At 69.4% G+C, this 55882-nt stretch carries 57 protein-coding genes, 1 tRNA gene and 4 pseudogenes (2 of these 62 running past the window's edge); 28 read left to right on the top strand and 34 right to left on the bottom strand.

The genetic code is table 11. The features are described from left to right. From IEY95_RS08920 to fasR, 3 genes are all read right to left on the bottom strand, one after another. Positions 1 to 34, bottom strand: partial view of a ketoacyl-ACP synthase III gene (locus tag IEY95_RS08920; RefSeq protein WP_189185314.1) — the 5' end (the start) only. 1034 nt of this gene lie to the left of the window's left edge; 34 of the gene's 1068 nt are visible here — the first part of the coding sequence; its start codon is at positions 32 to 34; its stop codon lies off the left edge, out of view. A gap of 16 nt (positions 35 to 50) precedes the next feature. Beyond that, positions 51 to 965, bottom strand: a complete 915-nt coding sequence (locus tag IEY95_RS08925; RefSeq protein ID WP_189185315.1) for an ACP S-malonyltransferase — start codon at positions 963 to 965, stop codon at positions 51 to 53. A gap of 89 nt (positions 966 to 1054) precedes the next feature. Beyond that, positions 1055 to 2260, bottom strand: a complete 1206-nt coding sequence (gene fasR / locus IEY95_RS08930) for a fatty acid biosynthesis transcriptional regulator FasR (protein WP_189185316.1) — start codon at positions 2258 to 2260, stop codon at positions 1055 to 1057. Between the two features lie 95 nt (positions 2261 to 2355). Between fasR and IEY95_RS08935 the strand changes: the two genes are divergently transcribed. Then, positions 2356 to 3012, top strand: coding sequence for a pirin family protein (locus tag IEY95_RS08935; RefSeq protein WP_189185452.1), 657 nt, complete (start codon positions 2356 to 2358; stop codon positions 3010 to 3012). 33 nt (positions 3013 to 3045) lie between these two features. Here IEY95_RS08935 and IEY95_RS08940 read toward each other — a convergent pair whose 3' ends face one another. Then, on the bottom strand, positions 3046 to 3642 hold the full coding sequence (locus IEY95_RS08940) for a TetR/AcrR family transcriptional regulator (RefSeq protein WP_189185317.1): 597 nt from the start codon (positions 3640 to 3642) through the stop codon (positions 3046 to 3048). A 103-nt stretch (positions 3643 to 3745) separates the two neighbouring features. Here IEY95_RS08940 and IEY95_RS08945 point away from each other — a divergent pair, with 103 nt between their 5' ends. After that, the gene (locus IEY95_RS08945) at positions 3746 to 4567 is read left to right on the top strand and encodes an NAD(P)H-binding protein (RefSeq protein WP_189185318.1); all 822 of its coding nucleotides are present in this window, start codon (positions 3746 to 3748) and stop codon (positions 4565 to 4567) included. 146 nt (positions 4568 to 4713) lie between these two features. Here IEY95_RS08945 and IEY95_RS08950 read toward each other — a convergent pair whose 3' ends face one another. Beyond that, positions 4714 to 5535, bottom strand: coding sequence for a serine hydrolase domain-containing protein (locus IEY95_RS08950; RefSeq protein WP_189185319.1), 822 nt, complete (start codon positions 5533 to 5535; stop codon positions 4714 to 4716). Positions 5536 to 5554: 19 nt separating this feature from the next. Then, positions 5555 to 6025, bottom strand: a complete 471-nt coding sequence (locus IEY95_RS08955; protein WP_189185320.1) for a GNAT family N-acetyltransferase — start codon at positions 6023 to 6025, stop codon at positions 5555 to 5557. A 96-nt stretch (positions 6026 to 6121) separates the two neighbouring features. Between IEY95_RS08955 and IEY95_RS08960 the strand changes: the two genes are divergently transcribed. Both IEY95_RS08960 and IEY95_RS08965 read left to right on the top strand, forming a co-directional pair. Next, entirely contained in the window at positions 6122 to 6610 is a 489-nt protein-coding gene (locus tag IEY95_RS08960) for a MerR family transcriptional regulator (protein WP_189185321.1), read from the top strand. Next, on the top strand, positions 6607 to 7623 hold the full coding sequence (locus IEY95_RS08965) for an aldo/keto reductase (RefSeq protein ID WP_189185322.1): 1017 nt from the start codon (positions 6607 to 6609) through the stop codon (positions 7621 to 7623). The genes IEY95_RS08960 and IEY95_RS08965 overlap by 4 nt, the downstream gene beginning before the upstream one ends. A 186-nt stretch (positions 7624 to 7809) precedes the next feature. Here the strand turns inward: IEY95_RS08965 and IEY95_RS08970 are convergent, their stop codons facing one another. The 3 genes from IEY95_RS08970 to IEY95_RS08980 form a co-directional block, all read right to left on the bottom strand. Continuing rightward, on the bottom strand, positions 7810 to 8673 hold the full coding sequence (locus IEY95_RS08970; protein WP_189185453.1) for a DUF4429 domain-containing protein: 864 nt from the start codon (positions 8671 to 8673) through the stop codon (positions 7810 to 7812). 66 nt (positions 8674 to 8739) lie between these two features. Beyond that, positions 8740 to 9948 carry an alpha/beta hydrolase gene (locus IEY95_RS08975; RefSeq protein WP_189185323.1) on the bottom strand — a complete coding sequence of 403 codons (1209 nt, stop codon included), beginning with the start codon at positions 9946 to 9948 and terminating at the stop codon, positions 8740 to 8742. Positions 9949 to 10136: 188 nt separating this feature from the next. Then, on the bottom strand, positions 10137 to 10796 hold the full coding sequence (locus IEY95_RS08980) for a TetR family transcriptional regulator (RefSeq protein WP_189185324.1): 660 nt from the start codon (positions 10794 to 10796) through the stop codon (positions 10137 to 10139). A 114-nt stretch (positions 10797 to 10910) separates the two neighbouring features. On the opposite strand from IEY95_RS08980, the gene IEY95_RS08985 reads away from it, so the two are divergent. Together IEY95_RS08985 and IEY95_RS08990 are read left to right on the top strand one after the other, a co-directional pair. Further along, complete coding sequence (locus IEY95_RS08985) at positions 10911 to 12533, top strand: MFS transporter (RefSeq protein ID WP_189185325.1); 1623 nt, start codon at positions 10911 to 10913, stop codon at positions 12531 to 12533. A 251-nt stretch (positions 12534 to 12784) separates the two neighbouring features. After that, complete coding sequence (locus tag IEY95_RS08990; RefSeq protein WP_189185326.1) at positions 12785 to 13093, top strand: small hydrophobic protein; 309 nt, start codon at positions 12785 to 12787, stop codon at positions 13091 to 13093. A gap of 339 nt (positions 13094 to 13432) precedes the next feature. On the opposite strand, the gene IEY95_RS08995 is transcribed toward IEY95_RS08990, so the two are convergent. Both IEY95_RS08995 and aceE read right to left on the bottom strand, forming a co-directional pair. Beyond that, complete coding sequence (locus IEY95_RS08995; RefSeq protein WP_189185327.1) at positions 13433 to 14212, bottom strand: potassium channel family protein; 780 nt, start codon at positions 14210 to 14212, stop codon at positions 13433 to 13435. A gap of 98 nt (positions 14213 to 14310) precedes the next feature. Beyond that, positions 14311 to 17043, bottom strand: coding sequence for a pyruvate dehydrogenase (acetyl-transferring), homodimeric type (gene aceE, locus IEY95_RS09000; RefSeq protein ID WP_189185328.1), 2733 nt, complete (start codon positions 17041 to 17043; stop codon positions 14311 to 14313). A gap of 423 nt (positions 17044 to 17466) precedes the next feature. Between aceE and IEY95_RS09005 the strand changes: the two genes are divergently transcribed. From IEY95_RS09005 to IEY95_RS09030, 6 genes are all read left to right on the top strand, one after another. Then, entirely contained in the window at positions 17467 to 17895 is a 429-nt protein-coding gene (locus IEY95_RS09005; protein ID WP_189185329.1) for a DUF3052 domain-containing protein, read from the top strand. Between the two features lie 210 nt (positions 17896 to 18105). Further along, positions 18106 to 18564 carry a peroxiredoxin gene (locus IEY95_RS09010; RefSeq protein WP_189185454.1) on the top strand — a complete coding sequence of 153 codons (459 nt, stop codon included), beginning with the start codon at positions 18106 to 18108 and terminating at the stop codon, positions 18562 to 18564. 113 nt (positions 18565 to 18677) lie between these two features. Continuing rightward, entirely contained in the window at positions 18678 to 19253 is a 576-nt protein-coding gene (locus IEY95_RS09015; protein WP_189185330.1) for a TerD family protein, read from the top strand. A 98-nt stretch (positions 19254 to 19351) separates the two neighbouring features. After that, entirely contained in the window at positions 19352 to 19927 is a 576-nt protein-coding gene (locus tag IEY95_RS09020; RefSeq protein ID WP_189185331.1) for a TerD family protein, read from the top strand. A gap of 111 nt (positions 19928 to 20038) precedes the next feature. Then, positions 20039 to 21187 carry a DUF475 domain-containing protein gene (locus IEY95_RS09025; protein WP_189185332.1) on the top strand — a complete coding sequence of 383 codons (1149 nt, stop codon included), beginning with the start codon at positions 20039 to 20041 and terminating at the stop codon, positions 21185 to 21187. A 133-nt stretch (positions 21188 to 21320) separates the two neighbouring features. After that, the gene (locus IEY95_RS09030) at positions 21321 to 22058 is read left to right on the top strand and encodes a TerD family protein (RefSeq protein ID WP_189185333.1); all 738 of its coding nucleotides are present in this window, start codon (positions 21321 to 21323) and stop codon (positions 22056 to 22058) included. A gap of 111 nt (positions 22059 to 22169) precedes the next feature. Here IEY95_RS09030 and IEY95_RS09035 read toward each other — a convergent pair whose 3' ends face one another. Continuing rightward, on the bottom strand, positions 22170 to 23060 hold the full coding sequence (locus tag IEY95_RS09035) for a TerD family protein (RefSeq protein WP_189185334.1): 891 nt from the start codon (positions 23058 to 23060) through the stop codon (positions 22170 to 22172). A gap of 179 nt (positions 23061 to 23239) precedes the next feature. Here IEY95_RS09035 and IEY95_RS09040 point away from each other — a divergent pair, with 179 nt between their 5' ends. From IEY95_RS09040 to IEY95_RS09055, 4 genes are read left to right on the top strand one after another with little or no spacing between them, the layout of a single operon-like run. Then, positions 23240 to 24409, top strand: a complete 1170-nt coding sequence (locus tag IEY95_RS09040) for an HpcH/HpaI aldolase/citrate lyase family protein (RefSeq protein WP_189185335.1) — start codon at positions 23240 to 23242, stop codon at positions 24407 to 24409. 44 nt (positions 24410 to 24453) lie between these two features. Then, positions 24454 to 26928, top strand: coding sequence for a phosphoribosyltransferase (locus tag IEY95_RS09045; protein WP_189185336.1), 2475 nt, complete (start codon positions 24454 to 24456; stop codon positions 26926 to 26928). Beyond that, a complete protein-coding gene (locus tag IEY95_RS09050) occupies positions 26928 to 27755 on the top strand; it encodes an HAD family hydrolase (protein ID WP_189185337.1) in 828 nt (275 codons plus the stop codon). Before IEY95_RS09045 ends, IEY95_RS09050 begins: the two co-directional genes overlap by 1 nt. Positions 27756 to 27801: 46 nt before the next feature. Beyond that, the gene (locus IEY95_RS09055) at positions 27802 to 28461 is read left to right on the top strand and encodes an O-methyltransferase (protein WP_189185338.1); all 660 of its coding nucleotides are present in this window, start codon (positions 27802 to 27804) and stop codon (positions 28459 to 28461) included. A 28-nt stretch (positions 28462 to 28489) separates the two neighbouring features. Here IEY95_RS09055 and IEY95_RS09060 read toward each other — a convergent pair whose 3' ends face one another. From IEY95_RS09060 to IEY95_RS09070, 3 genes are all read right to left on the bottom strand, one after another. Next, the gene (locus IEY95_RS09060) at positions 28490 to 28711 is read right to left on the bottom strand and encodes an FmdB family zinc ribbon protein (RefSeq protein WP_189185339.1); all 222 of its coding nucleotides are present in this window, start codon (positions 28709 to 28711) and stop codon (positions 28490 to 28492) included. 270 nt (positions 28712 to 28981) lie between these two features. Next, positions 28982 to 30412, bottom strand: coding sequence for a hypothetical protein (locus IEY95_RS09065; protein WP_189185340.1), 1431 nt, complete (start codon positions 30410 to 30412; stop codon positions 28982 to 28984). Between the two features lie 75 nt (positions 30413 to 30487). Further along, the gene (locus IEY95_RS09070) at positions 30488 to 31264 is read right to left on the bottom strand and encodes a DUF4097 family beta strand repeat-containing protein (RefSeq protein WP_189185341.1); all 777 of its coding nucleotides are present in this window, start codon (positions 31262 to 31264) and stop codon (positions 30488 to 30490) included. Between the two features lie 195 nt (positions 31265 to 31459). Between IEY95_RS09070 and IEY95_RS09075 the strand changes: the two genes are divergently transcribed. Then, positions 31460 to 31534: transfer RNA gene (locus IEY95_RS09075), tRNA-Val, on the top strand. Positions 31535 to 31626: 92 nt separating this feature from the next. Here the strand turns inward: IEY95_RS09075 and IEY95_RS09080 are convergent. Continuing rightward, positions 31627 to 32187: pseudogene (locus IEY95_RS09080) on the bottom strand (tyrosine-type recombinase/integrase); the annotation flags it as partial. A 165-nt stretch (positions 32188 to 32352) separates the two neighbouring features. Between IEY95_RS09080 and IEY95_RS09085 the strand changes: the two are divergent. Next, positions 32353 to 32553, top strand: coding sequence for a hypothetical protein (locus IEY95_RS09085; RefSeq protein WP_189185342.1), 201 nt, complete (start codon positions 32353 to 32355; stop codon positions 32551 to 32553). Between the two features lie 1291 nt (positions 32554 to 33844). Then, positions 33845 to 34117: a hypothetical protein gene (locus IEY95_RS09090; RefSeq protein WP_189185343.1), complete on the top strand. Its 273-nt coding sequence runs from the start codon at positions 33845 to 33847 to the stop codon at positions 34115 to 34117. Positions 34118 to 34518: 401 nt separating this feature from the next. Here the strand turns inward: IEY95_RS09090 and IEY95_RS09095 are convergent, their stop codons facing one another. From IEY95_RS09095 to IEY95_RS09105, 3 genes are all read right to left on the bottom strand, one after another. After that, on the bottom strand, positions 34519 to 35292 hold the full coding sequence (locus IEY95_RS09095) for a hypothetical protein (RefSeq protein ID WP_189185344.1): 774 nt from the start codon (positions 35290 to 35292) through the stop codon (positions 34519 to 34521). Between the two features lie 787 nt (positions 35293 to 36079). After that, positions 36080 to 36424, bottom strand: coding sequence for a hypothetical protein (locus IEY95_RS09100; RefSeq protein WP_189185345.1), 345 nt, complete (start codon positions 36422 to 36424; stop codon positions 36080 to 36082). Between the two features lie 303 nt (positions 36425 to 36727). Then, on the bottom strand, positions 36728 to 37003 hold the full coding sequence (locus IEY95_RS09105) for a hypothetical protein (RefSeq protein WP_189185346.1): 276 nt from the start codon (positions 37001 to 37003) through the stop codon (positions 36728 to 36730). A 381-nt stretch (positions 37004 to 37384) separates the two neighbouring features. Between IEY95_RS09105 and IEY95_RS09110 the strand changes: the two genes are divergently transcribed. After that, positions 37385 to 38149, top strand: a complete 765-nt coding sequence (locus tag IEY95_RS09110; protein WP_189185347.1) for an IS5 family transposase — start codon at positions 37385 to 37387, stop codon at positions 38147 to 38149. A gap of 69 nt (positions 38150 to 38218) precedes the next feature. Further along, positions 38219 to 38464, top strand: a complete 246-nt coding sequence (locus IEY95_RS09115) for a DUF2283 domain-containing protein (protein ID WP_189185348.1) — start codon at positions 38219 to 38221, stop codon at positions 38462 to 38464. A gap of 809 nt (positions 38465 to 39273) precedes the next feature. Here IEY95_RS09115 and snpA read toward each other — a convergent pair. From snpA to IEY95_RS09145, 6 genes and pseudogenes are all read right to left on the bottom strand, one after another. Then, a pseudogene (gene snpA, locus IEY95_RS09120) lies at positions 39274 to 39927 on the bottom strand (snapalysin); the annotation flags it as partial. Between the two features lie 507 nt (positions 39928 to 40434). Further along, positions 40435 to 40539 (bottom strand): annotated as a pseudogene (locus tag IEY95_RS09125) (polyphosphate kinase 2); the annotation flags it as partial. Positions 40540 to 40803: 264 nt separating this feature from the next. Next, positions 40804 to 41244, bottom strand: coding sequence for a VOC family protein (locus IEY95_RS09130; RefSeq protein WP_189185350.1), 441 nt, complete (start codon positions 41242 to 41244; stop codon positions 40804 to 40806). Positions 41245 to 41636: 392 nt separating this feature from the next. Continuing rightward, complete coding sequence (locus IEY95_RS09135) at positions 41637 to 42044, bottom strand: hypothetical protein (protein WP_229702717.1); 408 nt, start codon at positions 42042 to 42044, stop codon at positions 41637 to 41639. A gap of 414 nt (positions 42045 to 42458) precedes the next feature. Beyond that, positions 42459 to 42947, bottom strand: a complete 489-nt coding sequence (locus IEY95_RS09140; RefSeq protein WP_189185351.1) for a hypothetical protein — start codon at positions 42945 to 42947, stop codon at positions 42459 to 42461. A gap of 79 nt (positions 42948 to 43026) precedes the next feature. Next, positions 43027 to 43359, bottom strand: coding sequence for a DUF8825 domain-containing protein (locus IEY95_RS09145; RefSeq protein ID WP_189185352.1), 333 nt, complete (start codon positions 43357 to 43359; stop codon positions 43027 to 43029). Positions 43360 to 43541: 182 nt separating this feature from the next. Between IEY95_RS09145 and IEY95_RS09150 the strand changes: the two genes are divergently transcribed. From IEY95_RS09150 to IEY95_RS09160, 3 genes are all read left to right on the top strand, one after another. Next, positions 43542 to 44021: a MarR family winged helix-turn-helix transcriptional regulator gene (locus tag IEY95_RS09150; protein ID WP_189185353.1), complete on the top strand. Its 480-nt coding sequence runs from the start codon at positions 43542 to 43544 to the stop codon at positions 44019 to 44021. Between the two features lie 123 nt (positions 44022 to 44144). Next, complete coding sequence (locus IEY95_RS09155; protein ID WP_373294447.1) at positions 44145 to 44372, top strand: hypothetical protein; 228 nt, start codon at positions 44145 to 44147, stop codon at positions 44370 to 44372. Positions 44373 to 44374: 2 nt separating this feature from the next. Beyond that, complete coding sequence (locus IEY95_RS09160) at positions 44375 to 44962, top strand: hydrolase (protein ID WP_189185354.1); 588 nt, start codon at positions 44375 to 44377, stop codon at positions 44960 to 44962. A 69-nt stretch (positions 44963 to 45031) separates the two neighbouring features. On the opposite strand, the gene IEY95_RS09165 is transcribed toward IEY95_RS09160, so the two are convergent. Next, entirely contained in the window at positions 45032 to 45238 is a 207-nt protein-coding gene (locus IEY95_RS09165) for a helix-turn-helix domain-containing protein (RefSeq protein ID WP_229702719.1), read from the bottom strand. Between the two features lie 144 nt (positions 45239 to 45382). On the opposite strand from IEY95_RS09165, the gene IEY95_RS09170 reads away from it, so the two are divergent. Further along, positions 45383 to 46510: an IS30 family transposase gene (locus IEY95_RS09170; RefSeq protein WP_444544761.1), complete on the top strand. Its 1128-nt coding sequence runs from the start codon at positions 45383 to 45385 to the stop codon at positions 46508 to 46510. A gap of 615 nt (positions 46511 to 47125) precedes the next feature. Next, positions 47126 to 47602, top strand: coding sequence for a hypothetical protein (locus IEY95_RS09175; RefSeq protein WP_189185355.1), 477 nt, complete (start codon positions 47126 to 47128; stop codon positions 47600 to 47602). A gap of 27 nt (positions 47603 to 47629) precedes the next feature. On the opposite strand, the gene IEY95_RS09180 is transcribed toward IEY95_RS09175, so the two are convergent. After that, entirely contained in the window at positions 47630 to 48184 is a 555-nt protein-coding gene (locus tag IEY95_RS09180) for a Tn3 family transposase (protein ID WP_229702723.1), read from the bottom strand. 100 nt (positions 48185 to 48284) lie between these two features. After that, positions 48285 to 48698 (bottom strand): annotated as a pseudogene (locus tag IEY95_RS09185) (DUF4158 domain-containing protein); the annotation flags it as partial. A gap of 143 nt (positions 48699 to 48841) precedes the next feature. Here IEY95_RS09185 and IEY95_RS09190 point away from each other — a divergent pair. Next, entirely contained in the window at positions 48842 to 49777 is a 936-nt protein-coding gene (locus IEY95_RS09190) for a LysR family transcriptional regulator (RefSeq protein WP_189185356.1), read from the top strand. A 288-nt stretch (positions 49778 to 50065) separates the two neighbouring features. On the opposite strand, the gene IEY95_RS09195 is transcribed toward IEY95_RS09190, so the two are convergent. Together IEY95_RS09195 and IEY95_RS09200 are read right to left on the bottom strand one after the other, a co-directional pair. Further along, on the bottom strand, positions 50066 to 50989 hold the full coding sequence (locus tag IEY95_RS09195; protein WP_189185357.1) for a ketopantoate reductase family protein: 924 nt from the start codon (positions 50987 to 50989) through the stop codon (positions 50066 to 50068). Between the two features lie 121 nt (positions 50990 to 51110). Further along, complete coding sequence (locus IEY95_RS09200; protein WP_189185358.1) at positions 51111 to 51884, bottom strand: MBL fold metallo-hydrolase; 774 nt, start codon at positions 51882 to 51884, stop codon at positions 51111 to 51113. A 60-nt stretch (positions 51885 to 51944) separates the two neighbouring features. Here IEY95_RS09200 and IEY95_RS09205 point away from each other — a divergent pair, with 60 nt between their 5' ends. After that, entirely contained in the window at positions 51945 to 52175 is a 231-nt protein-coding gene (locus tag IEY95_RS09205; RefSeq protein WP_189185359.1) for a DUF2277 domain-containing protein, read from the top strand. A gap of 30 nt (positions 52176 to 52205) precedes the next feature. Here IEY95_RS09205 and IEY95_RS09210 read toward each other — a convergent pair whose 3' ends face one another. The 4 genes from IEY95_RS09210 to IEY95_RS09225 form a co-directional block, all read right to left on the bottom strand. Further along, a complete protein-coding gene (locus IEY95_RS09210) occupies positions 52206 to 52829 on the bottom strand; it encodes a DedA family protein (RefSeq protein WP_189185360.1) in 624 nt (207 codons plus the stop codon). A gap of 219 nt (positions 52830 to 53048) precedes the next feature. Then, positions 53049 to 53504, bottom strand: a complete 456-nt coding sequence (locus tag IEY95_RS09215) for a DoxX family protein (RefSeq protein ID WP_189185361.1) — start codon at positions 53502 to 53504, stop codon at positions 53049 to 53051. Positions 53505 to 53594: 90 nt separating this feature from the next. After that, positions 53595 to 55571 carry an FAD/NAD(P)-binding protein gene (locus tag IEY95_RS09220; RefSeq protein WP_189185362.1) on the bottom strand — a complete coding sequence of 659 codons (1977 nt, stop codon included), beginning with the start codon at positions 55569 to 55571 and terminating at the stop codon, positions 53595 to 53597. 189 nt (positions 55572 to 55760) lie between these two features. Further along, a protein-coding gene (locus IEY95_RS09225) for an alkaline phosphatase D family protein (RefSeq protein ID WP_189185363.1) crosses the window boundary here: on the bottom strand, positions 55761 to 55882 show its end. The gene runs 1516 nt beyond the window's last position; 122 of the gene's 1638 nt are visible here — the last part of the coding sequence; its start codon lies off the right edge, out of view — the gene reads right to left on this strand; the stop codon is at positions 55761 to 55763.

Below are 55882 nucleotides of genomic sequence, written 5' to 3' on the forward strand. Positions count from 1 at the left end.
AGGGCGCGCCCTTGGGTGCCTTGATCTTCGACATGCTCTGGAGCTCCTTCTCAGGCACTGTGCTCTGCGATGAGCTCGCGAGCCGCGTCGAGGTCGTCGGGGGTCTTCAGCGCCAGCGTCGCGACGCCGGGCAGCGCACGCTTGGCCAGACCGGTCAGAGTGCCCCCGGGGCACACCTCGACCAGTGCGGACACGCCGAGCTTCTTGAAGGTCTCCATGCACAGGTCCCAGCGGACGGGGTTGGCCACCTGGCCGATGAGACGCGCCAGGACGTCGGAGCCGGCCGTGACGACCTGGCCGTCCTTGTTCGACACGTAGGCGATCCGCGGGTCCTCCGGGTCCAGGCCGGCGGCGGCCTCGGCCAACGCGTCGACCGCCGGGGTCATGTGGTGGGTGTGGAACGCGCCCGCAACCTTCAGGGCCACGACACGGCGTACGCCCTCGGGCTTGTCCGCCTCCAGGGCCGCCAGCTCCTTCAGCGTGCCGGCGGCCACGATCTGGCCCGCGCCGTTCACGTTCGCCGGGGTCAGGCCGAGCTTCTCCAGGTGCGGGACCGTCGTCTCGGGGTCCCCGCCGAGCAGCGCCGACATACCGGTCTGTGTGATGGCGGCGGCGTCGGCCATCGCCAGGCCGCGCTTGCGGACGAGCTGCAGCGCGGTGGTGTCGTCGAGTACTCCCGCGAACGCGGCGGCGGTGATCTCGCCGACGCTGTGGCCCGCGACGGCACCGGGGTTGATGTCACCGAGTGCCGAGGCGGACAGGAGACCGGCGGCGACGAGGAGCGGCTGCGCGACAGCCGTGTCCCGGATCGCGTCCGCGTCGGCCTGCGTGCCGTAGTGGGCGAGGTCGAGCCCGATGGCGTCCGACCACGCGGCAAGGCGGTCGGCGGCGCCGGGGAGTTCGAGCCAAGGAGTCAGGAAGCCGGGCGTCTGAGCGCCCTGGCCGGGAGCGACGAGTACGAGCACTCTCACACTCTCTCTTGTGGACGGCCGCGGCCGCCCGTGGGGACAAGGACGAAGAACACGAGGGGGAATTGTAGGTCCCCGACAAAGGGCTAGGTTTGAGGATCTCCATCGGCCAGACGCCCCAGGATCAGTGCGATCCGCAGCGTGAACGCGGAGCGTACATCCGAAGGCGACCAGCCGGTGACGTCAGTCACACGTCGGAGCCGGTAGCGCACGGTGTTGGGATGGACAAAGAGCATCCGGGCCGCGCCTTCGAGGCTGCTCGCCTGTTCCAGATAGACGCTGAGCGTCTCCAGGAGCGCGGAGCCGGCCTCCTCCAGCGGTCTGTAGATCTCCTCCACCAACTGCTCGCGGGCGGACGGGTCTCCGGCGATCGCGCGTTCCGGCAGCAGATCGTCCGCCAGAACCGGCCTCGGGGCGTCCTGCCAGGCGAAACACGCCTTGAGTCCGGCGGCGGCGGCCTGCGCGGACCGGGTCGCGGCGAGCAGATCCGGCACGATCGGCCCGGCGACGACGGGCCCGGCGGCGTACGGCCCGATCAGCGACTTGGCGACGGCGAGCGGATTGTCGTTGCCGCCCGCGATGACGACGAGCCGATCGCCGAGCACACCCGTCAGTACCTGCAGCTTGGCGTGCCGGGCGGCGCGCCGGATCGCCTCGACCGTCAGCTCGCTGTCACCGTCGGGCGCCGTACCCAGCACCACGCAGACATGTTCGGGAGAATTCCAGCCGAGGGCCGCGGCCCGGGAGACAGCGCCCTCATCGGCCTCGCCGGAGAGCACCGCGTTCACGACGAGCGATTCGAGCCGGGCGTCCCAGGCACCCCGTGCCTCCGCCGCCTGTGCGTACACCTGGGCGGTGGCGAAGGCGATCTCGCGGGCGTACACGAGCAGGGCCTCGCGCAGCACGGACTCGTCGCCGGGAGCGGCGACCTCGTCGATCGCGCTCTCCATGACCTCGATGGTGGTTCGCACCATCTCGACGGTCTGGCGCAGGGTGATGGCCCTGGTCAGCTCGCGTGGCGCGGTCCCGAAGACATCGGTGGAGATCGCCTGCGGGGCGTCGGGGTGCCGGAACCACTCGGTGAACGCCGCGATACCGGCCTGGGCGACGAGACCGATCCAGGAACGGTTCTCCGGCGGCATGGCCCGGTACCACGGCAGCGTCTCGTCCATCCGCGCGATGGCTTGGGCGGCGAGACTTCCGGAGGACTTCTCCAGCCGCTTCAGGGTCGCGGTGTGCGCGTGGACGTGATGCGCTGGGCGCTCGGTGTTGCTGGTTTCGGGTTCGGGCACGGGACAAGACTGCCTTATCAGGACGGAGGTGTGCGGTGGCGGGTCACAAGTAAGCGCGGGGAGGGTGCCCGGCCGGGGCTACGGTGGTGGACGTGATGGACGTCCGCCGCGCCGAGGAGCGCTACCGCGGAGGGGACCCGGCGGCCGGGATCTCCTCGCTCCACGCCTTTTCCTTCGGCCCGCACTACGACCCGGACAACCTCCGCTTCGGTGCGGTGATCGCCTGCAACGAGGAGGCGCTCGCCCCCGGCGCGGGCTTCGACGAGCACCCGCACAGCCACACCGAGATAGTGACGTGGGTGGTGGAGGGCGAGCTGACCCACCGGGACTCGGCCGGCCACGAGTCCGTGGTCCGCCCCGGCGACGTCCAGCGCCTCAGCTCGGCGGGCGGCGTCCGCCACGTGGAGCGCAACGACGGCTCGGAGCCGCTCGTCTTCGTGCAGATGTGGCTGGCCCCGCTGGAGCCGGGCGGCGACCCGTCGTACGAGATCGTCCGCGGCATCGCGGACTCCACGCCGTACGCGGTCCCCGAGGCGGGCGCCATGCTCCACGTACGCCGCCTGACGGCGGGGGAGCGGACGGCGGTGCCCGACGCGCCCTTCGTGTACGTCCATTGCGTCCGCGGCGAAGTCCGCCTGGACGGCGAGGAGCTGGGACCGGGCGACGCGGCCCGCATCACGGAGTCGAAGGACCTGGAGGCGCTGGCGGGCTCACCGGCGGAGCTGCTGCTGTGGGAGATGACGGTGGGCTGACGCGACGTCACCTCTCCAGTCCCGTCAGGTGACTCAGCACCCCAGGCTGTCGAGCTCGCGCGTGAGGCGGGCTCCCTCGCGGGCCATGACCTCCGGGTCGCGCAGGGCGTTGGAGAGCAGCGACATGCCCTGATAGGCGCCGACGAGCGCCAGCGCGTGGCCCTCGGGGTCGGCCACGCCGATCTGGCGGTACTGCGCCTCCACCCACTCCAGCAGCTGACGGATGACCCGGCCGGCCGTGAGGTCGAGGCCGCCCTCGGCCCTTTTGTCGAGTTCCGAGGCGAGGGTGCCCATGGGGCAGCCGTAGCGGGCCGCGGTGTCACGCTGCGAGACCCACGCGTCGACGAGTCCCTTGAGGCGTTCGCGCGGGTCGGCGAGCTGATCGAGCCGGCCGGTGAGGGTCTCCAGATGCGAGGCGTGCTCGGAGAGAGCGGCTTCGACCAGCTCGTCCTTGGTCTTGAAGTAGTAGTACACGTTGCCCGCCGGGACCTCGGCGGCGCGGGCGATGTCGGCGATGGTCGTGCGCTCCACGCCCTGCTCGTGCAGGACCCGGGCGGCGGCCGCCGTCAGCTGCCGCCGCTTGCCGGCCGCCTTCGCCCGAGGGCCCCGCGATTCCTTTGAGTCAGTCACCCGACTAACTATAGACAGCCGGGGGTCGGACCGTGCTAGCGTCCTGCCCAACGCAGTGAGTCAGTCAACTAACTAAGTAAGTCTGTGAGTCGAGGAGACCGACATGTACGTGGTGACAGGTGCGACCGGAAACGTCGGGCGGACGCTGGTGCGGATGCTCACCGAGGCCCGGCTGCCGGTGACGGCGGTGGCCCGGCACATCACCGGGGCCGATGTGCCGCCGGGAGTCCGCGCGGTGGCCGCCGACCTGGCCGAGCCGGCCGGCCTGGGGGCCGCTTTCGAAGGCGGTGACGCGCTGTTCCTCCTGGTGGCGGGCGAGGACCCGCACGGCATCCTGGACGCGGCGAAGACCGCCGGGATCCGCAAGGTGGTGCTGCTGTCCTCGCAGGGCGTGGCGACCCGCCCGGAGGCGTACCGGCACCCGGGCAGGTTCGAGGCGGCCGTACGGGAGTCCGGGCTGGACTGGACGGTCCTGAGGTCGGGCGGGTTGGACACCAACGCCTTCGCGTGGGCCGAGTCGGTCCGCACCCGGCGGACGGCCGCGGCACCGTTCGGCGAGGTCGGCCTGCCCTTCGTCGACCCCGACGACGTGGCCGCGGTCGCCGTCGCTGCCCTGCGGCAGGACGCTCACCTCGGGGCCACGTACACCCTGACCGGTCCCACGGCGACCACCCCGCGCGAGCGGGCGGCCGCGATCGCGACCGCCCTGGGCGAACCGGTGCGGTTCGTCGAGCAGACCCGCGAGGAGGCCCACGAGCTGATGGCACGCTTCATGCCGCTGCCCGTGGTCGAAGGCACCCTCGCCATCCTGGGCGAGCCGACCGAGGACGAACGGCGGGTCAGCCCCGACGTCGAACGCGTCCTGGACCGGGAGCCGGGCAGTTTCGCCGCGTGGGCCGAGCGCAATGTCGCGGCCTTCCGGTGACTGTTGAGCCCGGCCGGCGTTCGAGGACGAGTCCGGTCAGGCCGCTACGGGGTCCGGGCGCGTAGCCCCCGGGGAGCGGGACGGGCAGGGGCGGGCGGAGGGGGCGACCGCATCCATCAGCAGCTCCGCCGCGGGCCGCCCCGACCTCAGCCCCGCAGCTCCGTCAGTACCGCATCCGTGAACGGGGGCCACGCCTCCACCGCCCAGGGCCCGAACGCCCGGTCGGTCAGCGCGACACACGCGGCGCCCGCGTCCGGGTCGATCCACAGGAACGTACCGGACTGCCCGAAGTGCCCGAACGTTCGAGGCGAGGACGAACTCCCCGTCCAATGGGGCGACTTGGAGTCGCGGATCTCGAAGCCGAGGCCCCAGTCGTTGGGGTTCTGGTGCCCGTACCCCGGCAGGACGCCCTTCGTACCGGGGTAGTGAACGGTCATCGCCTCGGCGACCGTGCGTGGGTCGAGGAGCCGCGGCGCCTGCACCTCGGCGGCGAATCGCGCGAGATCGTCGACCGTCGAGACGCCGTCCTTGGCGGGCGAGCCGTCGAGCGTGGTCGAGGCCATGCCCAGCGGCTGCAGCACCGCCTGGCGCAGATACTCCGCGAAGGGAATGTCCGTCGCCTTGGCGATGTGGTCCCCGAGGACCTCGAACCCCGCGTTCGAGTACAGCCGCCGCTCCCCGGGCGCGGACGTCACCCGGTGCTCGTCGAAGGCGAGCCCCGAGGTGTGCGCGAGGAGATGACGGACCGTCGAACCGGGCGGACCCGCCGGCTCGTCGAACTCGATCGCCCCCTCCTCGTACGCGACGAGCGCGGCGTACGCGGCGAGCGGCTTGGTCACCGAGGCGAGCGGGAAGCGGTGCGCCACGGGTCCATGGGTCCCGAGCACCGTGCCGTCCGCGCGGACGACGGCCGCCGCGGCCGTGGGGACGGGCCAGTTCTCGATCAACGCCAGGCTGTGCAAGGACATGCGTACGAGCCTAAGCGGCTCAGAGGTTCAGTCGCATCGAGGGGTCCGGCTTGCGCACGAATCCGAGGGAGGCGTAGAGCGGCTCGGCCTCGGCGGACGCGTTGAGGTCGACCTGGGCGGCGCCCCGCTCGCGGAACCAGTCGAGGAGCGTCTCCATGCAGGAGCGGGCGTAACCGCGGCGCCGCGCGTCCGGATCGGTCGCGACGCTGAAGACATGTCCCACCGCGCCGTGCGGATTGCCCTCACGCCCGATCCGGTACTCCAGGGACCCGGCGACGAGCGCCGCGAGCGCGTCCGGCCGGTCGGGGTGGTCGACGACGAAGGCCGCGAAGTTCCCGTCGGGTTCGGCGAGCTTGCCGCGTATGGTCGGCAGGGACTCCGTGTGCCACTCGGCGGAGCCGTCCGCGGCGAAGACCGAATCGATCATCACCTGACGCAGCCGCAGCACTTCCTCGGCGTCCTCGGGCACGGCACGGCGTACAGGACTCATGATCTGCACGGTAGCCACCGAGCCCGCGCGGCGTCTCCGGAATTTCCCCGGATTCCGCTTGCTTGGAGTGCACTCCAAGGTTTTAGCGTGGGGGTCATGACGGTGATGGAGACCACGACCGAGGCCACCGAGACCGGCGCCGGGACCAGGACCGACCTCTGCGCGGCGCCGCCCGAGCGGCACCGGCGCCCGGACGGTCAGGACAACTACACGATCAGCGAGGTCGTCGCCTCCACCGGCATGACGGCGCACACCCTGCGCTGGTACGAGCGGATCGGCCTGATGCCGCACATCGACCGCTCGCACACCGGCCAGCGCCGCTACAGCAACCGCGACCTGGACTGGCTCGCCTTCGTCGGCAAGCTCCGGCTCACCGGGATGCCGGTCGCCGACATGGTGCGGTACGCGGAACTGGTGCGCGAGGGCGACCACACCTACATCGAGCGCTATGAACTCCTGGAGGCGACCCGCCGGGACGTCAAGGCCCGGATCGCCGAGCTCCAGGACACGCTCGCGGTGCTCGACCACAAGATCAACTTTTATGGGGACGCCGGGCGGGCCCTGGCGTCGGAAAGGTCTTCATGACCGACAGTGGGACAACCAAGGTGCAGCTCGGCGACGGTGGCCCGGAGGTCGGCGTTCAGGGCCTCGGCTGCATGGGGATGAGCTGGGCGTACGGCCCCTCGGACGCGAAGGAGGCCCGGGCCACCCTGGAGCGGGCGCTGGAGCTGGGTGTCACGCTCTACGACACCGCGGAGGGTTACGGCGCCGGCGAGAACGAGAAGTTCCTGTCGCCGTTCATCAAGGCGCACCGGGACGAGGTCGTGATCGCGACGAAGTACGGCCTCACGACCCCGGCGAGCGACCGGACCAAGCGGATCATCCGCAACGACCCGGCGTACATCCGCCAGGCCGTCGAGGGCAGCCTCAAGCGGCTGGACGTCGACGTGATCGACCTCTACTACATGCACCGGCGCGATGTGAACGTGCCGATCGAGGAGAGCGTCGGCACCATGGCCGAGCTGGTGCGCGAGGGCAAGGTCAAGCACCTGGGGCTGAGCGAAGTCACCGCCGGGGAGCTGCGCGCGGCGCAGGCCGTGCACCCGATCGCGGCCGTGCAGTCGGAGTGGTCGCTGTTCAGCCGGGACATCGAGGCACACGTCGTGCCCGCCGTCCGTGAGCTGGGCGTGGCGCTCGTCCCGTACTCGCCGCTCGGCCGGGGCTTCCTCACCGGTTCCTTCGCCAACGCCGACAAGGACCTCTCGGAGGACGACGTCCGGCGTACCCAGCCCCGCTTCACGGGCGACAACGCGGCGGCGAACGCGGCGCTGCTGGACCCGATCCGATCCGTCGCCGAGGCCCACGGTGCCTCGCTGGGCCAGATCGCCCTGGCGTGGGTCCAACAACAGGCGACCGTCCACGACTTCACGGTCGTACCGATCCCGGGCACCACCAAGCGCACACGGGTCGAGGAGAACACGGCGGCCACGCGGATCGTCCTGACCGAGGACGAGCTGGCCCTGCTGGAGCCGATCGCCTCCAAGGTCGCGGGTGACCGTTACCCGGACATGTCCTTCGCGTCGGCGGGCCGGGAGTAACCGCGCTTTTCGCCCCCTCCGCCCCTACCCGCTGGGGGCTTGTAGCGCAGTTCCCCGCGCCCCTTTTCAGGGGCGCGGGGAACTGCGCAATCTTTTGGCGGGGGTCTGGGGGCGCAGCCCCCAGGTACGGGAACGGGTAGGGGCGGAGGGGGTGAATCCACGTTCTCGCGGCACCCCCGGCGGCCCTCACAACTCCGCCAACAGCTCCGCCTTCTTGGACGTGAACTCCTCGTCCGTCACCAGCCCCGCCTCGTGCAACTCCCCGAGATGCCGGATCCGTTCGGCGATGTCGGCCGGATCGCGGCGCGGCGCGGCGGCCGGAGGCAGCGCGCCGGAGCCGGAGGCGCGCACCGCGGAGAGTACGGCGGCCGCGAACGGCAGCGACTCGTGCACCGGCCCGTAGCCGAGCCCGAAGACGACGGCCGCCGGATCCTGATCGGCCTGGGCCGGCTGCGCGGGCGCGGACTGACGGCGCAGCAGCCGCAGATGGCCCTCGAAAACCTCGGGAGAGCGCCACTCGACCCCGCTCAGGTCGGCGACCGGGAATCTCTGGTCGCCGGCCTTCCACTTCGCGGAGGAGGCACCCGTCCAGAACCACCGGAAGGACACCGCCTTGCCGTCGAAGGACGCCTTCCCGTCGTACGCCTTGAACTGCAGCGGCGCCTCGGGCGGGCCCACCAGGTAGCGCTCGGCGGGCTTGTCGTCCTCGGTGAGCTGTCCGCGCAGCTCGTCCGCGTAGTACTCGGCGAGGGTCTCGCGCTCGGCGGGCAGCACGAGCCGATACGGATCGCACCCCTCCTTGAGCTGCCCCGCGGCCGCCTCCATCAGCGGATCGGCACCCGCTCGTGGCACGGCACGCAGAACGACCGTGCCACGCTTCCCGGGCGTCAGCGTCACCGCCGCGATCGCCTCCAGGGGAATGCGGCGTTCGCCGAGCGCCTGGAACAGCTTCGGTGTCCGGATCCCCCGTTCGAAGCGGATGAGCACGGAGTCGGACTCGAACTCCCAGGCGGCATGAAATCCGGCCAGTACGTCACCCATGCGGGCCATCGTATGCGGCACGCAAGCCTCCGTCGCCTCCCTGGGCGGACCGCAGTTTTTCGCTCTCTACGCGCGTCAGCCCGACATGGTGCCGGACAAACCCGTCCGGCACGCGTCATCGTCGTGCGCGCACGTCACCGCGCGGTACGCACCAATGCCGATCTCCGCGAAGTTGCGGAGACTCTCCGTACCCGGCTCGAAATAGCCGGTGTGCCCCTTCGAGTCCTTCGCCGACAGGACCCGCGCGCCGAATCCCTTCGACACCGGGTCGGCGCCGTGCCCGAGCCCTCCGACCTCCAGATTCGGTACGTCCGCGATCCAGTCGTCGGCGTCCCGCATCGCCCAGACCTGGGCCGAGGTGTGCAGGCCCGATGCCTTCTCGGCGCGCATGCCGGGGCTGCCCGCCACCGCTATGTCGGAGACCCGGGAGGGCAGCTCATGGGCGGCGACCCCGCACAGGACGGAGCCGTAGCTGTGGCAGTACAGGGCCACCGGCGAGCTCCCCGGCAGCGCCCGCAGCAGCGCGTTCAGCCGGACCGCGCCCTCTTCGGCGCGCATGGCGGTGGCCGCGTCCATACCGAGCCCGCTGGGTGTCGTGTAGTCGGCCCACGCGATCACGGCCGTACGCGTGCTCGGATTCGCCGCGCGCTCCGCCGCGTACAGCGAACGCGCCATGCCGACAGGAGCCGAGTACGGCTTGTTGGTGCGCTGGAAGTTCAGCAGGTCGGTGTCGACACCGGGCACCACGAGCGAGATCCGCTGGGCCTTGTCGAGGCTGCCGAAGACCTCGGCGATCCGCCCCGTCCCCATGGGGTCGAAGGCGAGGATCTTGCGGCCCTTGTGCAGCAGCGCCTCATAGCGGTGCATACGTCGGCCCGCCTCGTGCTGGCCGAGGGTCGACAGCCGGTTGTCGTGCATGCGCTTGCGCTCGACCTTGCGCTGTTGATCCAGGGCGATGCGGTTCGCCTGGTAGCGCAGTGTCACGGGCGCGCCGTTCATGTTGCCGACCGCGAGCGGGTAGCGGTGGGCGAGCCGGGAGCGCTGGTGGGCGTCGAGCGTGGCGAAGAAGCGGGCCAGTCGGCCGGACGTGGAGTCCAGGTCCGGAAGCCGGTGCCCGGCGAGGCTGCCGTGCTCCCACGCCGAGCGTGAGGCTTGGAGCGGCGTCGCTGTCCGATGGCTGTTCAGCGCGGTCCAGCCACCGGTGGCCAGCATCACGAACACCACGGCCAGCGCGAGCAATGCGCGCCAAACGCTGAGTTGGGGGGATGTGTCGAAGGAAGTCACTGAGAGGACACCCTAGGAGAAGTGAGGTGCCTCCCGTTAAACGAGTGAGCGGTATCACGTTTCTAGTGGGGTAATTGGGTCAAAGCGGGTTCAGTTTGAGTTAAATGGTGACGCTCTGTGTGCGTCAACGATCATTATGTGCGCCACTTTTTCCGTGTTCCCCCGGTGGTCACCGCTCCCGTCGGTGATCACTCCGTACGCCACTTCTCCGCCAGCGCGGGCCCCACGTGATCGAGGTAGGAGGCGGTCAGCTCGCGGATCGCCTCGACGCTGCTGTCCTCGCCCGCGCCCCACAACCGGCCCGTGACGCGCATCACTCCGCCGAACACGGCCACCGCGACGCGCGGTCGCGGATCCGCGTCCACGTCGAGGCCCTCGCGCTCGGCGATCACCCGTGCGATTTCCTCCTCCAGCTCGGCGGAGCGGCGCAGATGGACGGCGAGCAGCGCGGGAGTCGACTCGATCAACTGAAAGGTGCGCATGTGCAGTTCGATCGGGACGACGGCGTCGACCGCCTCGCCGATGGTGTCCCAGCCCTCCAGGACGGCCATCCGCAGCGCCTCCAACGGGGCTTCGTGGGGCGGGCGTTCGCGGACGGCGGCGAGGAAGTGCGACTCCGCGATCCGCTGGCTGAAGAGGGCGACGTCCTCCTTGCCCGCGAAGTACCGGAAGAAGGTGCGCTGGGAGACGTCGACGGCCTCGGCGATCTCGTCGACGGTCGTCTGCTCGTATCCCTGGGTGGCGAACAGTTCGAGGGCGGCCCGCAGCAGGGCGTCGCGGGTGCGCTGCTTCTTGCGTTCGCGCAGCCCCGGGCGTGCCCCTGCCCCCGCCGTGTCCGCGATGTCCATGTGTCCCCTCCTGCGAACTGTTCGCCCAGTTCAGCCTATCCGTGAGCGACGTGACAGTTACCGACTTGTGAATTGATTTGTCAACTGTCAGTGGCTGTCACTAGCCTCGAAAGCATGACTAGTCAGACCACCATCGACACGACGGGCTCGGGGGACAAGACACCGCTCGCCCTGTCGGACGAGGCCCCCGCCAAGGGGCTGCGCGGCCATCCGTGGTTCACCCTCATCACCGTGGCCGTCGGGGTCATGATGGTGGCCCTGGACGGCACCATCGTGGCCATCGCCAACCCCGCCATCCAGAAGGATCTGGGCGCGAGCTTCGCCGACGTCCAGTGGATCACCAACGGCTACTTCCTCGCCCTCGCGGTCACGCTGATCACCGCGGGCAAGCTCGGCGACCGGTTCGGGCACCGGCAGACCTTCCTCATCGGCGTGGTCGGCTTCGCCGCCGCCTCCGGTGCCATCGGCCTGTCCGACAGCATCGCCCTCGTGGTCACCTTCCGGGTCTTCCAGGGGCTGTTCGGCGCGCTGCTGATGCCGGCCGCGCTCGGCCTGCTGCGGGCGACCTTCCCGGCCGAGAAGCTGAACATGGCGATCGGCATCTGGGGCATGGTCATCGGCGCCTCCACCGCGGGCGGCCCGATCCTCGGCGGTCTGCTGGTCCAGCACGTCAGCTGGCAGTCGGTGTTCTTCATCAACGTGCCCGTAGGCGTCATCGCGCTGGTCCTCGGTGTGCTGATCCTGACCGACCACCGCGCCGAGAACGCGCCCCGTTCCTTCGACATCCTCGGCATCACGCTGCTCTCCGGCGCCATGTTCTGCCTGGTCTGGGCGCTCATCAAGGCCCCGACCTGGGGCTGGGGCGACGCTCTGACCTGGACCTTCCTGGGCGCATCGGTGCTGGGCTTCGCGCTCTTCGCCTTCTGGGAGACGAGGGTGCGGGGGCCGCTGATCCCGCTGGCGCTGTTCCGCTCCGTGGCGCTGTCGGCGGGCGTGGTCCTGATGGTCCTGATGGCCATCGCCTTCATGGGCGGCCTGTTCTTCGTCACCTTCTATCTGCAGAACGTGCACGGCATGAGCCCGGTCGACGCGGGCCTGCACCTGCTGCCGCTGACCGGCATGATGATCGTCGGCTCGCCGCTGGCCGGCGCCCTGATCACCAAGTCCGGCCCGCGCATCCCGCTGGCCGGGGGCATGGCCCTCACCGCGATCGCCATGTTCGGCATGTCCACGCTGAAGACCGATACCGGCAGCGGCATCATGTCGCTCTGGTTCGCCCTGCTCGGCCTCGGCCTCGCGCCCGTCATGGTCGGCGCCACCGAAGTCATCGTGGGCAACGCGCCCATGGAGCTCTCGGGTGTCGCGGGCGGCCTCCAGCAGGCCGCCATGCAGATCGGCGGCAGCCTCGGTACGGCGGTGCTGGGCGCTGTCATGGCCTCCAAGGTCGACGGCGATCTCGCGGGCAACTGGGCCGACGCCAAGCTGCCGCCGCTCACCCCGGCCCAGCTGGACCAGGCCTCCGAGGCGGTCCAGGTGGGCGCCGCGCCGGTCACCAAGGACACGCCGGCCGCGATCGCCGCGCAGATCACCGACGTCGCGCACGACACGTTCATCTCCGGCATGAGTCTGGCGTGCCTCGTCGCCGCCGGGGTCGCTGTCGTGGCCGTCTTCGTCGCGATGCTCACCAAGCGGGGCGACAACGCGGAGGCCGCGGGGGCGGGGGCCGGGCACATCTGACGGCCCGTTCTTGTTCAGGGTTCGCCTTTTCGCCTATCCGGGTGACTGAGCTCAAGATCCCTCCCGCTCGGTGCGCGCCGCAGGTCACAGTGGGTCAAGTCCTCCGTACGGCATCTACGACGTGGAGGGCGGCCGGAACTGCGGCGCGCTGCCGGAGGGGGGCAGCGCGTGTGCAGGTCTGAAGGCGAGGAACGGGGGTACCCGGCGCATCGACCCGAACCGACCGAGAGGTCAAGGGAGTTCAGGAGTTGATGATGGCGGGCTTCGGACACGGTACGCGCAGGTACCCCCGTTCACGTGGCCGTATGAGGTCACGGACCGGGCCGGATCGCGCGACCCTGGGCATCATCGGTCTCGTCTGCGCGATCGCCGGTTTCTTCACGCTGAGCATCGTTCTCGGACCGCTGGCGATCGTGTGCGGCTGGCTGTCCCTGGGCCGCCGCTGGACGGGCTCCCGCCCGCTGCCGGCCCTAATCGCCCTGATCCTGGGCGCGCTGGACACCCTCCTGGCGATCATCTGGCTGGCCGGCTCGACGGGCGCCGGCAACGGCTGGCTCTGACCGCGGCCATCCACGAGGCCATGCACGCGGCCGTGGCCGCGTGCAGCCGCTGCCGGCCGTTACCGCTGTGGGCAGTCGTCCCGCAGGGCGATGGGGGTCCCCCCGCTCGAGCGAAGCCGAGAGTGGGGGAGGGTGGGCACAGCCACCAGCGCCGGGTGCCGTTGCGACCAAGGTCCCCGGCACCGGGGCTGGGGTCGGGGGTGGGCCGCGCAGCCCGGCGCTGTACGGGGTGCCGCTGTGCCCACCCGTGCCGCCCTAGCGGCACGCATGCCCACAGCAACGACGACGGCTGGGACGGCGCCTGGCGCCTACGGCTGGGACGATGCCCGGCGCCCAGGGTCAGCGCGAGTGTTCCTCGGCAGCCTCAGGCACCGGGAGCGGTACTCCTGGGGGCGCCCCGCCGGACAACGCGGCGACCTCCGCGCGCAGTGCGCGAACCTCCTCCGTGAGGGCTTCGATCGCGGCGGTCTGGCGGCGTTCCTCCACGTCGTCCTTGTCGAACCGGGAGATGAACCACGCGGCGATGTTCGCGGTGACGACACCGAGGAGGGCGATGCCGGAGAGCATGAGCCCGACCGCGAGCATCCGGCCCAGACCGGTCGTCGGCGCGTGATCCCCGTACCCCACCGTCGTCATCGTCGTGAACGACCACCACACCGCGTCGCCCAGCGTCTTGATGTTCCCGTTCGGCGAGTCCCGCTCCACGGACAGCACCGCGAGCGAGCCGAACATCAGCAGCCCGATCACCGCGCCCCCGACGTACGTCGTCAGCCGGATCTGCGAGGCCATCCGTGCCCGCCGTCCCACCAGCATCAGCGTGGAGACCAGGCGCAGCAGCCGCAGTGGCTGCAGGATCGGCAGGATCACCGCGCACAGGTCCAGCCAGTGGCTGCGGACGAAGTCCCGCCGCTGCCGGGCCAGTGCGAGCCGTACGAGATAGTCGGCGGCGAACGAGCCCCACACCGTCCACTCCACCACCGTGCACGCGAGCGTCAGCGAGCGGCTCGCGTCGCTGTCCACGATCGGCACGGCGTACGCGAGGGCGAAGGCCACCGCGAGCGCGAGCAGAGGCCGCTGGGTGTGCAGCTCCCAACGGACCTGTGCCGATTCATCCTTCATGCCCGCATCGTAGAAAGAAAGCGAAGCACCCGGAGACCCGACGACGGAGGGGCGGCGGGACCTGAAGCCCCGCCGCCCCTCACCCGCCGTACGTATGTCTACGCGTCGCCGCCCGCCGCACCCGGATCGGCCGCCGCCACGTCGAGCAGCTGGTAGCGGTCGATCGCCTGCTTGAGCACCGACCGGTCGACCTTGCCCTCGCGCGCGAGCTCGGTCAGCACCGCGACCACGATCGACTGCGCGTCGATGTGGAAGAAGCGCCGGGCCGCGCCGCGCGTGTCCGCGAAGCCGAAGCCGTCCGCGCCGAGGGACTGGTACGTCCCCGGCACCCACCGCGCGATCTGGTCCGGAACCGATCGCATCCAGTCGGAGACGGCCACGAACGGGCCCTGGACGGCGGAGAGCTTCTGTGTCACGTACGGGACGCGCTGCTCCTCCTCGGGGTGCAGCAGATTGTGCCGCTCCACCTCGACGGCCTCGCGCCGCAGCTCGTTCCAGGAGGTCGCCGACCAGACGTCCGCCCTGACGTTCCACTCCTCGGCGAGGATCTGCTGCGCCTCGATCGCCCACGGGACGGCGACACCGGACGCCATGATCTGTGCCGGGATCGAGCCCGACGTGCCCTCGCTGAAGCGGTAGAGGCCCTTCAGGATGCCGTCCACGTCGACGTCCGCCGGCTCGGCCGGGTGCTGGATCGGCTCGTTGTAGACGGTGAGGTAGTAGAAGACGTCCTCCGAGTCCGGACCGTACATCCGGCGCAGACCGTCCTGCACGATGTGCGCGATCTCGAAGCCGAACGCCGGGTCGTACGCGACACAGCCCGGGTTCGTCGAGGCGAGCAGTTGCGAGTGCCCGTCCGCGTGCTGGAGGCCCTCACCGGTCAGCGTCGTACGGCCGGCGGTCGCACCGAGCACGAAACCGCGCGCCAGCTGGTCGGCCATCTGCCAGAACTGGTCTCCGGTGCGCTGGAAACCGAACATCGAGTAGAAGACGTAGACGGGGATCAGCGGCTCGCCGTGCGTGGCGTACGCCGAACCCGCGGCGATCAGCGACGCCGTGCAGCCCGCCTCGGAGATGCCGTCGTGCAGCATCTGTCCGGTCGGCGACTCCTTGTACGCGAGGAGCAGATCGCGGTCCACGGCCTCGTACTGCTGGCCCAGCGGGTTGTAGATCTTGGCACTCGGGAAGAACGAGTCCATGCCGAAGGTGCGGTACTCGTCGGGCGCGATCAGCACGAAGCGCCTGCCGATCTCCTTGTCCCGCATGAGGTCCTTGAGGAGACGCACAAAGGCCATGGTCGTGGCGATGGACTGCTGACCCGAGCCCTTCTTCACGCTCGCGTACGTCTTGTCGTCCGGCAGGGCCAGCGGCTTCGACCGCACGACGCGCGTCGGGACGTACCCGCCGAGCCCCTTGCGGCGGTCGTGCATGTACTGGATCTCTTCCGAGTCCCGACCCGGGTGGTAGTACGGCGGGGCGCCGCCTTCGAGCTGCGCGTCGGTGATCGGGATGTGCAGGCGGTCGCGGAAGCCCTTGAGGTCGGCGACCGTCAGCTTCTTCATCTGGTGCGTGGCGTTGCGGCCCTCGAAGTTCGGGCCGAGCGTCCAGCCCTTGACGGTCTGGGCGAGCACCACGGTCGGCTGGCCCTTGTGCGCCTTGGCCGCCGCGAAGGCCGCGTAGACCTTCCGGTGGTCGTGACCGCCGCGGCCCAGGTGCAGGATCTGGTCGTCGGTCATGTTCTCGACCATGGCGCGCAGCCGGTGGTCGTCACCGAAGAAGTGCTGGCGGATGTACGCACCGGTCTCGGTGGCGTACGTCTGGAACTGTCCGTCGGGCGTGATGTTCAGCTTGTTGACGAGGATGCCGTCGCGGTCCTGGGCCAGCAGCGGGTCCCAACTGCGGTCCCAGACCAGCTTGATGACGTTCCATCCGGCACCCCGGAACTGCGACTCCAGCTCCTGGATGATCTTGCCGTTGCCGCGTACCGGGCCGTCGAGGCGCTGGAGGTTGCAGTTGACCACGAAGGTCAGGTTGTCCAGGCCCTCGCGCGCCGCGATCGACAGCTGGCCGAGCGACTCCGGCTCGTCCATCTCGCCGTCGCCGAGGAACGCCCACACGTGGGACTTGGAGGTGTCCGCGATGTCGCGCGCCTCCATGTACCGGTTCATCCGCGCCTGGAAGATCGCGCCGAGCGGGCCGAGGCCCATCGAGACGGTCGGGAACTCCCAGAAGTCCGGCATCAGTCGCGGGTGCGGGTACGAGGAAAGGCCGTACGGCGCCTTCGACTTCTCCTGGCGGAACGCGTCGAGCTGCTGCTCGGAGAGCCGGTCGAGAAGGAACGCGCGGGCGTAGATACCGGGGGACGCGTGCCCCTGGAAGAAGACCTGGTCGCCGCCGTCGCCCTCGTCCTTGCCCCGGAAGAAGTGGTTGAAGCCGACGTCGTAGAGCGAGGCGGAGGACGCGAAGGTCGCGATGTGGCCGCCGACCCCGATGCCCGGGCGCTGCGCCCTGGACACCATCACGGCCGCGTTCCAACGGGTGGCGTTGAGGATCTTGCGCTCGATCTCCTCGTTGCCGGGGAAGAAAGGCTCGTTCTTGGTGGCGATCGTGTTGACGTAGTCCGTGCTGCGCATCTCCGGCACGGCCACGCGCTTCTCGCGGGCCCGCTCGATGAGCCGCAGCATCAGATAGCGGGCCCGCTCACGGCCGCGCTGGTCGACGGCGGCGTCGAGGGAGTCGAGCCACTCCTGAGTCTCCTCAGGGTCGAAGTCCGGGACCTGGCTGGGAAGGCCGCCAATGATGATCGGGTTGCGATCGGATCCGGAAGCCACGCTGTTCCTTCGCTGTCAGAGGGCCACTTTGCTTGATGCCTGCACCGTTCCCCATCGTGTACCTAGGGGGCGGAATCGTCATCTCTACTACGGGGTAACCGAGACATTTCTGCAGACCGTTGGGACGGGCCCGACCAAAACGTAACGATACGCTGCAGTCCATGACGCGTTCCGCAAAGTGTTCGGGTCTCGTACGTTCCAAGGGTTCCGAAGTTCGCAAATCGGGCAGAAAGGTGTGGTGTGCGTCACGAAGCGGCGTGATTCCATGCCTGGAGTTGCGGCGACACCGCCGGGATCGTCACCGTTTCGGCGGTCTCGACGGCCGGGTACTTGCGCGATCCGTCCCGCCCGTGTGGACTACGGCCAATGCTTCGCGCACGCGCGTTGCTGTACATCTACCGAAACACAATCAGGAGGCAAGCCGTGAGCGCGACCGCGGACCACGCGGAGGAGCGGACCAACCCGGCCGCCAGGCTGGGGTTCGAGCCCGGACAGGTGGTCCAGGAGATCGGCTTCGACGACGACGTTGACCACGAGCTCCGTGAAGGCATCGAATCGCTGATCGGCCAGGAACTGGTCGACGAGGACTACGACGACGTCGCTGACGTCGTGCTGCTGTGGTTCCGGGACGAGGACGGCGATCTCACGGACTCCCTGGTGGACGCCATCGGTCTCCTCGAGGACGGCGGCAATGTCTGGCTGCTGACCCCGAAGACCGGCCGGGACGGCTACGTCGAGCCCAGCGACATCAACGATGCCGCACAGACCGCCGGCCTCTCCCAGACGAAGAGCATCTCGGTGGGCAAGGAATGGTCGGGCACGCGCCTGGCCACGCCGAAGTCGAAGCGCTGACGCTCCGCTGGGTCGGTCCGGGGAATGTCGGGGGCTCCCGCCCCCGACCCCCCGGGCAGTCGGCCTGAAGGGCCTCGTCCTCGAACGCCGGGCGGGCTGAGTTCTCTCAGCCCGCCCGGCGTTTCTGTGTCTGCCTCCCGTGGGAAGCGTGGTGATCGCTGCGTAGGCTGGTCTCACCCGAACAGCCCCCTGGAAGGGAAGCGTGTGACTATGGCGATCGAGGTCGGCACCAAGGCCCCGGACTTCGAGCTCAAGGACAACCACGGCGCCACCGTGAAGCTGTCCGACTTCCGTGGTGAGAAGAACGTGGTGCTGCTCTTCTACCCCTTCGCTTTCACCGGTGTGTGCACGGGCGAGCTGTGCTCCCTGCGCGACAACCTGCCGCAGTTCACGGACCGGGACACCCAGCTGCTGGCCGTCTCCAACGACTCCATCCACACGCTGCGCGTCTTCGCCGAGCAGGAGGACCTGGAGTACCCGCTGCTGTCCGACTTCTGGCCGCACGGCAACATTTCGCGCGCGTACGGCGTCTTCGACGAGGACAAGGGCTGCGCGGTGCGCGGCACGTTCATCATCGACAAGGAGGGCGTGGTCCGCTGGACCGTCGTGAACGGCCTGCCGGACGCGCGTGACCTGAATGAGTACGTCAAGGCGCTCGACACCCTGTGATTGTTCGGTTCCAAGCCCTGCGGGGTGCGGGAACCCGTCACTAGGATCGACACGTTGATCCGATACCAACGCACTACGGGGCTTCCCGCCCCCGGACACCATTGGGAGGACTCGTGGGAGTCAGCCTCAGCAAGGGCGGCAACGTATCGCTGTCGAAGGAGGCCCCGGGACTGACCGCGGTCATCGTCGGTCTGGGATGGGACGCCCGGACCACCACCGGCGTGGACTTCGACCTCGATGCCAGTGCCATCCTCACGAACGCGGACGGCAAGGTCAGCACCGACCAGAACTTCGTGTTCTTCAACAACCTGAAGAGCCCGGACGGCTCGGTGGAGCACACCGGCGACAACATCACCGGTGAGGGCGAGGGCGACGACGAGCAGATCAAGGTCAACCTCGCCGCCGTTCCCGCCGACGTCCAGAAGATCGTGTTCCCGGTCTCCATCTACGACGCCGAGAACCGCCAGCAGTCCTTCGGCCAGGTCCGCAACGCGTTCATCCGCGTGGTGAACCAGGCCGGCGAGGCGGAGATCGCGCGCTACGACCTCTCCGAGGACGCCTCGACGGAGACCGCGATGGTCTTCGGCGAGCTCTACCGCAACGGCGCCGAGTGGAAGTTCCGCGCCATCGGCCAGGGCTACGCCTCGGGCCTGCGCGGCATCGCGCAGGACTTCGGCGTGAACGTCTGAGCCGTAGGGCCCCGGCTCATCGGTCCGGCGCCGCACCCTCGGGTGCGGCGCCCGGCCTGCGTACAACTGAAAGATCGACCTCGGGGAGGACCAGCATCATGGGCGTCACGCTCGCCAAGGGGGGCAATGTCTCCCTCTCGAAGGCCGCACCGAACCTCACGCAGGTGATGATCGGGCTCGGCTGGGACGCGCGCTCCACCACCGGAGCCGACTTCGACCTCGACGCCAGCGCGCTGCTGTGCAACGGGGGCCGGGTGCTCGGGGACGAGTGGTTCATCTTCTACAACCAGCTCAAGAGCCCGGACGGCTCGGTGGAGCACACCGGTGACAACCTCACGGGTGAGGGCGAGGGCGACGACGAGTCGATCCTGATCGACCTCTCCAAGGTGCCGGCCAACGTGGACAAGATCGTCTTCCCGGTCTCCATCCATGACGCCGACAACCGCGGCCAGACCTTCGGCCAGGTCAGCAACGCGTTCATCCGCGTCGTCAATCAGGCCGACGGCCAGGAGCTGGCCCGCTACGACCTCTCCGAGGACGCCTCCACGGAAACGGCGATGATCTTCGGCGAGGTCTACCGCTACAACAACGAGTGGAAGTTCCGCGCGGTCGGCCAGGGGTACGCGTCAGGCCTGCGGGGCATCGCCCTCGACTTCGGGGTCAATGTTTCCTAGAGCCCACCCACGCCGGTCGAAGGGGCAGCCCTCTACACTTCGTGGTCAACGTTAGGTAAAGCCGAGTACGGCGCGGGGGAGACCCGTACACACACGATGATTGGGTAGCCAGTGCTTCTGAAAACCTTCGGCTGGTCGTTCGCGATTACCGCGCTCGGTCTGGTCGCAGCGGCGTTCTACGGGGGGTGGACCGCCTTCGGCATCGTGGCGATCCTGGCCGTCCTGGAGATCTCGCTGTCCTTCGACAACGCGGTGGTCAACGCCGGAATCCTGAAGAAGATGAATGCCTTCTGGCAGAAGATCTTCCTCACGGTCGGTGTGCTGATCGCCGTCTTCGGTATGCGACTGGTCTTCCCCGTCGTGATCGTCGCCATCAGCGCCAAGATCGGCCCGATCGAGGCCGTCGACCTCGCGCTGAACAACAAGGACCACTACCAGGAGCTCGTGACCGACGCCCACCCGGCGATCGCGGCCTTCGGTGGCATGTTCCTGCTGATGATCTTCCTCGACTTCATCTTCGAGGACCGTGACGTCCAGTGGCTGCGCTGGATCGAGCGGCCGCTGGCCAAGCTCGGCAAGGTCGACATGCTGTCGGTCTGCATCGCGCTGGTCGTCCTGCTCATCACCGCGTTCACCTTCGCGACCCATGCCCACCAGCACGGCGGCGCGCACGTCGACAAGGCGCAGACGGTGCTGATCTCCGGCATCGCGGGCCTGATCACGTACATGATCGTCGGCGGACTCTCCGGCTACTTCGAGGACAAGCTCGAGGAAGAGGAGGAGCGGGAGCACGAGGAAGAGGAGGAGGCCGAGCGGACCGGCAAGAAGAAGCCGGCCATCGTCCTCGCCGGCCAGGCCGCGTTCTTCATGTTCCTCTACCTGGAAGTGCTGGACGCGTCCTTCTCCTTCGACGGCGTGATCGGTGCCTTCGCGATCACCAACGACATCGTGCTGATGGCGCTCGGCCTCGGCATCGGCGCCATGTACGTCCGGTCGCTCACGGTCTACCTGGTTCGCCAGGGCACCCTGGACGACTACGTCTACCTGGAGCATGGCGCGCACTACGCGATCGGCGCGCTCGCCGTGATCCTCATGGTCACCATCCAGTACGAGATCCACGAGGTCATCACCGGCCTCGTCGGCGTCCTCCTGATCGCCTGGTCCTTCTGGTCGTCCGTGCGCCGCAACAGGGCGCTCGCGGCGGCCGAGGGAAAAGGTGAGGCCTCGGACGAGAAGGCCGAGGTCTCATCCGGGGTGTGACAGCCCCCTCTCCTGAGGCTCGGTTCGCCGGCGTGTGAACCGGGCCCCGCGGAGGAACGCTCTGAGCGGGGCGGCCGTCGAGGAACAGTCCTCGCGGCCGCCCCGCCGCACATCTAGGGAACGTGGGGGCGGAATGGGCATCTGGCAGGACCTGTGGCGCGGACGCTCGACGGACTTCGACTCCGGCAGCGCGGCCACCAACTCCATAGAGCTGACCAAGCGGAACCACACGGTCTCGCTCACCAAACAGGGCGCGGCCACCGGCAATCTGCGCATCAACCTCTCCTGGCGGATGCGCACCTCCGACATCGGCGGCCCGGAGCGCGGCAGCCTGCTGCGCCACCCCTTCCGCACCTTCAAGCCGGAAGTGGTCCAGGCGCACACCCAGAGCATGGTCAACGTCGACCTCGACCTGGGTGTCATGTACGAGCTGACGGACGGCACGAAGGGCGTGGTCCAGCCACTCGGCAGCTTTTACGGCGAACTCAACGTCCCGCCGTATGTGAAGCTCAGCGGCGACGACCGCTTCGGCTCGGGCTCCGGCGAGACGGCCTTCGTCAACCTCGACCACCGCGACGACATCAAACGGCTGCTGGTCTTCGTCTACATCTACGACCAAACCCCCGCCTTCGACCGCACGCACGCCATCATCACGCTCTACCCGAGCAACGGCCCCCGCATCGAGATCGGCCTGGAGGAGCGCCATCCGCAGGCCCGGTCCTGCGCGGTCGTGATGATCCAGAACAACAAGGGCGAGCTGACCGTGCGCCGCGAGGTGAAGTTCGTCTACGGCTTCCAGGCCGAACTCGACCGCCTCTACGGGTGGGGGCTGCAGTGGGGCCGTGGCTACAAGTCAAAGGCGGAGCGTTGAGCCACGGCTGCGGGCATGCGTGCCGCCAGGGGCGGCACGCGTCCCGAGGAGAGCGGCACCCGGTGGGTGCCAGCAGGCGCCCCGGCCCCACAGCGCACCGGATGGCGCCGTCTAACGTCCGATGAACTGCGGCCCCTGCGGTGGCAGCCGGAAGTCCGGGTCGGGGCCGGCGCCCACAGCTTGCGGGAAGCCGTACGCGGGTTGGGCGGCCGGAGCGGTCTGGGGCCCCGGGTAGCCGTAGGCCGGCTGACTGGTGGGCTGGGGATAGCCGTACGCCGGCTGAGCTCCAGCCGGCCCCGCGGGAGCCGTCTGCGGCTGCGGATACCCGTACGCGGGCTGCTGCGGCACCGGCGCGGGCTGCTCGGGCGGCAGCGGCACCGACGTCTCGGGGGCGCCGACGGGCGCGGCCCACGCGGCGGCCTCGGGGGTGGATCCGGACACGGGCGCGGCGGCGGCCTCCGTCTCGTCGACGGAGATCCCGAAGTCGGTCGCGAGCCCCACCAGACCGTCGGAGTAGCCCTCCCCGAGCGCCCGGAACTTCCAGCCCTCACCGCGCCGGTACAGCTCCCCGCAGATCAGCGCGGTCTCCGCGCCGGTCTCCGGCTTGATGTCGAAGTACGCCAGCGGTTCGCCGTCCGCGACCGCGGCGTCGTACAGCAGGATGCGCAGGGCTCGTACGCGGTCGAAGGTGACGTCGTCCGCCGATGCGACGAGGAGAATCTGTCCGACACCGGACTCGACACCGGCCAAATCCGTCTGGATCGTGTCGGTCAGGCCCTCGGTGACGCGTTTCTTGCCGAGTCGCCAGACCTTGCCGGAGGGGTGGCGGGGCTGGTTGTAGAAGACGAAGTCCTCGTCGGATCGCACACGACCGTCGGGGCCGAGGAGCAGCGCCGAGGCATCGACATCGGGGACACCCTGCCCGGGCGTCCAGCGCAGCACCGCGCGCACCGCTGTGGCGTCCAGCGGGACGTTCGACCCCTTCAGCATCGCGTGCGTCATGCGGTCATCCTGCCCTCTCGGTCCTGGTCACGACAACGTGGGGTCTCCCCGGAACCGGCGAGTGTTGGACACGGCCGAGTTACCTGAACTTCATGCCCGATGGGAACCTGTGACATAGATCCATACGTACTATTACCGGCCACATCACGTCGGCCAACTAGCCGCCACGGGGGAGTTTCATGCGTCATTTTGGTCACATCGCCCCTGAAGAGCGGCAGCGCCTCTTCTTCCGGGAACCCGGCGACTTCACCGCCGACTCGCCGGCCCGGGTGCTCGCGGCGGCCCTCGGGGCCACGCTGTACAGCCCGGCGAACCGGCCGCAGCTGGCCGACGACATCATCAAGCAGGCCGGGCGCGGTGTGGTCTCGATGGTGCTGTGCCTGGAGGACTCGATCGACGACTCGGAGGTCGTGGACGCCGAGGAGAACCTGGTCCGGCAGTTCACCGAACTCGCGGCACGCCAGGACACCGGTGAGGTCCCGCTGCTGTTCATCCGGGTCCGCTTCCCCGAGCAGATCCCCGACCTCGTCGAGCGCCTCGGTCCCGCCGTCCGGCTGCTGTCCGGATTCGTGATGCCGAAGTTCACCGAGGAGCGCGGCATGCCGTTCCTCGAGGCGCTCACCGGTGCCGAGGTGGCGAGCGGGCGGCGCCTGTTCGCCATGCCGGTGCTGGAATCGCCCGAGCTGCTGTACCGGGAGTCGCGCGTCGACACCCTTGAGGGCATCTCCCGCGCCGTCGACAAGTACCGCGACCGGGTGCTCGCGCTGCGCCTCGGCGTGACGGACTTCTGCTCCTCGTATGCGCTGCGCAGGGCCCCCGACATGACGGCGTACGACGTCCAGGTCGTCGCCTCCGTGATCGCCGACGTGGTGAACATGCTGGGGCGGGCCGACGGCACCGGCTTCACGGTGACCGGGCCGGTGTGGGAGTACTTCCGGGTCCAGGAGCGCATGTTCAAGCCGCAGCTGCGCCGCAGCCCCTTCCTGGAGGGGCAGGCGGAGGAGCTGCGTGAGGCGCTGATCGAGCACGCCATGGACGGCCTGCTCCGTGAGATCACCCTCGACCAGGCCAACGGCCTGCTCGGGAAGACCTGCATCCACCCCTCGCACGTCCTGCCCGTGCATGCGCTGTCCGTCGTCAGTCACGAGGAGTACAGCGACGCGCAGGACATCCTGAAGCCCGAGCGCGGCGGCGGGGGCGTGCTGCGGTCGGCGTACACGAACAAAATGAATGAGGTGAAGCCGCATCGCGCCTGGGCCGAGCGCACCCTCCAGCGTGCCGAGGTCTTCGGCGTCGCCCACGAGGACATCGGCTTCGTGGACCTGCTCGCCGCCGGGCTCCCGGCGTGAGCCGGCGCGAACCGGCGATGCGGAATCCGATCAACAAGGAACTGATGAACGACGCAGTGAACGACGCAGTGAACGCCTCGGCGAACGACGCGGTGTGGACCGGGACGTGGGTCGCCCAGCGGCTCGGCGTCGAACTCGTAGGTGACGAGAAGCTGAGCGACCTGCTGGGTCTCGCGCTGCGCCGCAACCCCAGGCGCGCGCATCTGCTCGTGTCGAACGTCCTCGGCAAACACGTACCGCAGTCGCCGGCCGTGGTGTACGGATACGGGTTTGCGCTCGGCCGGCGGGTGCGAGACCTGCTGGGCGCCGAGGACGCCGGCGCGGCCGTGGTCCTCGGGTACGCCGAGACGGCCACCGGCCTCGGCCACTCGGTCGCGGACGGTGTCGGCCTCGCGCCCTACCTGCACTCCACCCGCCGCCCGGTCGAGGGCGTCGCCCGGGCGGGCGGCTTCGAGGAGTCCCACTCGCACGCCACCTCGCACCTGCTCCTGCCCGAGGAGTCCGGTCTGCTGGCGGGCTCCGGCCCGCTGATCCTCGTCGACGACGAGTTCTCCACCGGCAACACCGTCCTCAACACGATCCGTGACCTGCACGAGCGCTATCCGCGCGAGCGCTACGTCGTCGTGGCGCTGGTCGACATGCGGTCGGCCGCCGACCTGGGGCGCCTGGATGAGTTCGCTCGGGAGATCGGCGCGCGGGTGGACCTGGTGTCCGCGGCGTCGGGGACCGTGAAGCTCCCGGAGGGCGTCCTGGAGAAGGGCCAGGCCCTGGTCGCCGCGCATGAGACGGCGGCGCCCGAAGCCCCCGTTCGGGGGAGCGCGGACAAGGCCACCCGTGTCCAGCTCGGCTGGCCCCGCGGCGTCCCCGACGGCGGGCGGCACGGGTTCACACCCGGCCATCGAATACGGCTGGAGGGCGCCCTGCCCGCGATGGCCGCCCGGATCGCCGACGCGCTGCCGGACGGCGCGCGGCGCGTGCTCGTGCTCGGCTTCGAGGAGCTGATGTACGCGCCGCTCAGGCTGGCCCGGGAGCTGGAGCAGGTGGTGACCGCCGAGGTGCGCTACTCCACGACCACCCGCTCGCCCGTTCTCGCCCTCGACGACCCCGGCTACGCGATCCGCACCCGCCTCGTCTTCCCCGCCCACGACAACCCCGACGACGGCCCCGGCGAGCGCTACGCCTACAACGTCGCGGGCGCCGGCTTCGACGCCGTCGTCGCCGTCGTCGACTCGGTGGCCGACACCCCTGAACTGCACGCCCCCGACGGCCTGTTGGCCCAGCTGGCGGGGCACACCCCGAGCGTCCTGCTCGCCGTCGTCCCGTCGTACGTCCCCGCACGGCCGTTGACCGAAAGGCCCTCCATGCTGCCCGAGCCCCTTCGCGGCCCCGCCTTCTCCTCGTACGCGGCCGACGAAGTCGGCTGGCTGCTCCAGGACCTCTCGGACGTGGGCCTGGAGGCGCCGACCGAGGAGCGCGAGGAGGCGATCCAGAGCGGCGGCGCCCACTACGCGGAGTCGCTGCCGGTCGAGTACCAGCCGACCGCTCAGTACCAGGAGCTGTTCCACGCGGCCCTCGACACCTCGGCCGCCCGCATCGCCCAGGCCGTCGGCGCCGTCACCGAGCTGGTGCTGGCCGAAAGGTCACCGCGACCGGTCCTGGTGTCACTGGCCCGCGCGGGCACGCCCGTCGGTGTCCTGATGCGCCGCTGGGCCAAGCACCGCCACGACCTCGACCTGCCGCACTACGCCGTCTCCATCGTCCGCGGCCGCGGCATCGACGCCAACGCGCTGCGCTGGCTCGCCGCCCACCACGACCCGGCCGACGTCGTCTTCGTCGACGGCTGGACCGGCAAGGGTGCGATCACCCGCGAACTGGCCGACGCGATAAGGGAGTTCGAGGCGTCCGACGGCATCACCGGCTTCGACCCGGAGATCGCGGTGCTCGCCGACCCGGGCTCGTGCGTGCGGACGTACGGCACCCGCGAGGACTTCCTCATCCCCTCCGCGTGCCTCAACTCGACTGTCTCCGGGCTGATTTCGCGTACGGTCCTGCGTGCCGACCTGGTCGGCGAGCACGACTTCCACGGCGCGAAGTTCTACCGCGAACTCGCCGGCTCCGACGTCTCCGTCGACTTCCTCGACGCCGTCGCCGCGCACTTCGCCGAGGTCACCGACGCGGCCTGCGCCCAGGCCAAGGAGCTCCTCGCCGCCGACCGCACCCCCACCTGGGAGGGCTGGACGGCGGTCGAGCGGATCAGCGAGGAGTACGAGATCCACGACGTGAACCTCGTCAAGCCGGGCGTCGGCGAGACCACCCGGGTGCTGCTGCGCCGCGTCCCGTGGAAGATCCTCGCGCGCGCCGGAGCGGGCGCCGACCTCGACCACGTACGCCTGCTCGCCGAGCAGCGTGAAGTACCTGTCGAGGAGGTCGCCGAACTCCCGTACACCTGCGTGGGGTTGATCCACCCGAAGTACACGCGTGGCGCGACCGGCGCCGACGGCAAGGCGGTGACCGTCTGATGTCCGCGCCCAAGACGCTCGTCGCCAGCGACCTCGACCGTACGCTGATCTACTCGTCGGCCGCTCTCGCGCTCACCATGCCGGACGCCCGCGCACCCCGGCTGCTCTGCGTCGAGGTGCACGAGAGCAAGCCGCTGTCGTACATGACCGAGACGGCGGCCACCCTGCTCACCGAACTCGGTGACACGGCCGTCTTCGTGCCCACCACGACCCGTACCCGCAAGCAGTACCAGCGCATCAACCTGCCGGGCCCCGCCCCGAAGTACGCGATCTGTGCCAACGGCGGGCACCTGCTCGTCGACGGCGTCTCCGATCCCGACTGGCACGGGAGCGTGATGGCGCGGCTCGCCACCGAGTGCGCGCCGCTGGACGAGGTGCGGGAGCACCTGGCGGCCACCGCCGATCCCTCCTGGGTCCGCAAGCACCGGGTGGCCGAGGACCTGTTCGTCTATCTCGTGGTGGAGCGCGAGCTGCTCCCCGAGGAATGGGTGAAGGAACTGGCCGTGTGGGCCGAGAACCGCGGCTGGACGGTGTCGCTGCAGGGCCGCAAGATCTACGCCGTACCCAAGCCGCTCACCAAGAGCGCGGCCATGCGCGAGCTCGCCCGCCGCACCGGCGCGACCCTGACCCTCGCCGCCGGTGACTCCCTCCTCGACGCCGACCTGCTGCAGGCCGCCGACCGTGGCTGGCGCCCCGGCCACGGCGAACTGGCCGAGGCGGACTGGACGGCGCCCGCGATCACGGCTCTTCCGGAGCGGGGGGTCGCCGCGGGGGAGCGGATCCTGCGGGAGTTCGTGAAGGCCTGCGACGGACAGGCGTCGATCTGAGGCCGGGCGTTACCGTGGGCGGGGGGCCCGACGTGAGGAGAGCCACGTGGCCAAGGGCAACAGCACTCGACTGACGGACGAGCTCTACGCGTACATGCTCGGTCACAACCCGCCGCTGGACCCCGTGCAGCGCATGCTGGTCGAGGTCACCCACGTCCAACTCCCGCTGGTGGCGGGCAAGCAGGTCGCCGAGGAACAGGGGGCGCTGCTCGCGTTCCTCGTGCGGCTGACGGGGGCGCGCCGGATCGTCGAGGTCGGTACGTTCACGGGGCTGTCGGCGCTGTCCATGGCTCAGGCGCTGCCGCCCGACGGGACGCTGCTGACCTGCGACATCTCCGAGGAGTGGACGGAGTACGCGCGGGAGGCCTGGGCGAAGGCGGGCGTCGCCGACCGGATCGAGCTGCGGATCGCGCCCGCGCTTCAGACGCTGCGCGGGCTGCCGGACGAGCCGCACATCGACATGGCGTTCATCGACGCGGACAAGGACAACTACATCGCGTACTGGGACGAGTTGGTGCCCCGGATGCGCCCCGGCGGACTGCTCGCCGTCGACAACGTCTTCCTGCACGGCGGCGTCACCGACCCCGAGGCGACCGGCCTCGCCGCGGCGATCAAGGAGTTCAACGAGCACGTGAAGGCGGACGACCGCGTGGACAGCGTGATGCTGGCGGTGGCGGACGGGATGACGTTGGCGCGGCGGCGATAGCGGGGCGGAGTGCCCCGCGATCCGGGGATCAGCCGCAGCAGCCCCCGCCGCAGCAGCCACCGCCGCCACCCGCGCGGGGCGCAGGTGCGGGCGCGGCGGACGACGATCCGCCCACCGAGACGGTCGACAGCAGCTTCACCGTGTCGTCGTGGCCGGCAGGGCAGTCCGCGGGAGCGGAGGACTCCGCCATCGGACGGCTCAGTTCGAAGGTGTCGCCGCAGGTCCGGCAGCGGTATTCGTAGCGAGGCATGAGGCCCAGATTAGCGGGCGCCCCGCGCCGCCGACGAGGCTTGCCCAGGAAGCTCGCGCTCCCTGGCCCGCTGGAGGGCCAGCGCGTGGGCCTTGGGTTCTTTCCGGTCGGCGGGGGCCGTGCGTTCTCTCGGCGTCCGCCCGGGGGACCCGGTCCGCCGACACCGGGGTGCGGGAGGCTTCGGGTGGCCGACACGGGGGTGCGGGAGGCTTCGGGCGCCAGACACGGGAGCCCGGGAGACTTCGGGAACCCAGGACCGGAGCGGAGACCTCAGGCTCCGCCGCCCCGCTCCTCACGGATCTGCGAGACCACCCGCGCCACCGTCTGCCGTACCGCCTCGGTCTCGGTCAGGAAGTGCCAGTAGTCGGGGTGGCGCCCGTCCAGCGTGCCGACGGCACGGTCGAGACGGGCGACGGAGTCGTCGAGCGGGCGGGCGTGTCGCGGGTCGGGGGTGCTGCGGCCCGCCATGGCCAGGCGCTGGGCGTCACGGATGGCGAACCGGGTGCGGTCGATCTCCTGCTTCGGGTCCTTCGCCACCGCGTTCAGCCGGCGCAGCCGGTCGCCGGCGGCCGAGACGGCCTCGTCGGTGTTGTTCAGCAACGCCCGCACGGTGGACAGCAGCGAGGTCGCGTCCGGCCAGCGCTGCGTGTCGCGCGCGGCCTGCGCCTCCTTCAGCTTGAGCTCGGCCTGCCGTACGCTCTCCGCGGCCTGCTCCGGCACGTGCTGCAGGTCCTGCCAGCACGCGGCCGAGAAGCGCCGCCGAAGCTCGCTCAGGACCGGCTCCACCTGCCCGGACCGGGTGGTCAGCGCCTGTGCGCGGGTGCGCAGCGAGACCAGCCGGTGGTCGATCTCGGCGGCCCGCTCGGGCAGCCGCTCCGCCTCCGCGCGCACCGCTCCGGCCTCCCGCGCGACCCGCTCGGCGCGCTCCAGCGTCTCCGGTACGCCGTGCTGTCCGGCCCCCTGGTTGAGCTTGGTCAGCTCGGGCCCGAGGGCGGCGAGCCGGGCGGCGAGGTCATCGGCCTTGAGCCCCGAACCCCGTACGCCGTCCAACGCGTTCGAGGCGGCCAGCAGGGCCTGGCGGGCACGCTCGACGGCGGGGGCGAGCCGGGCGAGCTGTGTCTCCGCCTTGCCGAGCAGCGGCCCGAGCCCCCGCTCGAACCGGTCCAGATCCCCCTTGACCCGGCCCAGCTCGTCCTTGGCGGCGGTCAGCTCGGTGCGGGCCCGCGCGGCGGCCGACGCCTCCAGGTCGTCGCGGTCGAGGTCGTGGGCGTCCACGGCGGTGATGTACTGATGACTGGCCTCGTCGATGCGCCGCCCCAGCGCATCGAAGTCGGAGACCGCGCGGCGGGCCGCGGGCGAGTCGTCGACGGCCGTGATCGTCTCGATGGAGATCCGCAGATCGCGCTGCGCGGTGTCGAGCTCGTAGAAGGCGGCCGCGGCGGCGTCCTTGGCGGCCTGCGCCTCGGCCCGCTGACTCTCGGAGCGACCGCCGAACCACCGCCGGGTGCCGCCACCGGCGAAGGCGGCGGGCAGCACGAGCGCGGCGAGCAGCGGCACGGTCATGAGGGTCAGTGCGTCACGGGTGGCGCGCGAGATTCCGAGGGCGCGGCGAGCCCGGTACCGCCGAGTCGAGGGGCGACGGGGCGCTTGCTGTGCGCATGGCACAAACGGCGAGTACGGCTGCGAAGGTGTCGCCGTCACATCCCTCTCCCGTGCTGTCATCCGCCTTGCCCGGCTGTCATTCTCCCACCGGTTAAGGACGAACACACGGGCCGGTTAGTTCGCGGTTCGTACCGTGATCTTCCCGTCATTCGTGTGGGCGGACACCACATGGGAGCTGGCCGGGTCGCGGGGTACGGACACATTCACTGACCCGTCACCGCTCCCCGTCGTCACGCGGTAGCCGGCCCGCGGCAGCGCGATCGTGACGGAACCGTCCTGCGAGCGGGAGTCCACCACGTCGGGTACGGCGCCGAGTTCGAGCCGTACCGAACCGTCCTGCGTACGGGTGCGCACCTGGCGCGAGTCGACGCCGAGCGCGTGGATGGACCCGTCGCTGCTGCGCAGGTCCAGCGGCCCCGAGGAGTCCGTCACCCGGACAGAACCGTCCGACGTACGTACGCTCAGCGCCTCCTTGAAGCCCTGCGCGCGCACGCTTCCGTCCCCGTCCTTCACGGTGACGGCGATGCCGCGCGGCACCACGATCCGGTGCCTGGCCGAACAGTCGGCCACCACTCCCGAACACTTCATCCGCAGCACCAGTCGATCGCCGTCCTCCATCGCCCAGGTCACCCTGGGATCCCCACCGACGACGACGTGCCCCTGGAACCACCGGGTGACCTCGACCTTGTCCGACTTGGCGGAGTCCGAGACCACGAGATCGAGCGCGGAGTCGTCCGAGTCGACGGTGAGCGTGCGCCCGTGCAGCGCGAAGGACCGGTGATCGGGATTCTTGTCGTCCCCGGCGGACGCGCCACAGGCGGTGACGCCCGCGACGAGGACCACGACGACGCCGGCGAGGGCGCCCGCGCGGGCAGGAGCGATACGAGCCATGGTGTTTCCCCCTGAGACGGACTGGCTGCGAAGGCTCTTCGACCGTACGGAGCCGAGGCCCGCGGGGGGATCCGGGCGGCTCCCGGATCGAAGGTGGGGATAACCCCCCGCTCCGCCCCGCCCCGTCCGCCCCCACTCGCCGGATACGGGTTTGCAGGGCATCCCCTCGGGCAATGTAGGCTGTCGACTCGTCCTGGGCGCGTAGCTCAGCGGTAGAGCGCCGCCCTTACAAGGCGGATGTCGGCGGTTCGAAACCGTCCGCGCCCACCAGTCTCAGGACACGAGAGAGGCCCAGGTCAGCGGGTAGGTGCCCGGAGACCTGGGCCTTGGTCTTTCTTGGCCGCTCGGAGCCGTCGTGCCACTTACGTGCCAGATGAGTCGCGCGGGGGCCGCTTCACTTTCTTGATCTGTCCGTCGACGTAGTCGGCGATCTGATGGTCGCGGCCGTTGACGAGGTGCTGGTAGATCAGCGCGGCCCGCACGGACGAGTGGCCCATCCTGTGCATCAGCTCGCGGGTTGTCGCGCCACCGGTCGCGGCGAGGGTGTTCCCGGTGTGCCGGAGATCGTGGAAGTGCACGTCGCCGAGGCCGGTCGCATCGAGAGCCCGGAGCCAGATCCGGCGAAAGTTGTTCCGGCGAAGAACACCGCCGCGGGCCCCGACGAAGACGAGCCCGGTTCTGCCGGCCTCCGCGTGCTCCGCCAGGTGGTGCGCCAGCTCGGGCACGAGCGAGGCCGGGAACGCCACCGTGCGGACGCCAGCTGCGCTCTTGGGCGCCTTGACCGTCATGCCGTCTGTCCGCGTCTCGGCATAGGAGCGACGGACGGACACGGTACGGGCCTCCAGGTCGATGTCCCGGCGCTGGAGAGCGGCCAGCTCACCGAAGCGGAGCGCCGAAAAGGCAGCGAGGAGCCGCAGCTCCCGGCCAAAGTCGCTACGCCGACCTAGGGCCTGTCCGACGGGTCGCGTCACCGACCCCGCACCCGACAGCGCTATCACCCGAATGGCGCAACATGACGTGCCACCCACATGGGTGAAGATCAAACTGACTAGTGCCCCAACCGAGGCAATCCGTGAAAGGGGAATCGAATGCGCATTCGACGAATCCTCGCCGCCGTCATCGTCACGGCAGCCCTCGCTGGACTCGGCCTTACAGGCGCCGCCACCGCCACCGCACAGGGTGCCCCATCCTACGTCACCCCTTCTCAGTGCAAGCAGGGCGGCGGAACGGCCGATCTGACGGACAACACCTGCAAGGGCGGTATGTACGACGGGGAGAAGATCGACTAAACCCCACAAGGCGCCCCGCAGCCACGCGCCGCGGGGCGCTCCCGCGCGAGCGTAGCCGGGAGAGTCGCAGGGACTGTGCCGACCCGTCGGGCACGCTAAGTGGCCAACAGTCGTCCTTGTCCTAACACTCTCGCTCGGGGCCGTCTCTGGGCCGTGCGAGGGTGCTCAACGACGACCAACGCTGACAACCACCGACAGCTAAGTCGCAGGTCGCAGCGTTGATCCATTACACGGCCGCAGGTCAGGCACCCGGCCCTTCACTTCCAGAAGAACTGAGCTCAAGCGGTGAACGGTCAAACACGCGTCCGACGTAGCCACCAAGGCCACTCAAGGGGTGCGAAGGGGTCTTGGATGGACTGGGCGTATCGGGTGGCGTCAGGTTGGCGCAGGAGAGTGCGTAGCTTTCGACGGTGCTTGCTGGGGAGGGCCAGACAGGCCCTTTCGAGGAGCGTTCTCCCTGACTCAGCCCCGCTGGCCGCTTCGTAGCAGGTCGGCTGATCACCCCAGCGCGGGCCCCGTCGCTTTCCTGTCGCCTTCCACGCTCGAAACGCGTACGTCACAGCGCCGGGTTCGAGACCGTTCCGACGCTCGAAGTCGCGGATCTTGCGCTGGGTGGAGAGTGGCAACCCGTGGAACGCTGGCGTCGCGCTGCGACGGGCGGGCCAGGGGCGGCGTCGGGGCTGAAATGCTGCTCTTACGGTGGCCGGCGACCGGCGAGGCATGGCACTTCCAGGGGGATGTCTACTGCCAAGTTACTTGCCGTACAGCGGCGAAGTACAGCAACCACCGCGACCGGAACCGAGTTCGCATCGAGGGGCGATCTGGCAACGGCGGCCGTGCCCGTTGCGTGCCCGGTCCGACGGGACGCAGCGGGGACTCACGGGGAACAGCGGCACCGATCGGGCTTCGGCCCAGGTCAGCGAGTTGCCAGGTCAGCCGCGATCCGCAAACGGCGTCTTCCAAACTGGTGCTCCAGACCCGAGAGAATGGCCGCGCGTGTCAAGACTGCGTGCGGCGACTGACACCAGTGGCTGACACCAACAAGCACGAACAGCAGCGGTTGGCGCCAACCCTCAGGGGACGATTGACCGAGGCGCAGGCCCGGTTGACCGACGTCGACGGTCCCCTGTGATCGACCTGATAAAGATGAGGCCGCATCTCAAAGCTTGCCTCGACTCGCCGGAAACTTACGGGGCCGTGATCACTCGCTCCAAGGCGGCTCCAGCCCAAGGCCGTTCCGCCGACCTCGCGTAGTGTCCGGCGCAGCTCTCTCGACCGACTGGAGGACACCATGACGGACCCATTGCTGATCACGCTCGCCGATGCTCTGGCGAACCTCATGGTCTCCATCGACATGACTGATGACGATGACGTTGACCCGGACGTCTGCGTGCCGTGGTTCGAAGACGTCGCACACAAGCTCAGCCAGCTCTCCGCCGATGACCGGCACAGACTTGCCCAGGTGATCCGAGAGGTGGCCGACCGGGAGCCCGATGCCCAGAGACAGACGGCACTCCTCGAAACCTCGGACCACCTCGGCCTCGAAGATCCGGATGATGAATGAGTAGTCCGTGCCCCTCCCGTGCCCGTTCGGTCGGGATACAGCGGGGAGTCACAGTCGCTGGCGGACAGCGGGCATGAGAACGGCCCCTGACCGATCTACCTGGTCAGGGGCCGTTCACCAGCGCGGTGGTCGTGGGATTTGAACCCACGGTGACTCGCGCCACGACGGTCTTCAAGACCGTTCAGGGCTTGTGCGCGGTCGGCGCTGACAGGTCCCCCTCTTAGCCATCAACTAGGCCTGGACGTCGGTTGGGCCACGGATTGGATACCGGACCACCCCCAGACAGAACCAGGGATGCAGCTGCACTTCAGAGCTGGATACCTCGCCGCCGACCGCGCGACGCCGACCCTAAGGGTTGTCCTGTAGCTGTGCCGAGTAGATCGAGAGGCAGTCCAGGGAACTCACTTCACTACGACGTTGTCGCCGGCCGAAGTCGACGGGCCGGTGGTGGTGTTGCCGTAGTACGCCCAGCGCCAGGTACCGGTCTGGGATGCCTTCACGGTCGTCCTGAGATCACCCGAGCCGTTCGCGTATACCTTCTTCAGCGTGGTGTAGGAGGTGGCTCCGGTGGGCTTGAACTGCAGGCTCACCAGGCGGCCTCCGTAGGAGGCGTACTTCCTGGTCTCCCAGTTGGCCCGCGTGACCTTTCCGGTCACGGTGATGGTCCTGCCCTTGGCTACCGGCTCGGGCGAGGCATTCACAGTCAGGCGGGAGTTGCGCTTGACGTAGACAGTGAGGCCCTCATCGTCAGTGTCACCGCCGCCGCCCTGGAAGGACACCTCGGCCGCGACCTTCCAGGCTCCGGCCTCGCTGTTGTGCATATCCCACACGCTCGGGTCGAAGTACATCGTCTCGTTGAAGTCGCACACGCCAGTGCTCACCTTGATGCAGTCGCTCGTCTCGATGGCGTGCCACAGCCGATCACCCGTCGGATCCGCATTGCCGCGGTACAGGAACACCGCCGGATACTTCCACTCGTGGGTGGTCGCCATCCGGAAGGAGGTGGGCACCGCGACCTCGTTCGACACCCCGATCACAATGGGCTTGCCGCCATTCACCTGGACACGGGTGAACGAGACCCCGCCCTCGGCCGCCCCGGCCGGCACCGCGACCACGCCCGTGAACACCACTGCCGCGCCACCGGCCACGACAGCTCTCCAGACCTTCTTCCCCACCTGATCCCCGATCTCTGTACCGAAAGGCGCCGGCGACTCATCTTCCGGCGCCTTTCAGACAGTCGGGATCCACACGGGGTTGTACACCCTTGGATCACGATCGGGCATCAGGCGATCTTCGCCTCGCACGAGGCGGTCGACACCGGTCGAAGATCATTTACGGGACAACCTTTAGGGCCTCACCCGGACAGTAGTAGCGGTGAGTGTCTAACTGCGTGACAACCGCGACGCACAACCACGAACAACCGTGGACGTCAGCGGACCATCAGCGCCGGTGACAGGCACAGCAACCCAAGGGCAGCGAGCATCCCCAGTTGCTTCGGGACGAAGAGGTCCCCGTGCCACAGCCGTGCCACAGCCGTGCCACATCGTGCGGTCAACCACGGTCAACGACGGCTTGCTGCAGTCGAGATGTGCTGTTCGCCTGGGCTGCAGCTACAGCCGTCGTGACCTGGGCAGGCCCGCCAACGACCACGTCCGCCCTTACAAGGCGGATGTCGGCGGTTCGAAACCGTCCGCGCCCACCAGGACAAAGACCCCCAGCCGATCATGGCTGGGGGTCTTTGACATCCGGATCCGACAACAGCGCCGGTACTACTCGCGCTGTAGACGCCTCGTGAGCAGCCGGTCCATGTGGCTGACCGAGCTGGAGACCCGGCTCGCCGAGGCCGCGCGCGGACGGGAAGACCGAGACCGATCTGTTCCTCGAAGCGATGGGTGCAACAGGCCCGTTGATTCCCAAGCTCAGGACTTTGAGCTGCCCTGGGGGCAAAGTGGAAGGCCACGGTCAGCGGTCGGCGCACTTATAGGAGCCGTCCGCCTGCCGCGCGATGGAATTGTGGCCCCAGCACTTCAGCATCGGTGCAAGCGTGTACGCCCGATAGCAGGCCGCGACGAGCAGTAGACCGCAGACCAGGCCGACGAATGGCCGCACGCGCGGGGACGCCCACAACGTGGCTGCCAGCGCCCCGAGGAGCGCGGTGACGCTGAGGGCCAGCGGAAACAGCGCAAGGCCGCTGAGGTTGTCCCGCCACCCCGCGAAAGCGTCTGGAGAGTCAACCTCCATCGTGGCCACGAAACTGAACAGGAGTAGCAGCCCGCCAAGCGGCACCAACCCCATGATCAGGCCCACGGTCACACAGCCTCTCGCGACGCCTCCGCGCTCCGGAGGTGTCGAGGTGCCGGCCATGTTCATACCTACCCTCCGACGCTTGCCGCGGTGACTCTCCTGGGTCGCACAAAGAACGTCAACATCATCGGAGGCATGCAAGACGCGGCCGTAATGTTCACCAGGCCGGACAGGTAGGCCACCAGGAGCAGGAGCTACAGCCAGTAGACGCCGAAGTCGGTATCCCGCAGGTCAGACCTCAACTCGCAGGACGCTGGATGCCTTCCTGGAGGCTCTGGAAGCTTGGATCTCGTCAGCGGTTTCGGCCTATATCGCCCAGGTTTCAAAAATGCCCGACTTCTTCCCGATGAAGAGCGCTGCCGAAGTAGGAACCAGCAAGCAAATGCCGATGCCGCCAAGCACATATGGTGCCACTGCCGTCGCTTTCGGGAAGTGGCCATCGGGTCGACGCTTGCGCCCAATAGCGAAGCGCCGGATAAACAGAGCGGCACTCAGCATGAGCAGGAACGCGCCGACAATCTGCAGCGCCATCAAGCCGCATTCAATAAGGAAAAGGACCAGGTACGAGAGCAGCACCCCCACGACTACCCTCACTTACTCAGATTTCGGCATTAATCAGAATCCGGTCGGCTTTCATCGCCGTCGGCTGCAACCATGCGCAAGGCGGACAATAGGATCATGGCCTGGACTGCGTCAACCCGTGCAGCTGAACGCGTGCCCGATGCGTGCCCGACCGGTTGCGATGAGGCGCACGCCCCACTCCGTACAGCAGTGCAGTACAGCAGCGACAGCAACCGACAGCACCCGCCATGAAGTCGACGGCGGCCCGAAAGCGGCCGTAATGAGGCTTTTCCAACCTGGTTGCGTAGCATGCCGGTTGGCCCAGGGCGGCGTTGAGGAAAAGGTGAAGCTCCTGGTAGATGGGTTGTCGACCAAGATCAACCTGTCCGCCCGGAGCTTCACGTGCTTGTCTACCCATCGGGGATCGATCTGTCCAGCTCGACCCTCTGCTACCTGTCCGACCTGCTGACGGCCCGGCGCCGTGAGCGCGGCACGCGCTGGCGCCGCCTGACCGCAGATCGACAGGCCCTGCTTGCCCTGGCCCACCTGCGCTGCGGGCACACGTACGCCCAACTCGCGGCCGGCTTCGGGATCGGGCTGGCCACCGTCTACCGGTACATCGCCGAGGCGGTTGAGGTCCTGGCCGCCCTCGCCCCCACCCTCCAGCAGGCCATGACCGTCGCCGCCAGCAAGGCGTTCGTGATCCTGGACGGCACACTGCTGTCCATCGACCGCATCGCCGCCGACCGCCCCTACTACTCCGGCAAACACAAGCGCCACGGCATGAACGTCCAGGTCATCGCCGATGCGTTCGAACGCCTACTCTGGGCCTCACCCGCCCTGCCAGGTGCCGTCCACGACATCAAGGCCGCACGCACCCACGGCATCATCGAAGCGCTCACCCAAGCCGGCATCCGAACGTGGGCAGACAAGGGATATCAGGGAGCCCGGGGGACGATCCGTGTGCCTTACCGGGGCCGCTGGAGCAAGCTCCCAGCCGGGAAGCGGGCGGTGAACTCCTCCCACGCAAGGATCCGAGCCGTCGGCGAGCAGGCCAACGCCACCCTGAAGAGTTGGCGGCTCCTGCGCAAACTCCGTTGCAGCACCGCCCGCATCACGGACATCGTCAAGGCCGTCCTGGCCTTGCACCTCGCCACGACAGCCTGAGGGCGGTGCGGCCTGAGGCATGGACAAGGACAGCGCCGCCATCAACGACAGCAAAGGAGCCCGCTCAGCGTGCCAGACGTCAGAGTCACCTACGACAAGACTGTGGACGCAGCGTACGTCTACCTCACCGAACCGCAGACCCACGTGAAGTCCGCGCACATGTATCCCTGCGATCCAGTGGACGTTGACGCCATGATCAACCTCGACTTCGACGAGCAGGGCCGCCTCATCGGCATCGAGGTGTTGGCCGCCAGTTCAAAACTGCCCAAGTACCTGCTCCAGACCGCGGAGCGGCTGGACACCGAAGGCGCATGAACAGTCGAGCACCGCGCTCGCGGCGACCACGGTGCGCCTTGCAGCAGGTTGAAAAAGGCTCAATGACTCTGGATGACCGATCCATTCTTAGCTACGGATCAGAAGGCTTCTGACATCCACGGCTGACTGTGAGGATGGTGATGGCACCGTCCAAGGGGTCTGACCCTCCGACTGACCGCGAAACCGTCCGCGCCCACCAGTCTCAGGACACGAGAAAGGCCCAGGTCCGCGGGTGGGAGCCCGAGGACCTGGGCCTTGATCTTTCTCGGTCGTTCGGACCCGTCGAAGTACCCAAGAGTGCGGCCGGTGTCCGCACCGTGGCCTTCCCGGCCTCGCTCGTTCCGGAACTGGCTCACCACCTGGCCGAGTACGCGAGTGCCGGCCGAACCGGGCTCGTCTTCGTCGGCGCCGGCAGGGGACGGCCGTGTTCATGAGGGCCCGGAGGAGGAGAGAGAACGGCCGCTCGGTGTGGGTGACCGTCCCCGCGCCCTTCACCCGGCACGGATTGCGCTCGATCAGCCCGTCATCGAGCACCAGCGTCTGTCGGCCGGCCTGCAAGAGTGCTCAGACGACCGTCTTGAGCATGTGGCTGAAGCCATCCTCGACAGCGAGCCGCTTCCCACCTGGGAACGCAATTAACTCCAGGGCGTTCTGTGGTGCCGCCGCCACGGACCGTGGCCCGGCGTCACGGTCCGTACCGACGGTGCAGCGCTCGGGCCGCCGGCGGGCTGGTTCCCCGTGCCCGGGGCCACAGTCGGTGCCGACGGTGCAGCGCTCGGGCCGCCAGCGGGTTGGTTCCCCGTGCCCGGGGCCTGCGCAAGTCCGGTGGCCCACAGCTGGTCGACACGCGCGCGCTCGGTGGCGTTCGGGTAGCGGTTGGTGCAGGACGGGCCGGCGCCGCCGCCCGACATCAGCTCACTGCACGGCCCGCTGTAGTCGTCCTGCAGGCCCAGCACGTGTCCAGTCTCGTGGGTGACGACGCGGACCGAGTCGTACTGCCGGCTCTGGGTGTAGTCGAGGAAGATCTGGCCGCTTCCGTGGCCGTTGGTGGAGGCGTGGGACCCCTGCGGGTCGTTGCCCTCGTAGTAGGAGAAGTCGGCACCGCTCGACGCCTCTTGGAGCTTGACGTTGGACTCGGAGCTGTTCCAGATCGAGGCCGCGCTCGATATCTGCGAACGGAAGCTCGGTGCCCGGGAGGCGTCGTAGTAGAGGGTCACCGCCTGCGCGTTGGGCTGGGCGGCGCGCTTCTGGGCGACCGACTTGAGCACGGCCTCGAAGAACGCCTTGTTGTTCGCGGCCTCCTCAGCCGACCCGTTGTACCGCGCCACGGAGGTACCGGCGGAAGCGGACGGGGTGGGGGCCGTCAGGGCGCTCGCCGGCACCGCTGCGCCCAGCGCACTGGTGGCCAGACCCAGGCCGAGAGCGAGGGCGAGGGGTCTCGGGGACGTTCGGGACAACTTCATGTGGGGGGCTCCTACTCACTCGGTGACGCCGAGCGCCACAGTGCGCGGTCGACTCGGCGTGAACACCGGTTCCGAACTGCAGCGATGTCCTGTGGGTCGCCATTCTTAGAACGCCTCAACAGGGCGCGCAATGGGTCCCGCCACTACGTCGCCTCGTAGGTCCCAGGACCTCGCCAGGGCAGTGCGCGGGCCTCCGGTCCGCACATGGCGACAGGAGGGAAAGCTGTCGCGGCGTCAGAACCCTTACGCCGCAGGGCAGCAGGCGTGCGGGCCGGCCGGTCGGAATTCCGGGACGCGCGGAGGGATCCGCATCCGGGCCAAGACGGACAAATCCCTAGATGTCTGCCACGTCGCGTCTACTAAGCGCGCCGGTTGCTTGGCGGCGCGCTGTGACCGACGTCATAGAACATGAGATTCCGCTTATTTCGCGCTCCACCGGCCCCGGGTCGCCCCCAGGGAGTCACCCTCGGCGCTGGGCGGCATCCCTCACCGCTGAGCCGCCGCCGCTCAGTCCTGATCAGGATGGAAGCCGGGCCCGCCGTGCAGCCCGGCGAGCGGCGTGGGGGAGAGGTCGGTCGGTTCCTCGCCCGCCTCCAGCAGCGTGTCCGCCGCATCCGGACAACCCCTGCTGATCACCCTCGTCCAGGCCGAGGCTGCCCTGGCCCAGCTCATCCCCCGCAGACCCCACCGCGTCAGGCCCCGTGCCAGACAGGCACCCAGTCACCGCGCCCATACTCTCGCGATCAATACGCCCCAATATGGCCATAATTGCGAAGTTGCCGCCACGCTAGTAAACGACTTCAGAGGTGGCGAGCCACCTCTCTCCGAGGTCCATCTCATGGCTTCCGTTCGGCTGCATGGTTCGGTTCCCCCTTCTCAGCGCAGTTGCTCGGCCAGTCCGACGATGATGCCCTCCGGGCCGCGGAGGTAGCAGAGCAGATAGCTGTCCTCGAACCGGGCGATCTCGCCGACGAGTTCGGCGCCGTGAGGGCGCAGGCGGGCAACGGTGTCCTCGATGTCGTCGACAGCGAACATGATGCGGTGCGTGCCCAGAATGTTGTGCGGCCGGTTGCGCGGCCCGGCGCTGATCACCGCGGGGCTGCGGTACTTCGCCAGCTCGAGCCGGCTGTGACCGTCTGGGGTCCGGACCATCGCGATGTCACAGCGGACGCCGTCGAGTCCGGTGCACTGGTCCGCGAAGAGGCCCTCGACCTCCGCCCTGCCCTCCAGCTTCATACCGAGTTCCACGAAGAACGCGATGGCGGCATCCATGTCCTCGACGACGATGCCGACGTTGTCCATCCGCTGAATCGCCATGCTGGTTTCTCCTTCTTCCTCGTGCGGCCGGTGGTGGCCGCTGATGTCCCTGGGGCGGAGCCGGTGGCACGTTCTCGACATCCGCAGACCGCTGAACTCCGAAAAATCTGGATCGCGCCTCAGGTGAGATTCATCCGCATGTAGCAACCCACCGCCAGCACGATGAGAATGGCTCCCACGAAGGCCCACACCGTGGTTGCTGCGCTGTGCGAGGTATGGATCAGAGCAAGCATGCTCAGCCAGATACCCGGCAGGAGCGGCCGTAGCCAGTGGACGTTGGCGCCCCCTGTCGAATACGTGTCGTCGAAGGCGCCGATCTATCGCGCTCGGCGTCCGTGGAGCTCCAGGCCATGAGGGGGCCGCTTCGCCTCCATCGGATCGCCGAATACTGCCTAGCGCTGACTGTTGCGGAACCCGATGGCCAGGGCACCCCACCAGCAGACCTGAGACAGCAGGGCCGTCGCGGCCCCCCGGGCAAGGGAGCGCGGCGCAAGCGCAGGAGTTCCCCGCTGCGTGATGCGTCTGTTCAGGAGCCCGGCCTGCAAGCCGTTGAGGGTGAGCACGAGCACCAGTCCCAGCTTGATGCGGGTGAGGGCGGAGTCGAGGTTCGGCTGGAGCAGTACGCCGCTGGCCACGAGTCCGGCAAGGCCGGTCCAGATCGGGACATTGAGGCGGGCCGTGCTGTTCAGGGCATTGCGCAGGGTGATCCGGCCCGTCAGGCACAGGAGGGCGTAGTAGTCGGCCACCAGGACAGCTCCGAAGCCGAGAACGAGCGAGGCGAGGTGGGCGAAAAGCGCCACGGTGTGGAGGGCGGCGTCCACGCGCAGGTGCAGGGATATCCAAGTGCAGGCTGAGAGGCTCAGGCAGACGGCGAATGCGGCGGCCCCGACTGTCCACCACGCGTCGTACAGTCCCAGTCGCTGAGTCGGCCCTGCCTGAGGGGATGCGGACGGCTCGGGGGGCAGCGCGGACACAGACGACTCCTAGGACATGCACAGCAAGATTTAGGTAAGGCTCACCTAACAGGTATTTCGAGTCAAGGCCGGATGTGAACGAGGTTCCCGTCGCGACACAAGCGTGATCGCGACGTGTCACTCCCGCGACCTGCGGCAATTGATGCGCGGGCGGTCGATGTGTGAGTCCTGCCTGCCCTTGCGTGCAAGCCCAAGGTTGAACGCCCATTCAAGTTGGTCCCGGGCGAAGAAGTCGTAGGTTCAAAGCCCGAGCGTTGTGTGCGGAGGTTCCGTCACGACGATCGCCGGGCCTCGGCGCTCAGCGCCTTCCCTGCCCTCTGTTTCCTCTGTTTCCTTACGCATCGGGGGCTTGTGGGAATCCTTGCCCGCCACGTCCGTGATGGCGTCGAAGTATCGCCATCCATCCACTTCGATCACCTGCTCGGAGGGGCGGAGATCCAGGATCGGCATGGCGGCGTCGAGGAGGCGGCGAACTGTTCCCGGCTCGTGGAGATTGAGGTACGTGCGGTCCGGGAGGCGCACCAAGGCGCCCGATTCGAAGTACGTGTTCGAGACGATCCGGTCCTGGCTCGGGCGGAAGACCAGAGCCAGCCGACGTCGCGTGCCCTCGGGGCGCAGGGAGAGTGTGAGGCGGCAGTCGTCATAGGCGGGTCTCACCCGTTGCCGGACCGTCCAGTACCAGGTGGTGTCGCCCACGATGAGACGGCGTAGGCGTCGCTCGTTCCCCATGGGGGCACCGTACGAGGCCAACTTGCTGTGGGCATGGGCTTTTTTGGGGCGGGCCGCGGACGTGCGCGTTCCGAGCAGTTCAGGACGGGTTCTCGTGTGTGTGCTTCAGCGTCATGCGTGCGTCGACCGTCTCCGGCGATGCGATTTCCGACCAGAAGCGGTGGCAGGTCACGAACACGGCGAGCTCGCGCTCCCGCTGTCGGAGCTTTTCCACCTCGGCCTGTTCGTCGGCGGTCCAGCCGGGGGAGGCGGGGCGCTCCACCTTGCGCCAGCCGCCCGTGTCGCTGAAGCCGTCCAGGGGCTCTACGGACCAGGGGAGTCGTTTCAGCAGGGCCAGCAGCTCGGCCCGGACCTGATGCAGCTCCTCCTGACCGGCCAGGAGGTCACTCGGAAAGTCATAGGTCGCAGCCACGCGGCAATGCTACGCCTGTTCGATTTTGGGATGCGAGTTCCTTCCGGGACTTCACGCGAACGAGTGGGCCGAGGGGGCGGCCACGCCGGCGAGGGGTTCCGTCCTCTGGTGTCCCGGCATAGGCAGCCCAGACTGTTCAGCTGAGACTGGACAGTCTGGACTGATGGCTTTACCGTGACGCCATGGACGAGAACCGTGGTGCCAGGGACGAGAACAACGGGGACGCCGCAGGTGTCTCTGAGTCCGCAGCCCGCGCCGCCCGCGATCTGCGGGTCGCGTTCAACCGGCTGCGCCGGCGGATCAGGGAAGTCTCCGAGGCGGAGGACCTCACGCCCTCCCAGCTGTCCGCGCTGACACTGCTCAGCAAGAGCGGGGCCGCCACGACCAGTGGGCTGGCCGCGACCGAGGGGGTCCGGCCGCAGTCCATGGCCGCCACGCTCGCCGCGCTCGACCAGCACGGCCTGATCGCCCGCAGCCCGGACCCGGGGGACGGCCGACGGCAACTCGTCACGCTGACCGAAGCCGGCCGCGAGCGGGTCGAGGGCACCCGGCAGGCCCGCCAGGAGTGGCTGGCCCAGGCCCTGCACGACCGCTGCACGGAGGCCGAGCGGCAGACCGTCATCGAGGCGATGGCCGTACTGGAGCGGCTCACCCGGCCGTGATGCCGAAACCGAAACCCGCCCGGGCCGCCCGGCCGTGATGCCGAAACCGAAACCCGCCCGGGCCGCCGGGCCTTCTCGCACACGCGCCGCCAGGCGCTCTACCGGCAGGCCGACCCCGCCCGGATGGGCTCCGCCGCCGGACTGCTGCGTACCTTCATGTACCTCGGCGCGATGGTCGACTCCGCCGCCACCGCAGCGGTCTTCCCGCACGGCGCCGACACCGGCGGTCCGCGCGACCTCGCCCTCTTCATGCTCGCCTTCATGCTCGCCGGAGCCGTCCTGCTTCTGGCGGTCACCCTCCTCGACCGTTCCCTTCCCCACCTCGTATCCCGACCCCCCGGAAAGGCCTGACCATGGCTCTCAGCGCGCTCGACCCCCGTACCGCCCTCGTCGTCATCGACCTCCAGAACGGCATCGTCGGGAACCCGCACCTCGCCCCGTACCCCGCCGCCGAGGTCGTGGCCCGCGCGGGCCGACTCGCCGACGCCTTCCGCGAGCACGGCCTCCCGGTCGTCCTCGTACGGGTCACCGCGGCCGCCGACGGATCGGACGCCGCGCCCGGCCGCATCGACGGCGGCAGCCGCTCCCGCAGCTTTCCGGAGGGCTGGGACGTCATCGTCGACGAACTCGCCGGGCACCCCGAGGACATCACCGTCACCAAGCGGAACTGGGGCGCCTTCTACGGCACCGACCTCGACCTGCAGCTGCGCCGCCGGGGGATCACCCAGATCGTGCTGGCCGGCATCGCGACCAGCATCGGCGTCGAGTCCAGTGCCCGCGCTGCTCACGAGCACGGCTACCACGTCACCCTGGCCACCGACGCCATGTCCGACCTCGACGAGATGACGCACCGCAACAGCGTCGAGCGGATCTTCCCCCGGCTCGGCGAGACCGGGACCACCGCGGAGATCGTCGAGTTGCTGGCCAAGACCCGCATCTGAGGTGAGGGTCCCGGGCCGCCCCCGATAGGCCCCGGACTCCTATCTCTGACCCCAGGTGCAAAGTAGCGATCAGGGCTTCGTGACCACGGTCTTCTTGGGCTGGCGGGGGACAGTCTTGGTCTTGTCGAGGTGTCCGTACACCGTCGATCGGGGCACGCCGAACATGTCGGCGATCTGCTGGACCGTCTTCTCCCGCTCGTCGTAGAGCCGTTGGGCAAGCGCGGCCTGGTCGACGGTGAGCTTCGGCCGGCGCCCGCCCACCCGGCCGCCCGACACACCCCACCTGCGGGTTCGTGATCACGGGTCCGAGTGTCGGCAGACGATGGCACCCTCAAGTGATCAACGCACCACCCACGGATGATCATGTGATCGTGGAGGCACAGGTGCGACTACGGGTTTTCGCCGGCTCAGCAGGATGAGATCTGGAGACGCTGGCGCGAGGGGCAATCGTTCAGCTTGATCGGGCGGGCGCTCGGGGCACCGATGCAGAGCGCCCGTCGGTTCCTGCATCAGAGCGGCGGCGTCCGCCTCACCCCGCAGCAGCGATCAGAGCGGCATCTGAGCGGCAGCGAGCGCGAAGAGATATCCCGCGGTATCGCCGCCGGGGAATCTGGCCGACAGTTGGCCAGTCGGCTGGGCCGATCGCCTTCGACCGTCTCCCGCGAGATCGCCCGCAACGGAGGCCGGGACCGCTACCGTGCCGCATCCGCCGATGAGGCCGCCTACGTGCGCGGGCGCCGGCCCAAGCAGGCCAAGCTCGCCCAACGACCGGCTCTGCGCGCCCTGGTGGAGGCGAAGCTGGCTCTGTGCTGGTCTCCCGATCAGATCGCAGGGTGGCTGCGACGCCAGTTCCCTGGTGAGACCGCCATGCAGATCTCGCACGAAGCGATCTACCTCTCGCTCTACGACCCTCGTCGCCGCCAGGCAATCGACCGCAGCCTCACTCAACGCCTGCGGTCAGCCCGGCCCATGCGCCGCCCGAAGATCGCCCGTCGGCCTACCGGGCGGGGCATCATCCGCGGCATGGTGTCCATCACCGCCCGCCCCGCCGAGGTTGAGGACCGGAAGGTCCCCGGTCATTGGGAGGGCGACCTCGTGATGGGCACCAGACCCTCGGCGGTCGCCACGCTCGTCGAGCGCACCAGCCGCTACACGGCCATCGTCGCGCTGCCGGACGGCATCAAGGCCGAGCAGGTCACCCCGCACCTCACCAGGAGCCTCCTCGGCATCCCGCCCCACCTGCGGCGGACGCTCACCTGGGACCGTGGCCGGGAGATCGCCGAGCACCAGGCCATCACCACAGAGACCAGGATGCCGATCTACCTTTGCAAGCCGCGGAGCCCGTGGCAACGCGGCACCAACGAGAACACCAACCGGCTGCTTCGGCAGTACCTCCCCAAGGGCGCCGACCTCCGCAGGTTCAGCCAGGCCGACCTGGACGCCATCGCTCACGAACTCAACCACCGTCCGCGCAAGACCCACGGCTACCGCACTCCGGCAGAGGTCTACGCTGACCTCCTGAACAGCAGTGATGCGCCGACCGCTTGAGCTCGCCATCGTTTTCCGACAGTGGCGGGAGTTTCGGCACACCTCCGTGTCGTGCGCAGGGCGATTACCAGCCCCATGGAGTCTCCAGCGGGTGTTTCGTATGGGCCATCACTGTGTTCTTCAGTTCGAGCCGACGCGGTTCGGGCATGAGGGTCCGAGCACGCACACCGGCAGCCATACTGTGTTGTCTGGCGGCTTGAGACCGCGGCGGACGGCGGGCAGCGCGACGTTCGCTGGCCACCCTGCGGGACGGTAGAAGGCCCCGGTCGTCCCGGCCTTTGGCTTGCACTTCACGTGCAGCGCTACTAGATGATGCCCGCTGACCTTCTCACGGGTGGCGCGCACACTGACCCCGGTGACCTGCTCCCACTCTCGCCCTCGTCGTCGCGCTCACCGAGCGCCGGTGGGGCGTCAGTTCCCGCGAGGGCATCGGAAAACTGGTCTGGGCGCTGGTGGGTTGAGCCTTGGCGGTTGCCGAATTCGACGATTGGGCAACAGCTTCCGCGACCGCCTTGGGCGCGCACAACGCCGTCCCGTTACGATCGTGAACCGCATCGGCACACAAGGGGGACCGCAGTGCTCTATTCGAAAAGCCCCACCACACAGGTGACCGCGTTGATCGAGGTCGTCCTCGTGCCTTCCCTGGCGGTGGCCTTCCATCGCATGGGACTCGGTCTGGGCTGGGCGTTGTTCTCCGCGGTGCTGGTCCTCACCGTACTGTGGCTTGCCGTGTGGCTGCTGGCCAAAGAGCGCGCGGCTGAGGCGCCACTCAAGGTCATCACGAAATCTGTCCTGCTCAACGCGGCATTCACCGCCTTCGCGCCGTTCGTTCCGATGGCCCGCTGGCTGAACCGCGGTGTGGGCCTGTCGAAACAGTGGTCCGGATTTCTCACCTTCGTGGCCTTCGTGGTCACCGTCTTCGTCGTCTTCGTGGTGTCGGCCCTCATACCGCGGAAGGGCGAGAAGGAAGCGGCCCAGGCGCGGGCCTCAGCGAAGAGCCGGCAAGAAGAGGCCCCGCGCCCCGCGAGCATGGAGGACATGATCAGGACGTTCCATCCTGATTGGAAACCCGGCGACGAAAACCCCAAATAATCCCGGACCGCCTTCCCCGGTCGGACGTCAGCCGGGCCGGTCGGCGTGCAGTGTCGCCACCTGATCCAACCAGTACTGATCCTCCGGGTCGAACTTCGCTGTGCCCGCCGTGAGCGTCAGCTCAATATCGGAAGTCGCCGCGGCGGTCTGGCCAGCGGCATCCGCAGGCATACGGGGACGGGGCACCGTGGCGGCCAGCGGGAGTTCGAGCCGGGAGTCCGTGTCGAGGCGGAAGGTGCCGTAGGGGTTAATGTTCGACCAGAACAAGGCGGTCAGCCCGCGCCGATCCTCGTCCGACAACTTCTTCGCCCAGGCCGGTTCGGCAAGGACCTGCTGAAGCAGCAGCGTATTCACGTGCACGAGGGCGGACTGGAGCAGGTGCAGGGCGAGCATCGAGGTCTCGGCGTGCTCCTTGTCCGGGCCGGTCAGGGCGCCGTCCTTGCCGTAGTGCAGGACGGTGTTCGCGCCATTCCAGTTCTCCACGACCTGGAGCCCGCCGTGGATCTCCCAGCGCAGGCCGGGGCTGGCGAGGTAGTCGCAGGCGAAGACCGTACGGACCGCACGGCCCGAGGCGCCCGGCACCCGCTTCTCCCAGGCGCGCGACGGTACGTGAGCAGAAGGTCCGATCCGAACGCGACCGGGCCGCGGTCACGATCCGCTCGACCCTGCCAGGCGGCTCGATACAGTCGGTGCGGCACTGCACGAACAGGGCCTCGCGTAGCCGGTCCTCCACCAGCTCGACCGGGCAGACCTCATCGGCGAGCCAGGCCGTCAGCCGTTCCTCATCGGCACGGGTCGCTGGACGGAAGCCGAGGACCTCACGGATCTGCGTGCGATGCCCTTTGGCCGACCGGGACGACAGGTCGTACTTCGCGAGGTCCTCCGCCGGCACCTTCACCAGGTCGGCCACGTAGTCGACGGCGGCTTGCGGGAACTCTTCGACGAACTGAGGAAATCGGCCCTCCAGCTCGAAGAACTTCAGCATCAGCACGAAGCCGAGCCGGGTCGGGCCGGACTTGTTCGCGACCAAGTCCCAGTCAGCGCCCACCGGCGTCCAGCACGCCACGACATCTTCCGGTGACCACTCCCTGCGCATGCCCGCTCTCCCACCCCTCGCCGTTCACTCGGTCGGCCCAACGAGACGATCGGCTGCGAGGAAACGGGGCGCCAGAAGGCGTGGCGGCTACTTTGCACCTGGGGTCAGAGATAGGAGTCCGGGGCCCGATAGTTTTGGGCCTCGTGACCCTCGATGATCTGCGTGTTTTCGTCGCCGTCTGCCGGGCCGGCAGTCTCAGTGCCGTGGCCCGGGAGCTCGGCTGCACCCAGTCGGCGGTGAGCCAGCACGTACGGCGGCTGGAACGGGAAGTCGGGGTCGGGCTCGTGGAGCGGCAGGCCCGGGGCGTCGTGCCGACACGCGCGGGGCGGGTGCTGGAACGGGCCGCCGCCGACGGCATATCCGGGCTCGACCTCGCGCTGCGGCGGCTTGACGAGATGGTGCGCGGGGGCGGTGGGGTGGTGCGGATCGCCACCGGCGGGGCCACAGTGCGGCACTTCATGGCCGACGCCGTGGTCGACTTCCGGCGGCGGCATCCGCAGGTGACCCTGGAGTTCCAGACCGAGAGTTCGAGTCGCGGTTGTTTCGACGCGCTCGGCGATCACGGGCTCGACCTCGCATGGGTGACCCTCGGGCCGCCGGTGCGCGGGGTCGAGCAGCGGGCCGTCGTCGAACTGCCCTGGATGCTCGCCGTGCGCGCCGACGACGCGCTCGCCGGGCGCGAGCACGTCGAGGGGACGGAGCTGGCCGGGATGCGGCTCATCGGGCTGCCCGAGAACTCCACCTCGCGGGCCCATCTCGACACCGCCTACCGGGAGTTGGGGGTGCCGGCTGCCGCCTCCGACACCAGTGTCGCCGACTGGGACACCGCGATCCTGCTCGCCGAACTCGGCCTCGGCCACGCCGTCGTGCCCGCGCTGCCCGGCTGGCTCGGCCCCGGCCACCCCGGTCTCCGGTTCATCCCGATCCCGGCCCTGCCACCTCTCACGGCCGGCTGGGCCGTGCGCCAGTGGGAGGCCTTGTCGCCCCCGGCCCGCGCCTTCGCCGACACGGTCACGCGGTACTGCGGAGCCGAGCTCGACATCGACATCGACATCGACAGCACCGGCGTACGGGGCTGAGGACCAGGTCGTCGTCGCCCCCCGCCGCCCCTACCCTCCCCCTCAACTCCCGGCTTCGCTCGATCCGATCAGGGGACCCCATCGTCTTCTCAGGGGGACCCCCATCATCCCGTGGGGCTCCGCCCCAGACCCCGGGCGGTTCTACGCCTCCGGGTGGGTGGGGGCTGGTCGCGCAGTTCCCTGCGCCCCTTACGTGGGCTGGTCGCGCAGTTCTGCGCGCCCCTGGCGTCGGCCGGTCGTACAACTCCGCGCCCCTGACAGGGCCTGCGCCTTCCGTATCAGCGCTCCTCAAGCGCCGGACGGGCCGGGCCGGCCGGACGCTGCCAGCTCGCCCACCACCCTTGTCGCCACCGGGACCGCCACCCCACCCCGCGCGGCCGCGCGCAGCAGTGCCCCGCCGATCGCGTCCAGTTCGAGTGCGCGGCCGGCCTCGGCGTCGCGTTGCATGGAGGACTTCATCGCGGCGGGGAAGGCGTCGTACTGGGCGAGGGCGTTCGCGGGGTCGACGGGGGCGCCGTTCGCCCGGCTGACAGCCGCGATCTCGTCGATGAGGGCCACCAACTCCTCCCGGTGGAGCGTGCGTACGCCGCCCAGCGGCACCCCGTACCGAGTCGTCAGCAGCGCGAGCGGCGCGAGGAACGACATCTTGGCCCACAGCGTCGCCGCCTCGTCGTCCTGGATCCGGACGCGCGCACCGGCCCACTCCAGGGCGCCGGCGAGCGCGTCGAGCCGTGCGCGTGGCGCGGTGTCGCCGGTCAGGTCGATGTCCGCGAAGGGGCTGCCGTGCTCGATCAGGCCCGGGGCCAGGCGGGTCGACTCGACGCGGATCACCGCGGGTGCCACCTGCTCGGGGCGGTAGCGGGCGCGAAGGGCCGCCGGGTGTTCGACGCCGTTCAGGAGCGGTACGACCAGGCCGGCGTCGCCCAGTGCCTTCGCGGGGACGCGCTCCAAGGCCGCGTCGAGCGCCGTGGCCTTGACCGCGATCAGGCACACGTCGACGGGTTCGCGCAGCTCGGTGTCCGCCTCCACACGGGCCGTGAAGTCGCCGAAGTGCGCGCTGCGTACGCGGATGCCGTCCGCGGCGAGCACCCGCGCGGTCTCGTCCGCGGCCAGACAGATCACCCGGTGCTCCGCCCGCGCCAAGAGCGCGGCGAGCAGACCGCCGACCCCGCCCGGGCCCAGTACCGCCACTGTGAGCCGGTCATTCGCCATGAGTCCTCGCCTCTCTCCGCCGGGCCCCCGAGTCAGGGCCCCGGCGATGATCACAAGCGCTGGACATCCGAGTCAATCCTCGGGGAAGCTTGCCCAACCCCAAGGAAATGCTTGGGTGTTGTCAGGGGAGCCGTACGGAAGCCCCGGGCTCCAGCAGATGCAGCCGGTCCGTGAGTCCGGCCTCCGCGAACGCCTTCGTCAGCGTGGCGCCGTCCTGGGTGAAGTGGCCCCAGTGCTCGAAGTGCAGCGGCACGACATGGCGGGCGCCGAGGATCCCGGCCGCCCGCGCCGCGTCCTCGCTCGTCAGGGTCAGCGGGGCGTCCGGCACCAGCGGGGTGCGCGCGGCGCCCGCGAACAGCACGGCCACGTCGAACGGGCCCTCGCGGCCGGCGATGTCCCGTACGACGTCCAGGGACGCGTTGTCGCCGCTCACGTACACCTTGGGCAGCCCGTCTCCGGACAGCGCGAAGCCGGTGACCTCACCCACGATCGGCTCTGATCCGTCGGGACCGTGCTGCGCGGGCACGGCGGTCACCCGCAGCAGACCGCCGTCGGGGCGCGGCAGTTCGACGTGCTCCCACGACGGCACGGCCCGCACGGGCGCGCCGATACGGTCGTACGCCGATGCCGTCGACAGGGTCAGCGGGGCGCCCGCGAGATACGTACGCCCGGACGCGTCGAGGTTGTCAGGGTGCTGGTCGTGCGAGAGCAGTACGGCGTCGACCGCGCCGACCTCCGTGGCCGCGAGCGCGGGTCCGGCCGTCTTCACCAGCTTGCGCGCGCCGATGGGGTACTCGCCGGGAGCGTCGAAGGTGGGGTCGGTCAGCAGTCGTACGCCGCCGAGCGAGATGAGGGCCGTGGGGCCGCCGATGTAGGTGATCTCCACTGGGGTCATGCTCTGCACAATCTGTGGAGAGCGCGACGGTATTCCCGGCGTCTGCGCGAGACTGGACCCATGTGCCGCAGCATCAAGACCCTCCGCCCGCCCGTGCTCCCCGAAGAGGCCACCGAGGAGGACATCCGCGCCGCCGCCCTCCAGTACGTGCGCAAGGTGTCCGGCTTCCGCGCCCCGGCCGCCCACAACCGTGAGGTCTTCGACCACGCGGTCGAGGCGATCGCGGCGGCCACGGCCGAACTGCTGGGCGGCCTGGAGGTACGCGGGGCGGCGACACAGCGCGCCGGATAGGTCAGGCGGCGACACAGCGCGCCGGATAGGTCAGGCGCCGGTGCCCGACTCCTGCGGTGCCGGGCGGCGCATCAGGTAGGCCGCTCCGGCGCCCGCGACGAACAGCGCCGCGAAGGACACCCCCGTGGCGAGCCAGGTCGCGCCCAGCCACTGGCCGCCGAAGTAGCCGAGGGCGACGCTGTACCCGGCCCAGGCCAGGCCGGCGAGCATGGACCAGGGCAGGAACTCGCGGACCCGGCGGTGGGCCGCGCCGGCGCCGAGCGAGACGACCGAGCGGCCGGCCGGGGCGAACCGGGCGACGACGACCAGGGCGCCGCCGCCGCGCGAGAGGGCCACGCCGAGACGTTCCTGCGCGCTGGTCAGGCGGCGGGAGCGGGCGATGGCACGGTCCAGGCGTTCGCCGCCGCGCCAGGCCAGGCGGTACGCCACCAGGTCGCCGAGGACGGAGGCCGTGGCCGCGCAGAGGGTGAGCATCAGGATGTCGGGCACGGCGTGCGGGACGGCGCCGGTGGCCGAGCCCGCCGCGGCCGTGGCTGCCGTGATCACCAGCACGCCGCTCGGCAGGACCGGCAGGAACACATCAAGCAGAACGGACACGGCAACCGCCGCGTAGATCCATGGGCTGCCCGTCAGCGACCCCATACTCTCCAGCACCGAAACACTCCCCTGAAATCCCCCGTAGGCACGACCACGCCGCGATGTCACGGGGAGCGGCAGGGGCGGCCTTTAACAGCCATACAGCGTACGCGGCGGGGGTGGCAGGAGGGCCACGGGGGGCTCATGTGTCTGTCACATCACGTTCACTGGCTGCTGTCGACGCGACGGCGCCCACCCCGGGTGCGACGAGGCGGGCGCCGTGGTGCGCAGGGGGTGTCAGGCCGCGACCGGCTCCGAGGCCCGCTTGTCCTCGGTGGCCGAGGCCGTGCGGCCCGTGAGCAGCTGGTCGAGGCCGAGTGCGCCGGATCCGGTGAAGACGAGCAGGAGCATGGTCCAGCAGAACAGCACGGAGAGTTCGCCGCCGTTCTGGATCGGCCACAGGGCTGCCGACTGGTGCACGTCGAAGTACGCGTACGCCATCGAGCCCGACGAGATGAACGCGGCGGCGCGGGTGCCGAGGCCGAACAGCACCAGGGCGCCGCCGACAAGCTGGATCACGGCCGCGTACCAGCCGGGCCAGGTGCCGGCGTCGATGGTGCCGCCGTTGGTGCCCGCGGCGCCGCCGAGCACGCCGAAGAGGGAAGCGGCGCCGTGCACGGCGAAGAGCAGGCCGACGACGATGCGGAACAGGCCGATGGCGTAGGGCCGGGTGCTGTTGAGGCGTCCGGTCATGTGGGGGAACTCCTTCGGTCTGGTCCGGTCGGTCCGTGGGGGACCGGATCGTGGGGACGGAACCGAGTGAGTCATCAACGTCAGGCGAGCCTAATCAATGCTTGCAAGTTCAACATTTGGCCATCGGTCCGCCTCCGCTTGTGGTTCCGCCTGTGTCATCGCCGCACGTAGCGCGGCCCGTGCCACCGCGTCGGCATCCGAAAGCGTGACCGAATCAACGCCTGGACGAGCCCCGGCCGCGGTCACCCAGTGCACGCCCTCCGTGGGCACTCCGAACGCGAACCGCCGTGCGTGCGCTCGACCTTGACGATCGATCAGACGGTAGGGGCGCGGTGTTACGTCCAGTCCTCCGGTTTCGTAACCGTCCACGGTGTGCGGGCGGCACTGCCCCGTCTTCAGCAGCCGGGCGAGCAGTTCGTCGGCCGTCCGTCGCAGTTCCGGTTCCGGTAGCCGCGCCTCCACGAGGGTCGTCGTCCGCACGACCGATCCCGGCACGTCGGGGGAGTGGGCGACCCACGCCCCGTCCTCGGCCCGCACGTCGAGCCGCGGGCCGAGGACGTCCAGGACGCCCGCCTCGATCAGCGCGGCCATCTCCTCGACGCGCCGCCGGGGCGGGCCGATGGAGAGGAAGGCGTTGAGCGGTGTGTACCAACGGTCCAGGTGTGTCCGGCGCGAATCGCCCGACAGTCCGCCGTGGTCCACGATCAGGCGCAGTTCGTTGCGCAGATCGCGCAGCACGTCGAGGGCGGCTTTGAGGGGCCCTGCGACATTTCCGAGCGCGGCCTGCCGGGCGTCCTCGCGCAGATGGCCGAGCAGCCACTCCCGCCAGGCTTCGCGGCCGGTGAAGGTGTGTCCGGCGTACGGGCGCGACAGGCGGTCCCAGGACCAGCGCTCTGCGGCGGCGATGCCGAACTCGTCGAGGAGCTGGGCCTCTTGGGGACTCCGGTGCGCGAGGTCGAGGAAGCGCTCCCGGAAGTCCAGGCCCTCCGGCTTCCCCAACAGCCCCTCGTAATAGACCGTTTCCACCTCCTTGGCGACCAACGGCCATATCTCGCAAAGGAAGTCCGGCGCGTCACCGGAGTCCGCGCGTTTGCGGAAGCGGGAGATCACCTCGTCGGTGAGGACGAGCGGGGTGTGGCGGCCGTACGGGCCCTTCGCGTTGTCGCCGCGCGCCTGGTACGGGATGCCGCGCCGCGAGCCGGCGTACAGCCGGGGTTCGTCGCCCGAGGGCAGATAGCGCAGGCCCGTGCGGGTCCGGACGAAGCGGCCGCCGCGGCCGGTGGTCAGCAGGGCCATGTGGTCGAAGAAGTTGAGGCCCAGGCCACGCAGCAGGACCGGTTCGCCGGGGGAGAGGGGCGAGAGGTCGACGTCGGCCGGGTTGGCGGGCGGGACATGACGCAGGCCGTGCCGCTCGGCGTACGCGGCCAGGCGCTGCTGCGTGTGGTCCGCGAGCACGGGCAGATGGCCCTGTGCGAGGACCACGGCGGCCAGGCCCGACAGGGTGCGGCCGGTGGAGAGGGCGAGTGTCTGGCGGCCGTCGGGCGCGTCGGCGAGCCGTGTCGCGCGGGCGGTGTGCACCTCGACCCGCACCGCGGCGGGCGCCTGGCCCGCCACCTCGCCGAAGACCCACTCCAGGTAACGGCCGTACTCGGCGCGGGTCGGATAGTCGTCGGGGCCCAACTCGCCGCCCGCCCAGGCGTGCAGGCTCGGCCCCGGACGTATCGGCCCCGAGCAGTCCACGCTCTCGTCGGTGAAGAGCGTCACCTGCGAGGCCACGGTGTTCATCAGCAGATGCGGGGACTGTTCGGTGCGCCAGACGCGGCCGGGCCCGGGCGGGGCCGGATCGACGACATGCACCGTCAGCCGCGTGCCCGGCGCGAGGAGCTCGGGAGCCGAGGCGCACAGCCGCTCCAGAACACTGGTGCCGCGCGGACCCGCGCCGACAAGGGCGACGGAGACATGGGCGGTCCCGGAGGGCGACGGGGGTCCCCCCTGTTCGAGCGCAGCCGAGAACTCGGGGGAGGGTGCGGCAGACAAGGGTGTGACTCCCGGGCGTGTGGGGCGCATGGGCGGCGAAGCATCCGCGGGAAGCGGACGGTCATGGCAGCGGACCGCCCGCGGGAAGCGGACGGTCCGCCTCATCATGCCGTCGTACGGTGCGGGAGCCGAGCCCTGAAGCGGATGATCGGCGCCGGGTGTGGGATGCGTCACGAGCATCAGGGACATCACACACAACAACCGTACGCAATGGGCTTATTACGGGGTGAGTGCCGACTCCTCCGCCGTCCTCAGTCGCGAGCCCCCACCCCGTACGGCGCGCGCCTGTTCGAGTCGCAGCGAAGCGGAACGCCCGCGCAGCGTCAGGGTCATCAACTGGT

The sequence above is a fragment of the Streptomyces albiflavescens genome, assembly GCF_014645835.1.
Classification (GTDB): domain Bacteria; phylum Actinomycetota; class Actinomycetes; order Streptomycetales; family Streptomycetaceae; genus Streptomyces; species Streptomyces albiflavescens.

Excerpts from the sequence above, each read along its gene's own strand:
- IEY95_RS09140 (WP_189185351.1), bottom strand. The coding sequence starts at position 42,947 with ATGGGGAACGAGCGACGCCTACGCCGTCTCATCGTGGGCGACACCACC.
- IEY95_RS08960 (WP_189185321.1), top strand. The coding sequence starts at position 6,122 with ATGACGGTGATGGAGACCACGACCGAGGCCACCGAGACCGGCGCCGGG.
- IEY95_RS08990 (WP_189185326.1), top strand. The coding sequence starts at position 12,785 with ATGATGGCGGGCTTCGGACACGGTACGCGCAGGTACCCCCGTTCACGT.
- IEY95_RS09205 (WP_189185359.1), top strand. The coding sequence starts at position 51,945 with ATGTGCCGCAGCATCAAGACCCTCCGCCCGCCCGTGCTCCCCGAAGAG.
- IEY95_RS09030 (WP_189185333.1), top strand. The coding sequence starts at position 21,321 with ATGGGCATCTGGCAGGACCTGTGGCGCGGACGCTCGACGGACTTCGAC.
- IEY95_RS09130 (WP_189185350.1), bottom strand. The coding sequence starts at position 41,244 with ATGGCGATTCAGCGGATGGACAACGTCGGCATCGTCGTCGAGGACATG.
- IEY95_RS08995 (WP_189185327.1), bottom strand. The coding sequence starts at position 14,212 with ATGAAGGATGAATCGGCACAGGTCCGTTGGGAGCTGCACACCCAGCGG.
- IEY95_RS09160 (WP_189185354.1), top strand. The coding sequence starts at position 44,375 with ATGGCTCTCAGCGCGCTCGACCCCCGTACCGCCCTCGTCGTCATCGAC.
- IEY95_RS08945 (WP_189185318.1), top strand. The coding sequence starts at position 3,746 with ATGTACGTGGTGACAGGTGCGACCGGAAACGTCGGGCGGACGCTGGTG.
- IEY95_RS08965 (WP_189185322.1), top strand. The coding sequence starts at position 6,607 with ATGACCGACAGTGGGACAACCAAGGTGCAGCTCGGCGACGGTGGCCCG.
- IEY95_RS09195 (WP_189185357.1), bottom strand. The coding sequence starts at position 50,989 with ATGGCGAATGACCGGCTCACAGTGGCGGTACTGGGCCCGGGCGGGGTC.
- IEY95_RS09220 (WP_189185362.1), bottom strand. The coding sequence starts at position 55,571 with ATGCGCCCCACACGCCCGGGAGTCACACCCTTGTCTGCCGCACCCTCC.
- IEY95_RS08985 (WP_189185325.1), top strand. The coding sequence starts at position 10,911 with ATGACTAGTCAGACCACCATCGACACGACGGGCTCGGGGGACAAGACA.
- IEY95_RS09200 (WP_189185358.1), bottom strand. The coding sequence starts at position 51,884 with ATGACCCCAGTGGAGATCACCTACATCGGCGGCCCCACGGCCCTCATC.
- IEY95_RS09050 (WP_189185337.1), top strand. The coding sequence starts at position 26,928 with ATGTCCGCGCCCAAGACGCTCGTCGCCAGCGACCTCGACCGTACGCTG.
- IEY95_RS09010 (WP_189185454.1), top strand. The coding sequence starts at position 18,106 with ATGGCGATCGAGGTCGGCACCAAGGCCCCGGACTTCGAGCTCAAGGAC.
- IEY95_RS09020 (WP_189185331.1), top strand. The coding sequence starts at position 19,352 with ATGGGCGTCACGCTCGCCAAGGGGGGCAATGTCTCCCTCTCGAAGGCC.
- IEY95_RS08950 (WP_189185319.1), bottom strand. The coding sequence starts at position 5,535 with ATGTCCTTGCACAGCCTGGCGTTGATCGAGAACTGGCCCGTCCCCACG.
- IEY95_RS09085 (WP_189185342.1), top strand. The coding sequence starts at position 32,353 with ATGCGCATTCGACGAATCCTCGCCGCCGTCATCGTCACGGCAGCCCTC.
- IEY95_RS09215 (WP_189185361.1), bottom strand. The coding sequence starts at position 53,504 with ATGACCGGACGCCTCAACAGCACCCGGCCCTACGCCATCGGCCTGTTC.
- IEY95_RS09070 (WP_189185341.1), bottom strand. The coding sequence starts at position 31,264 with ATGGCTCGTATCGCTCCTGCCCGCGCGGGCGCCCTCGCCGGCGTCGTC.
- IEY95_RS08980 (WP_189185324.1), bottom strand. The coding sequence starts at position 10,796 with ATGGACATCGCGGACACGGCGGGGGCAGGGGCACGCCCGGGGCTGCGC.
- IEY95_RS09035 (WP_189185334.1), bottom strand. The coding sequence starts at position 23,060 with ATGACGCACGCGATGCTGAAGGGGTCGAACGTCCCGCTGGACGCCACA.
- IEY95_RS09090 (WP_189185343.1), top strand. The coding sequence starts at position 33,845 with ATGACGGACCCATTGCTGATCACGCTCGCCGATGCTCTGGCGAACCTC.
- IEY95_RS09060 (WP_189185339.1), bottom strand. The coding sequence starts at position 28,711 with ATGCCTCGCTACGAATACCGCTGCCGGACCTGCGGCGACACCTTCGAA.
- IEY95_RS08970 (WP_189185453.1), bottom strand. The coding sequence starts at position 8,673 with ATGGCCCGCATGGGTGACGTACTGGCCGGATTTCATGCCGCCTGGGAG.
- IEY95_RS09040 (WP_189185335.1), top strand. The coding sequence starts at position 23,240 with ATGCGTCATTTTGGTCACATCGCCCCTGAAGAGCGGCAGCGCCTCTTC.
- IEY95_RS09045 (WP_189185336.1), top strand. The coding sequence starts at position 24,454 with ATGAACGACGCAGTGAACGACGCAGTGAACGCCTCGGCGAACGACGCG.
- IEY95_RS08935 (WP_189185452.1), top strand. The coding sequence starts at position 2,356 with ATGGACGTCCGCCGCGCCGAGGAGCGCTACCGCGGAGGGGACCCGGCG.
- IEY95_RS09150 (WP_189185353.1), top strand. The coding sequence starts at position 43,542 with ATGGACGAGAACCGTGGTGCCAGGGACGAGAACAACGGGGACGCCGCA.
- IEY95_RS08955 (WP_189185320.1), bottom strand. The coding sequence starts at position 6,025 with ATGAGTCCTGTACGCCGTGCCGTGCCCGAGGACGCCGAGGAAGTGCTG.
- IEY95_RS09155 (WP_373294447.1), top strand. The coding sequence starts at position 44,145 with ATGGGCTCCGCCGCCGGACTGCTGCGTACCTTCATGTACCTCGGCGCG.